Source organism: Streptomyces coacervatus (assembly GCF_029223485.1).
In the GTDB taxonomy this organism is placed as follows: Bacteria; Actinomycetota; Actinomycetes; order Streptomycetales; family Streptomycetaceae; genus Streptomyces; species Streptomyces coacervatus.
In genome coordinates this window covers 171923-228072 of record NZ_JARHTP010000015.1, presented here as the reverse complement: position 1 = coordinate 228072, position 56150 = coordinate 171923, and the positions used below count along the sequence as shown (strand labels likewise).

The window sequence follows — 56150 nt, the reverse complement described above, 5'->3', positions numbered from 1 at the left end:
ACACCCCGCCCTACCTCCTCAAGGGCGAGCGTCCGACGATCACTTCGATGATCAACACGGAGTGGCACTACGGCGACACCCAGCGGATCACGGTCGATCACCCCATCGTCAAGGCCGAGTTGATCCGCCCGGCCGCCGTCACACACTCCTCGGACCCGAACCAGCGGTTCGTGGACCTGCCGCTGTCCGTCGACGGCAACAACGTCGACCTGAACGTGACGAGCAACCCCAACGTGGCCCCGCCCGGCTGGTACATGCTCTTCGCGGTCGACGCCAACGGCGTGCCCTCGGTGGCCAAGTGGGTGCACCTCCAGAGCCCACAGGCCCTGAGCGCCACCACCGCCGACGCCCACGTCCACTCCTTCGCCGACTCCCTCTCGGGCACGGTCGTGGGGCCGGGCAAGAAGCGCACCTCGGTGAAGGTCCCCGTCACCATCTCCGGCTGCGACCGGCACTACGGCTCGATCAACGTCTGCGTGCCGACCGTGTTCCCGAAGGGCGTGAAGAAGACGACGGCCGCGCGCTGCAGCTGGCTGAAAACGAATCACTACGGCCGCTTGAAGGTCAACGGCAAGGACGACCCGCTGGGCCTCGACCCCAACAGGGATGGGACCGCCTGCGGCAAGAAGGATCTAACGATGCGCTGAGCGCCCCGATAGGGGCGCGGGGAACTGCGCGACCAGCCACGACGGACCCGCAGTTCCCCACGGCCTGACCTTCAACCGCGCTCCCAGCGGAGCGCAAGCGCACGCTCCACGATGGCCACCAGCTGCTCGTGGTGCGCGCCCTTCCAGTACGCGCGCCCGCAGTCCCGGCACTGCGCGAAGACGTCGTACGACCGGTGTGTGCCGCCGTGCAGCTGGTCGGCCACCTCCTCCTTGGTGGCCTCCTTCAGCAGCCCGTTGCAGGCGGTGCACCGCGTCCAGGGCCTCAGCTCGGGCCGGAACCGGTCGAGGACGTCCCGGAGCTGGTCCTCGGGCCGGGTGCTGTAGACATACGCCCCGGCCCACAGTTCGCGGCGGCGCAGCAGCCCCCGGTCCCGGCTGAGCATGACCCGCTGCTCGGCGGCGGAGAGCGCGGCGAGGGCCGGGTCGCCGAGGTCCGTCGACTCGTACGCCGTGTCCACGCCGAGCAGCCGCAGCCGGCGGGCGAGGGTGCCGAGGTGGACGTCGAGGAGGAAGCGCAGGGGTGCGCCGGGGACCTGCTGGGGGCGGTCGACGGTCCGGACCTCCACACGATCGCCCGCGAACGGGATGTACGACGTGGGCACCTCGCGGCCGTCGACCCACAGGGTCCCGACCTCGGTGAGCGGGACGCCGGCCGACTCGACGACGTGGCCGAGCGTGGACATGCCGTTGGTGACGAGCGTCCGGCGGAGCTCACGCTGGACGAACGGGGCGAGCTCGGGCGCGAACTCGACGTGGATCTCGGGACCGTTCACCCGGTCAGGATGGCACGGGAGGGGCCGTGGGGCTCAGGGCTTTTCGGTGGGGAGGCCGTGTTCCAGGACGTCCAGGGCGCGGTTCATGAGTGCCCCGAGGTCGCCCCCGAAGTCGTTCTCCGCCCAGTACATGTTGACCTCCATGAGGCCGCCGATGAGGGACATCGCATAGACGCGGACCTCAAGGCTCTCCGGGTCCAGGCCGAAGCGCTCGGCGATGGCCCCCCGCATCAGGCGCCCGGTCTCCGACATGCTCTCGTACATCCGGGAACGGACGGCGGGGACCTGGACCCCGAGATGCGCCCGCAGCCGGATCACCTCGGGGCTCTCCTGCACCATGAAGTCCAGCGCCTTCTGCATGATGTGCCGCACCGACTCGATCCATGACTCATCGGCGGGCCGTGCGCGCAACTCCTCCAGCATCAGGGGGTCGTACTCGTCCGTGAGGACGATGTCCTCCTTGGTCGGGAAGTACCGGAAGACGGTCGACGGCGAGACCTCGGCCCGCTCGGCGATCTGCTCGATCGTCGTGGCGTCGTAGCCCTGCTCCTTGATCAGTGCGTATGTCGCCGTGCGGATCGCCTCCCGGGTCTTGATCTTCTTCCGCTCGCGGAGGCCGAGCTGGGGGCGGTCGGCGGGGGAGAGGGGGGAACGTGCGGCCGTCATGCTCGTCATTGTCGGGCATCGGCCTGCTCGGCGGCCATGTCCGGGGTCTCGGGCGGCGCTACGGCGGCCGGCGCGGTCTGCATGCCCGGCAGGAACGCCGCCGCCAGCAGCGCCGACACGAGCGCCGCGATCCCGCACACCAGCAGCACCAGGCCCATGCCGTGGACGTACGCGCTGTCGGCGGAGGCGGCGAGATCGGCGGAATGGGCCTTCGCGGCGACGAGGTGCGCCGCGACCACCGAGTCCCCGGCGGTGTCGGCCGCCTTGGCAGGCAGCCCGGTGACGTCGAGCCGGTCGCGGAAGGTGCCCGCGAGCAGGCTGCCGAGCAGGGCGATGCCGATCGCGCCGCCGACCTGGCGCAGCGTCATGAGCAGTCCGGAGCCGCTGCCGGCGCGGTCGCGGGGCAGGGCGCCCAGGGCGTTGCCCATCGCCGGCATGAGCGAGAAGCCGAAGCCGAGACCGGTGATCGAGAGCCACAGCGCGGTGTAGCCGTAGCCCGAGTCGACCGTCGTACGGCTGCCGAGGAATGCGGCGAAGGCCAGGACCACCAGGCCCGCGCTCACCGTGGCGCGTCCGCCGAAGCGGGCGGCGGCCTGCGGGGCCGTCCGGGAGGCGACCAGGATGCCGCCCATCATCGGCAGCAGCCGTACGCCGGTGCCGAAGGCGTCGTTGCCGAGGACGGCCTGGAGGTAGGGCGGCAGCACGAACAGCAGGCCGGACAGGACGAACATCACCAGGGTCGCGGCGATGGTGTTGAAGAGGAAGCCGCGGTGGGCGAGGAGGGTCATGTCGAGCATGGGGCGCTCGATGCGGCGTTCGCGCAGGACCAGTGCGGTGATGAGGACGACGGCTGCCGCGAACATGGCCAGGACCAGCGGGTCGCCCCAGCCGCGGGTGGGCGCCTCGATGATCGCGTAGACGAGGGCGCCGAGGCCGGTCGCGGTGAGCGCGGTGGAGACGGCGTCGACCTTGGGGGAGGCGGGGTCGCGGGTCTCGGGGAGCAGGAAGACACAGGCGGCGATGCCTATCGCGGCCATCGGGACGTTGACGAGGAAGACCGAGCCCCACCAGAAGTGGTTCAGCAGCCAGCCGCCGATGATCGGGCCGAGCGGCAGACCGAGCGCGGAGGCGGCGGAGACGATGGCGGTGGCCTTGGGCTGCTCGTCGCGGGTGAACAGCGTGGGCAGCACGGAGAGCGCGAGCGGGGTGACCAGCGCCGCGCCGACGCCCATCAGGGCACGGGCGGCGATGACCCAGTTCACGTCCCCGGCCAGCGCGCCCGCCAGCGAACCGGCGAGGAAGACCGCGAGCCCCACGATCAGCATCAGCCGCCGTCCGAAGCGGTCGCCGAGCAGTCCGGCGGGGAGCATCAGCGCCGCGAAGACGACGACGTAGGCGTCCGCCATCCACTGCTGCTGGCCGGTGGTGGCGCCGAGATCGCCGGCCATGGTCGGCAGCGCCACATTGAGGATCGTCGTGTCGAAGCCGAGGGTCAGCATGCTCGCGACGAGGGCGCCGAGAGCCCACCAGCGGCGAGGGTCCGGAGCTGCAGCTTCTGAAGTGGAAGTGTCCATGAAATGAGAGTAGCTCTCAAAATCTAGTTGCTGTCAATAGGTATCGACTTTCGGGCGGTTGGAGGCATGAAAAAAGGGCCACGGAAGTCCGTGGCCCTTCAGAGTCGGTGGTGCTAGGCGTGCTGGTACGCCACCAGCGAGATCCCCACGTAGTGGACGACGAACGCCGCGAGCGTGAGGGAGTGGAAGACCTCGTGGAAGCCGAACCAGCGCGGTGACGGGTTCGGCCGCTTGATGCCGTAGATCACGCCGCCTGCGCTGTAGAGGAGACCGCCCACGATCACCAGGACCAGCACCGCGATACCGCCCGCGCGCATGAAGTCCGGCAGGAAGAAGACGGCCGCCCAGCCCATCGCGATGTAGCAGGGGGTGTAGAGCCAGCGCGGGGCGCCGACCCAGAAGACGCGGAAGACGATGCCCGCCGCCGCGGCACCCCAGATGCCCCACAGCAGCCACTGCCCCTTCGCGCCCGGCAGCAGCAGCATTGTCAGCGGCGTGTACGTGCCCGCGATGATCAGGAAGATGTTGGCGTGATCGAGTCTGCGCAGGACGCCGTCCATGCGCGGGCTCCAGTTGCCCCGGTGGTACAGCGCGCTCACGCCGAACAGCAGGCAGGCGGTCAGGGCGAAGATCCCGCAGGCGATGCGTCCTCTGGTCGAGTCCGCGAGGGCGGTGAGTACCAGGCCCGAGACCAGCGCGGCCGGGAACATGCCGAGGTGCAGCCAGCCGCGCAGCTTCGGCTTGATCGGCTCGGCGAGCTGCTGGGCGTGCTGCTTGATCTGGTGCGGCAGGGAGGGCGCGTCGGAACCGCGGCCGGCGGCCGGCGTGTCCATTGGCGCGTCGGGGACGGGCGCAGTCATGCCCGGCATCGTACCTACGGAACCGTAAGTTGCGGATGAGGGCGGGCCGAGAACCGGTCAAGAGTGGCCATCATCTCACGGGAGTTGATGCTCTGGCCGTCAGGCAAAAGAACCTTCAGATGAACTCAACGTGCACGCAAAAACACGCTTGGAAACACTCTGCCGCGTGACGATCCCCACTCCGCTCACCTGTGAGGCCCTCTGGACATATGGGCGCGCTCGTCGGATGATCAAATGAGTGCGGTCGGCACCGGATGAGCGCTGAAGATCCAGCCACGGAAGCATCCGGGTCGCAGCCCCCACGGGGCCTCCAAAACAAAAATCCCTCATTTAGGAGCAATCGTGGCGCGCGACATCGCGGCTCCCCCCGTCATCCCCACCAAGCATCAGGAACTGGTCTCGTGGGTGAACGAGATCGCAGCACTGACCCAGCCGGACAACGTGGTCTGGTGTGACGGATCCGAGGCCGAGTACGAGCGCCTGTGCGAGGAGCTCGTGGAGAAGGGCACCTTCCGGAAACTCGACCCGATCAAGCGCCCCAACTCCTACTACGCCGCTTCCGACCCGACCGATGTCGCGCGGGTCGAGGACCGGACGTTCATCTGCTCCGAGAAGGAGGAGGACGCCGGCCCGACCAACCACTGGAAGGCCCCCGCCGAGATGCGGGAGATCTTCCAGGGCGAGAAGGGCGTCTTCCGCGGCTCGATGAAGGGCCGGACGATGTACGTCGTCCCGTTCTGCATGGGCCCCCTCGGCTCGGACCTCTCCGCGATCGGCGTCGAGATCACCGACTCCGCCTATGTCGCGGTCTCCATGCGCACGATGACGCGCATGGGGCAGCCGGTCCTGGACGAACTCGGCTCCGACGGCTTCTTCGTGAAGGCCGTCCACACGCTGGGCGCCCCGCTGGCGGAGGGCGAGGCCGACGTCCCCTGGCCCTGCAACTCCACCAAGTACATCTCGCACTTCCCCGAGTCGCGCGAGATCTGGTCCTACGGCTCCGGCTACGGCGGCAACGCCCTGCTCGGCAAGAAGTGCTACGCCCTGCGCATCGCGTCGGTGATGGCACGCGACGAGGGCTGGCTCGCGGAGCACATGCTGATCCTGAAGCTCACCCCGCCGACCGGTGAGTCCAAGTACGTCGCCGCAGCCTTCCCGAGCGCCTGCGGCAAGACCAACCTCGCCATGCTGGAGCCCACGGTCTCCGGCTGGACGGTCGAGACGATCGGCGACGACATCGCCTGGATGCGCTTCGGCGAGGACGGCCGTCTGTACGCGATCAACCCGGAGGCCGGCTTCTTCGGCGTCGCGCCCGGCACCGGTGAGCACACCAACGCCAACGCGATGAAGACGCTGTGGGGCAACTCGGTCTTCACGAACGTGGCGCTCACCGACGACAACGACATCTGGTGGGAGGGCATGACGGAGGAGACTCCGGCCCACCTGACGGACTGGAAGGGCAACGACTGGACGCCGGCGTCCGACACCCCGGCCGCCCACCCCAACGCGCGCTTCACCACCCCCGCCGCGCAGTGCCCGATCATCGCGCCGGAGTGGGAGGACCCGAGGGGTGTGCCGATCTCGGCGATCCTCTTCGGCGGCCGCCGCGCCACCGCGGTCCCGCTGGTGACGGAGTCCTTCGACTGGAACCACGGCGTCTTCCTCGGTGCCAACGTGGCGTCGGAGAAGACCGCCGCAGCCGAGGGCAAGGTCGGCGAACTGCGCCGCGACCCCTTCGCGATGCTCCCCTTCTGCGGCTACAACATGGGCGACTACATGGGCCACTGGGTCGACGTCGCCAAGGACAAGGACCAGTCGAAGCTCCCGAAGATCTACTACGTCAACTGGTTCCGCAAGAACGACCAGGGCAAGTTCGTCTGGCCCGGCTTCGGCGAGAACAGCCGCGTCCTGAAGTGGATCGTCGACCGCCTCGACGGCAGGGCGGAGGGCGTCGAGACCCCGATCGGCATCCTGCCGACCAGGGCGGCCCTGGACACCAAGGGCCTCGAACTCTCCGACTCCGACCTGGACTTCCTCCTCACGGTCGACAAGGAGGTCTGGCGTGAGGAGGCCGCCTTGGTCCCCGAGCACCTGAACACCTTCGGCGAGCACACCCCGAAGGAACTGTGGGACGAGTACCGCGCGCTGGTGCAGCGCCTGGGCTGACGTCCCTCAAGACCGGCGAGGCCGCGTACAACGGCGTGCGTGGCTGTGGGCCTGTTTCGGGGGTCCGCCGTTGCGGGTTTGTGCGGTGTGCCGGGTGCGGGTTCGTTGTGGCTTGTCGCGCAGTTCCCCGCGCCCCTTAAGGCGTTGCTGTGAGCGGTCGTGCACTGCAGCCCCCCCAAGGGGCGCGGGGAACTGCGCGAACGGCCACGACGAACCCGCAGCCGCAAAACCAGAGGAACCCCCACGGCGATCAGGCACCGCCGCCCAAGCCAACGCAGTGCTGTGGCACCCGGTCCGCGCGTCGCTGCGGGTGCACGCGGACCGGGGCCGTCAAGGGAGCCCGAGGGCTCAGCGGGACGCGAGCTCGCGCGGCTCCAGCGCCGCCGCGTGCACATCCATCTGCTCGGCGGCAAGAATCGCGGCCGCCGTGTCCGCCCGCGACGCCGCCACGACCAGCGCACGCCCCGCGAGGGCATGGGCCCGCTGGTGCAGGGCCACGGGGTCGTCGTCGGACGCCGCCGCGGACATGCGGACCGGCGTCACACCGCCCCGCAACCGCGCCACCTGCACGGTGAGCCGCTCGGCCGCGGTGTCCAGGTCCTCGGAAGGGGCGGCGGCGCGCAACTCGTCCGTGACGGCGAGCAGTGCCCCGAGATGCCCCGCGAGCTGGATGTCCAGCTCCTCCTCACGGGACCGGTGGGGGAAGTCGGAGGTCGTGCCGGCCATCGTGCTGTGGACCGACTTGGTGCGGATCGGTTCGTACATGGATGGCCTCCTGTGCTGTCAGGAAACCATCCTAGCTTAGATTTCGTCTAAAGTTGGCTGTAGCCGTCGAGGAAGTTCCCGATCCGGGTGACCGCATCCCGTAGATCCCCGACCGACGGCAGGGTCACGACCCGGAAGTGGTCGGGCTCGGACCAGTTGAACCCGGTCCCCTGCACGACCATGATCTTCTCGCGGCGCAGCAGGTCCAGAACCATCCGCCGGTCGTCCTTGATCTTGAACACCTTGGGGTCGAGGCGCGGGAAGAGATACAGCGCACCCTTCGGCTTCACGCAGCTCACGCCCGGGATCTGGGTGAGCAGCTCGTACGCGACGTCCCGCTGCTCCTTCAGTCGCCCGCCCGGCAGCACCAGATCGTTGATCGTCTGCCGCCCGCTCAGCGCGGCGACCACGCCGTGCTGTCCCGGCATGTTCGCGCACAGGCGCATGTTGGCCAGGATCGTCAGGCCCTCGATGTACGAGTCCGCATGTGCGCGCGGCCCGGAGATCGACATCCAGCCGACCCGGTAGCCGGCGACGCGGTACGCCTTCGACATGCCGTTGAAGGTGAGGGTCAGCAGGTCGGGGGCGATGGCGGCGGTCGCCGTGTGCGTGGCGCCGTCGTAGAGGATCTTGTCGTAGATCTCGTCGGAGCAGACGAGCAGATTGTGGCGGCGGGCGATGTCCGTCAAGCCCTTGATCATCGCCTCGTCGTACACGGCCCCCGTCGGGTTGTTGGGGTTGATGATGACGATCGCCTTGGTGCGGTCGGTGACCTTGCGCTCGACGTCCGCGAGGTCGGGCATCCAGTCGGACTGCTCGTCGCAGCGGTAGTGCACGGCCGTCCCGCCGGAGAGCGAGACGGCGGCGGTCCACAGGGGGTAGTCGGGCGACGGTACGAGGACCTCGTCGCCGTCGTCGAGCAGGCCCTGCATGGCCATCACGATCAGCTCGGAGACGCCGTTGCCGACGAAGACGTGTTCGACGTCCGTCTCGATGCCGAGGGTCTGGTTGTGCATCACGACCGCCCGGCGTGCGGCCAGCAGGCCCTTTGCGTCGCCGTAGCCGTGCGCCGTCGACACGTTGCGGAGGATGTCCTCCAGGATCTCGGGCGGGCACTCGAAGCCGAACGCCGCCGGGTTCCCCGTGTTCAGCTTGAGGATGCGGTGCCCGGCCGCCTCGAGCCGCATCGCCTCCTCGAGCACCGGGCCCCGGATCTCGTAACAGACGTTGGCGAGCTTGGTCGACTGGATCACCTGCATGTCTGGGAGCTTACGGCCCGGTAACGCCCCGCGGGCCGTGTTATCCGCCACGTGAGACGGATGGTTTGGGCTGTTATCGCCGGTAGCTGTCCCAGGAGTCCCGCCCGTCTCTACAATGCGCGGCCATGTCCAGGCCATCTGAGTACGAGAACGGGACGAACGGTGCCGCCCAGGGTCCGCCGAACGTGTACCACCCGAGGCCGGAGTCGGCCCCCTCGTATGAGGAGTACGCCGATCCGGCCGTCGCACATGGCTGGCTGAACGCGTATGACGAGACGCGTGAGATGCCTCCGGTGGTGGACGGGCCTTCCCGGCGGAAGCACAGGCGCTCCGCGGGGAGGGGGGCTGTTGGCCGTCGGTCGTCTGGCGGTCCGTCGCGGCTTGTCGCGCAGTTCCCCGCGCCCCTTAAGGGGGCTGCCGTCGTCGGTGGTGTGGTGGTCGCCCTGATTGCCGGGTTCTCTTTCGCTGGGTCTTCCTCCCACCCTGCGGGCGGGGCGCAAGGCAAGGAAGACAGCACGGCCCCGGCGGCCGCCGATACCGCCGGGTCGACGGCTGCGGAGTCCTCCGGTGGGGCGGTCGCCGTTCCCTCTTCCGGAGGTGGGGCGGATTCCTCGGGTACTGCTTCCCCGAGTCCGAGTCCGAGTGCGTCCATCAGTCGCACGCCTTCCGGGGGCGCGACCCGGGAGCCCTCGACCGGGGCCTCCGCACCCGCTCCGAGCAGGAGCGTCTCGGGGCCGGGCAACTCCGGCAGCAAACCCGGACATGGCCAGGGCGGTACGAAGGGTCCCAAGTAGCCCCAGGGCTCGATAAGTTGGTCCCGTCGAGCAGGGGTATGTGCACCCAAACGCGCCAACTGCGGTCCTGAAGCAACTCCTTGCCCAACCGCCCCTCTCCCCCCACAATGCACATGTCAAATCTATGGGCGGCCGGAAAATCTCCGGTCGCCCAAGTCGCAAGAGGGGACCCCCACATGAAGAAGCCTCTCCTCGCCGTGCTCTCAGCCCTGGTGATATCCGGGGCGGGCATGGCACCCGCGGTCGCAGCGCCCGTGCTCGCGGACGGCGCGGCCGGCAAGACGGTGACGAAGACGGCCACGCCCAAGGTCAAGGCCGTCAACTTCGCCGGCACCGTGGCGCTCAGCAACTGCTCCGGCTCCGTCATCCGCTTCCCGAACTCCGCGGACACCGACCCGGCGCTCGTCATGACCAACGGCCACTGCCTGGAGACCGGGTTCCCGGAGCCGGGCGAGGTCATCGTCGACCAGGCCTCCAGCCGTTCGTTCAGCCTGCTCAACTCCTCCGCCACCAAGGTCGGGACGCTGCGCGCGAGCAAGGTCGCGTACTCGACGATGACGGACACGGACGTCACGATCTACCAGCTCACCACCACCTACGCGAAGATCAAGAGCTCGTACGGCATCAGCCCGCTGACGGTTCAGGACACGCACCCCACCGCCGGCACCGCGATCACGGTCGTCTCCGGCTACTGGAAGAAGACGTACGCCTGCAATGTCGACGGCTTCGTCTACCGCCTCAAGGAGGGCGACTGGACCTGGAAGGACTCGCTCCGGTACACCTCCGCCTGCCAGACCATCGGCGGCACCTCGGGCTCGCCCGTCGTCGACAACGCCACCGGCAAGGTCGTCGCCGTCAACAACACCGGCAACGAGGACGGTGAGCGGTGCACCGAGAACAACCCGTGTGAGGTCGACGAGAGCGGCAACGTGACCGTCCGCCAGGGCATCAACTACGCCGAGGAGACGTACCAGATCCCGGCGTGCTTCGGCACGGGCAACAAGCTGAACCTGAGCGCCAGCGGTTGCACGCTGCCCAAGCCGTAGGTCATCGCCCCACGGCGTTCCGTCGCACGGGACTGCGACGGACCGCCCGGCCCGCCAGTACGTCCGTCCGTCGGCCGTCCTCGATGACGAAACGGCCGTCGACGAGGACATACGGAATACCCGTCGAGAGCGTGCGCGGATGTTCGTATGTCGCCCCTGCCGCCACTGTCGCCGGGTCGAACAGGACCAGGTCCGCCCGGTAGCCCTCGCGGACCAGGCCCCGGTCCGGCAGGCGTAGTCGCGCCGCCGGGCGCGAGGTCAGGTGGGCCACGCACTCCTCCAGTGACAGTACGTCCAACTCCCTTACGTATCGGCCGAGATACTGCGGGAACGTGCCGTAGGCGCGTGGGTGCGGCTTGGTGCCCTGGAGGATGCCGTCCGAGCCGCCGGTGTGGACCGGGTGGCGCATGATCGTCTGTACGTTCTCCTCGTGGCCGACGTGCTGCAGGATCGTCGAGCCCAGGCTGTCGGCGAGGAGCAGATGGCGGGCGGTGGTCCACGGGGTCTCGCCGCGTGCCTCCGCCGACTGCTGGATCGTACGGCCGACGAAATCGCCCAGGCCCGGGTCCGCGACACCCGAGATCTCGATCGTGTCCCACTCGATGGGCACCCCGTGGCAGCCGTCCGCGCCCACGACCTCCATGTGGTGGCGGATGCGTTCGGCGGTGTCGTCGTGCGCCAGGCGCTTCAGGATCGCTTCCGGTCCGCCCTCGCTCGCCCAACTGGGCAGCATGGCCACGAGAGTTGTGGAGCCGGGGGTGTAGGGGTACGTGTCCAGGCTGATGTCGGCCCCGGAGGCGAGGGCCTCGTCCAGCAACCGCAGCAGCTCGGGCCCGCGGCCCTTGTTCACGCCGAAGTTCATGGTGGCGTGTGCCAGGTGGAGCGAGCAGCCCGCCTCCCGGGTCAGGGCCACCATCTCCGCGTACGCCTCCAGGGCCCCGGCGCCGTACGAGCGGTGGTGCGGGCAGTAGTAGCCGCCGTACGACGCCACCACCCGGCACAGCTCGGTCAGTTCGGCGTCCTTGGCGTACATGCCCGGCGTGTACGTCAGCCCGGACGACATGCCGACCGCGCCCTGCTCCATGCCCTCCGCGACCAACTGCCGCATCCGGTCCAGCTCTTCGGAGGTCGCCTCGCGGTCCTCCCAGCCGACGGCGAGCATACGGACCGTCCCCTGGGGGATGAGATAGGCCGCGTTCACCGCGATGCCCTGATCCAGCCGGTCCAGGTACTCGCCCACCGAACGCCAGTCGAAGTCGATGTCGTCGCCGTGGCCGTTCCAGCCGGTGATCGCGCGGCGCACCTCGGCGAGGGTGCGGTCGTCGACGGGGGCGTACGACAGTCCGTCCTGGCCCAGGACTTCGAGGGTGACCCCCTGGGCGGCCTTGGCGCTGTGGTCCGGGTCGCGGAGCAGGGCCAGGTCGCTGTGGGCGTGCATGTCGATGAAACCGGGGGAGAGGGCCAGTCCCTCCGCGTCCAACTCCCTCCGGGCCTTGGGGCGTTGGCAGCCCGCGGCGGCCGCCTCCTTGACGATCGAGACGATCCTGCCGCCGTCGATCACCACGTCCGCGCGGTACGACGGCTCACCGCTGCCGTCCACGACATCCGCGTCCCGGATGACGAGTTCTTCCACGGCCGTACCTCCTGTCGTTCTGTCGTCTCCAGAACGTCGTTTCTAGAAGAACGTGCGGATGTAGTCGACGACCGTGCCGTCCGCTTCGACCAGCGGGATCAGCTGCCACTTGTCGAACGACGTGCACGGGTGGGACAGGCCCATGCCCAGCCAGTCCCCGACCTCCAGGTCCGCCTCGGCGGTCGTACGCAGCCATGCGTGCTGGTCGGACAGGGCGGTCACCGAGATGCCGGTGGCCGGGCGCTCGGTGCCGTCCCGGTGGACGACCTGGGCGAAGGGGAGGTCGAGGTCGTACGCCGCGTCCCGCTTGCCGGCGTTGACGAAGGCCTGCTCGGGAGAGGGGCGGGAGACGACCTGGGCCCAGAGCCGGAAGGCGGGCTCCAGGGCGCCCTCCTCCGGGACGCGGTTGAAGGGGGTGATCTTGCGGTAGTGGCCGTCGTCGTGGGAGACGTAGGCGCCGGAGCGCAGCAACTTCAGTACGGGGGCAGAGAGTTCGGGGAGCTCGGCGAACACGTCGGCCACCGCGTCGAACCAGGCGCTGCCGCCCGCGCTCACGACGATCTCGTCCAGTCCCGCGAACCGCCCCGCCTTGTCGAAGTCCGCGGCCAGCGCCACCAGCCGCCGCAGCCATGCGTGCACCCGCTCGGGGTCGGCCTGCGGGACCTCGCCCTCGTAGCCCGCGACACCGACGAGCCGCAGGGTGGACGTGGCTGCCACCGCGTCCGCCACCGCCGCGCACTCCGCCTCCGTACGGACCCCTGTGCGGGCGCCCTCGCCGGCGGCGAGCTCGACGACCACGTCCAGCGGCCGCGAGGCCCCCTGCAGCGCCGCGTCCATCAGCTGCACCCCGCGCACGGAGTCGACGTAGCAGACGAGGCGGAAGCCGGGGTCGGCGTCGAGCTCGGCCGAGATCCACTGCAGGGCGGCCGGGTCGACGACCTCGTTGGCGAGGAAGACCCGCTGGATCCCGAACGCCCGCGCCACCCGCACCTGGTGGGGCACCGCAAGGGTGATGCCCCAGGCGCCGCGCTCGATCTGCTGCTCGAACAGCTGGGGCGCCATGGTGGTCTTGCCGTGCGGGGCGAAGGCGAGGCCGTGGCGGGTCGCATACGTCTCCATGAGCGCGAGGTTGTGCTCCAGACGCTCGGCCGACAGGGCGAGGACGGGGGTGGCGAAGCCGCCGGTGAAGAGGTTGCGGCGCTGGGCTGCCAGCTCGCCGACGGTCAGGCCGTCGGCGTCCGGCGGGAGGCCCTTGAAGCGGTGGTCGACGCGTTCCCCGGCGAGTCGGGCGAGGGCTTCCGTGCCCATGAGGCCTCCCTGATCAGGTGCGTTGCACTAGCTGCAACCGTCGTTGCGTGTATCGCTTACCGCTGTCTAACATCTCGGCCAATGCCGGGTCAACGACACCGCTGCGCTCGCCCGCCACCGCACCGAGGAGTTACGACGATCGTGACCGCGACCGGACCTTGCAATGCCCTCGACGGCGCCGCTGCCGTCGAGGTCGTCGATGTCGTCACGCTCGGCGAGTCCATGGTCACGTTCCTGCCCTCCCGCCCCGGCCGCCTCGCCGACGTCCCCTCCTTCGACCGCGCCATCGGCGGCGCGGAGTCCAACGTGGCCTGCACGCTGGCCGCCGCCGGGCACTCCGTGCGCTGGGTGAGCAGGGTCGGCGCCGACGGGTTCGGCGACCACCTGGTCGAGGCGATCGGGGCGTACGGCGTCGACGTCACCGCCGTACGACGGGACCCGGCGCGCCCGACCGGCATCTACTTCCGTACGGCGGGGGACCGGGCGACGGACGCCCACGAGGTGGCGTACTACCGGGCCGGGTCCGCGGCCTCCGCGATGTCCGTCGGCAACACGGACCTGGACGCGGTGCGCGCGGGGCGGGTGCTGCATCTCTCGGGGATCACGGCGGCGCTGTCGGGGGAGTGCCTGGGCTTGCTGCGTGCACTGACGGTGCCAGTGTCTGGGAGGCCGCTGGTGTCGTTCGACGTGAACTATCGGGCGGGGCTGTGGGCGGACGCCGACGGGGCGGGGGTGCTGCTGGAGCTGGCGCGCAGGGCTGATGTCGTGTTCGTGGGGGAGGACGAGGCGGAGGAGGCGTGGGGGGTCGCGGGGGGACCGGAGGCGGTACGGGCTGCGCTGCCGGAACCCGGTGTGTTGGTGGTGAAGCAAGGAGCAGCAGGGGCGACGGCATTCGTCTCAGCCGCACGTAGCTGCGGGCAGTCGTGCCGCTGGGGCGGCTCCCGACCCAAGGAGAGCGGCACCCGGCAAGCGCCGGCGAGCGACACCCACCCCCGCCCAGCCCCCACGCCGAGCACCTTCGTCCCCGCCCTCACCGTCGACGTCGTAGCAACCATCGGCGCCGGCGACGCCTTCGCGGCCGGGTTCCTCTCCGCCACCCTGCGCGGCCTGCCGGTCCGCGACCGCCTGCGTCACGGCCACCTCACTGCGGCAGCCGCCCTCACCGCCCCCGGCGACCTCGCCGTACCTCCCGCGCGCCACCACGCCGACCGCCTGGCCGCCCTCGACGACCAGGCGTGGGGGAGACTTCGACTCGGCCCCGGCTGGACGCAAGCCGACCAGGCCCCGGAGGAGGTACGCACCCCATGAGCCAGACCGTCGACCGCGCACTCAGCATCCTGCCGCTGCTCGCCGAGGGCCCCGCCGACCTCGGCCAGGTCGCCGACCGCCTGGGCGTGCACAAGTCCACGGCCCTCCGTCTGCTGCGGACGCTGCACGAGCACGGCCTGGTCTACCGCCAGTCCGACCAGCGCTACCGCCTCGGCGCCCGCCTGATCGCGCTCGCCCAGGAGGCCATGGAGAACCTCGACATCCGCGAGATCGCCCACCCCCACCTCGTACGACTCAACGAGCAGTGCGGGCACACCGTCCATCTCGCGGTGTACGAGGAGTCCGAGGTCCTCTACATCGACAAGGTGGAGAGCCGGTACCCGGTCCGGATGTACTCACGGATCGGCAAGCCGGTGGCGATCACCGTCGCCGCCGTCGCGAAACTGCTCCTCGCCGACCTCTCCGAAGCCGAGCGCCGCGCCCTCGCCGACAAGCTCGAATACCCCATGTACACCTCCCGATCCACCCCCAACGCCCCTGCTTTCCTACGGGAGTTGGAGAAGGTGCGCGAACAGGGCTGGGCCACCGACCTCGGCGGGCACGAGGAGTCCATCAACTGCGTCGCCGCGCCGATCCGCGGCGGGGACGGCCGCGTGGTCGCCGCGATGTCGGTCTCCGCGCCGAACGTCGTCGTCACCGCCGAGGAACTCCTCACCCTGCTCCCGCTGGTGCGCCGCACGGCCGACGCGATCAGCGGGGAGTACTCCGGAAGAACGCCAGTGAAGGACGGCCTGTGACCGAGAAGATCGCACTCACCCCCAAGACCCACACCACCCCGCCCGCGAAGTTCTCCCACGGCGTCAGGAAGGGCAACATCCTTCAGGTCGCGGGCCAGGTCGGCTTCCTGCCCGCCGAGGAGGGCAAGCCCCCCACGCCCGCCGGCCCGACCCTGCGCGAACAGACCCTCCAGACCCTCGCCAACGTCAAGGCGATCCTGGCGGAGGGCGGTGCGAGCTGGGACGACGTGATGATGATCCGCGTCTATCTCACGGACGTCGACCACTTCGCCGAGATGAACGGCATCTACAACACCTATTTCGAGGAACAGGGCCTCACCCAGCCGCCCGCCGCGCGCACGACGGTCTACGTCGGTCTGCCCGCGGGGCTCCTCATCGAGATCGACGCGCTGGCCGTACTCGGCTGACGCTCCCTCAACTCCCGCACGTCGTACACGGCATGGCACCTCCCGGGGTGCCATGCCGCGATCCCCCCTGCCCGGCTGTGCCTTCTGGGGGAGACCCCCAGACCCCCTTCCCATGCACTTACGTAGAGGACCCCCAAATGTCCCAAACGCTCGCTGCAACCGCACCCGCCCCGGAGACCCCACCCCACACCGGAGGCCTGCTCCTCCTGATCGACGGAACGGCCGGTCTTCTCACGGTCGCCGCCATCGGCATAGCCCTCCTCCTCTTCCTGATCATCAAGGTCCGGCTCCAGCCGTTCGTCGCCCTGCTCGCCGTCTCCATAGCCGTCGGCCTGCTGGCGGGCCTGTCCGTCACCGAGCTCTTCGGCACCGTCCAGCGCTCGGACGCCGTCTCGACCATCGAGACCGGCATGGGCGGCATCCTCGGCCATGTCGCGATCATCATCGGTCTGGGCACGATGCTCGGCGCGATCCTCGAAGTCAGCGGCGGCGCAGAGGTGTTGGCGTCCCGCCTGCTGAATCTGTTCGGCGAGAAGCGAGCGCCGCTGGCCATGGGCCTGACCGGCCTGATCTTCGGCATCCCGGTCTTCTTCGACGTGGGCATCTTCGTCCTCGCGCCCATCGTCTACGCCGCCGCCAAGCGCTCGGGCAAGTCGATCCTGCTCTACTGCCTGCCGTTGCTGGCGGGCCTGTCGATGACCCATGCGTTCCTGCCCCCGCACCCGGGCCCGGTGGCCGCGGCCGGCCTGCTCCACGTGGACCTCGGCTGGGTCATCCTGATGGGCATCGTCTGCGGCATCCCGGCGGTACTGGCCGCCTGGGCGTACTCCGCGTGGATCGGCCGCCGCATCTTCGTCGCCGTACCGCAGGACATGGTGGAGGCGGCGGCCGAGGCGAAGCTCGCAGTGATCAACGAGCAGCGGGAGCAGGGGGTCGAGCCGCGCGAGCACCCGGTACCGCTCGGGACGGTGCTGGCCATCATCGGCACCCCGCTGATCCTGATCCTCGCGGCGACCTTCTCCTCCATCGCCCTGGACCCCTCCACCGGCCGCTCGGTGATCGAGTTCTTCGGCCACCCCTTCGTGGCCCTGACGATCGCGCTGCTCCTGGCGTACTACCTGCTGGGCATCCGCCGCGGCTGGTCCCGCAAGTCCCTGGAGACGGTGTCGACCGCCTCGTTGAAGCCGGTCGGCAACATCCTGCTGGTGGTCGGCGCGGGCGGTGTCTTCGGTGCCATCCTGAAGGCGAGCGGCGTCGCCCAGGCCCTCTCGGACACCTTCCACGATGTGGGTCTCCCGGTGCTCGTCCTCGCCTATCTGATCTCGGTCGTGCTCCGGGTCGCCCAGGGCTCGGCGACGGTGGCGATCGTCACGACGGCAGGCATCGTGGCCCCCCTCCTCACCGAGACCCACCACTCCCAGGCCTTCGTGGCCCTGGTCATCATGGCCATCTCGGCGGGTTCCATCTTCGCCTCGCACGTCAACGACGGCGGCTTCTGGATGGTCGCGAAGTACTTCGGCATCAGTGAACGCGACACCCTCAGGACATGGACCGTGCTGGAGACGGTGCTGTCGGTGGCGGGTTTTGCGGTGGCCGCTGTGCTGAGCGTGTTCGTGTAGGCGCCGTGGCGCGGAACCTGGCCCGGTAGTCGCTCGGGGTCGTACCGAGGCGGCGGCGGAAGGCCCTGATGAGGGTGTCGACGGTGCCGAACCCGCATACGGAGGCGACCCGTTCCAGCGTGTCGTCGGACGTCTCCAGCAGGTTGCGGGCTGTCTCCACCCGGGCCGACTCCACGTAGGCGTGCGGCGTCGTGCCGAGTTCGGTCTTGAAGATCCGGGTGAGCTGCCGGTCACTGACATGCGCGTACGCGGCCAGGTCCGGGACGGTGAGGCGCCGGCCGAGGTTGTTCAGGATGTGATGCCGGAGGTCCTCGATGCGCCGCGTCGAGGACACCGTTTCCAACGGCACGCTGAACTGGGACTGCCCACCGGGCCGCTTCAGATACATCACGAGTTCGCGCGCGACGCGCAGAGCCACCGGCTCGCCGAAGTCCTCCGCGACCAGAGCGAGGGACAGATCCAGACAGGCACTGATCCCCGCGCCGGTCCACACCTCGCCCTCCTCGCTCTCCTCGCGGATGAAGATCGGATCCGGGTCGACCCGCACCGCAGGATGGTCGGCGGCGAGCCGCTGCGCCGTCGACCAGTGCGTCGTGGCGCGCTTGCCGTCGAGGAGTCCCGCGGCGGCGAGGAGGTGCGCACCGACGCACACCGAGGCCACCCGCCGGGTGCGGGCGGCCAGCGCCTTCACCCAGGCCACCGTGGAGGGCTCGGTGACGGGGTGGACGCGGCCCTCGCCGTCCACCTCGACGGAGCCGGGCACCAGCAGTGTGTCGATGGCCCGTGCGCCCAGTTCATGGAAGGTCGTGTCGGGCAGGATCCGCACACCGGCCGCGGTCGTCACCGGCGCCGGAGTCTCGGCGGCCAGCACGACCTCGTAGCCGACCCCCTCCGCGGTTTCGTGCGGGACGAGGGAGAACACCTCCGGCGGGCCGGTGACGTCGAGCAGGTCGACGCCCTCGAACAGCACGATCACGATCAACCGGTTCACGGTCCCCACCCGGCAACCCCCTGATCCGCTCACAGACATGGGTGTCGGTTTCTGCAGGCAGCACGTCATTGCCGACACCCCGGGCCGGGCATAGCGTCGCATACGTGTTCAACGGACCGTTGAGCAACGTACGCAACGCAAGCCCCCGGAACCTTGGAGAAGACCTGTGGCAAGCAAGACGCTGCGCGATCTCGGCGGTGCCGACCACGTCCCCGCGGCCCTCGCGTCCTCGACGCTCGTCCTCGTCGACTACCAGAACACCTACACCCGCGGTGTGATGGAACTCGACGGCTGGAAGCCCGCCCTGGAAGCGGCGTCGGACCTGCTGTCCCGCGCCCGCGAGGCCGGAGCCGCGGTCATCCACGTCCAGCACGACGACGGCGAGGGCTCGCCCTACGACATCCGCACGGAGATCGGTGAGATCCACCCCGGTGTGGCGCCGGTCGAGGGCGAGCCCGTGGTCGTGAAGCAGGCCCCGGACGCCTTCCACGGGACCGACCTCGGCAGGCTCGTGGACGAGGCCGGGAACGAGACCGTGATCGTCGCCGGGTTCATGACCCACATGTGCGTTGCGTACACGACGGCGTCCGCCGCCCTGCGCGGCAACAAGCCCACCGTCCCGGCGGACGCATGCGCCACCCGGTCGATCGTGGACGTGTCCGCCGACGAACTGCACCGCAGCGCGCTGGCCGCCATCGCCGACGCGTACGGCGTCGTCGTTCCCTCCCACACCGCGCTGACGTAGCATCCGGCCGACTGTGGCCGCTGTGGCGGGTGTGTTCGTTGTAGGCGTCTGATAACGAAGTTGGGCCCGGCTGTGTCCGGCACAGGATCTTCGACCATACTGCCCGCTGTGGAGCAGCGCATAGGATCGAGCAGCCAGCCCCTGAAGGGCGAGCCCGTGACCGGTGCCGGATTCGACCCGGCCTTCATCCCCGGGCTCACCGCACCCGTCTCCGAGGAGCCGGAGGAGGTCGAGGCGGAGGACGCCGAGTCCGCCGAGCCCGAGGACGAGCTCAAGGACGAGGAAGTCGAGTCCGCCGCGGCGGAGACCGAGGCCGAGGCGCAGAAGCCGGCCGCGGAGGCCGAGGCCTCCACGGTCGACGACGAGGCGCCCGCGGAGGACGAGGACGAGGCCCCCGAAGGCCCCGTCTTCGAGGCCTCCGACCGCCGCGCGAAGATCGTCGCCGACCACAAGGGCGTCCGCCTCACCCTGGACGACCAGGGGTGCGAGTTCCGCTGGGACGAGATCGGAGCCGTGGAGACCGAATCGCCCCGCTTCGGCAAGCGTTTCACCATCACGGTCCACACCCCCGACCGCCGCTGGTACCCGATCGAGATCGAGGCGACGGCCAGGGCGCGCTTCAGCGAGTGGGAAGAGCAGCTGGACGCCGTCCTCGACGCCTACTTCGAGGACGGCGACGAAGCCGCCGAGGACGAGGACGCCGAGTAGCCGCCGGCACTCCGACTAGCTGCAGTACTGGGCCTCTTTGCCGATGGAGCGGTACATACAGTCGGCGTTCTCCAGCAACTGCAGCACCGCATCCCGGTTCCGGGAGGTCTCCCGCTCGATCACCTCGTCGGGCGGGTAGAAACCGCCCCCGGAACTGGATGTCGGATACATCTCGAAGGTGTAGTCGAAGATCTTCTGCGTACCCCAGAGATAGTCGTCGATCGACCCGTCCGTGATGTACAGGTCGCTGGACTGCTCGGCGGTGTACCCGTTGCTCGCCGCCATCTTCTGCCCAACGGCCTTGAAGGCGGCGGCGTCGTCCGCCGTCATCCCGGTCGCCGTGTCCGAGTACGTGTACCCGAACGGCCACAGCACCAGCTCGCTGTACGTGTGGAAGTCGATCCCGGCGGTGATCTGCTGCTTGCCGCCGACCACACGGGAGCGCACGAAGTCGGCGACCACCTTCACCTCGGGTGCGGACTCGGCCGAGGCACCCCGGTAGGTCTCGGACGACGTGGACCCCGAAGAGCCGCCGCAGCAGCCCCACTTGTAGTTCCAGTTCCGGTTCAGGTCCGTGCCGACGTACGACGAACCGGAGTTGGGCTGCCGGTTCTTCCGCCACGACCGGTAGGAACCCGTGGCGATGTCGTACTCGCCGCCGTCGGGGTTGAGGTCCGGCACGATCCAGATCTCCCGGTTGTTCACCATGTTGGTGATGCGGGAGTCGCTGCCGTACCCGGCGCCCAGCTCCCGCAGCAGATACAGCGCCATCTCCACGGTCAGATGCTCACGCGCGTGCTGGTGGAAGGTGAGGAGCACCTCCGGCTCGTTCTCGTCGGTCGCCACGTTGTCGCTGACCTTGATGGCGACGATGTCCCGGCCCTGGTACGACTTGCCGATCACCCGCTTGCTCATGATGTTCGGGTAGGCCGCGAGCCGCTGGTCGATCTCCGCGTTCATCTCTGCGTAGTTGTGGTACTTCGAGTCGGCCGAGGGGAAGTCGTAGGGCCGTACGCCGTCCGAGCCCGAGGAGCGGTCCGGTGCCGAGCCCAACAGTGAGACGTCGTAGCCCTGTTGGCGCAGTTTGCTGATCTGCGCGGCCCGTCCGGAGACGACCACCGTCTCCTCGTCGGCCTCGTCCACGCTCACCCCGGCCGCCGCGATGGCGGTGCGGGTGACCGGGGTGTTGTTGTCGACGTGGATCTCGTACTGGTGGATGTCGTCGGCCGAAGGCGCCGCCGTGCGGGCGCTGTCGGCGGTGGCGTTCGTGGTCGTCGCCGAGACGGGTGCGGCGAGGGCGAGCGTGAGGAGGGTGGCGAACGCGGCGGTGCGTCTGCCGCCGCGGGCGCCCGAGCCTCGTATCCGAAGTCGCATGAAGTCTCCTGGCGGGAGCTGGGGGGTGGGGTTCAGTGCGACGTACGTGTGCGGGTGCGGTGCCGCCATCGTCAGGGAATGGCATGGACAGGTCAAGAGAGCGAAAACCGGCCGCGCAGTGTAGTTGCCTCGGTCATCGGGGGCCCGCCCTCCGGCAAAGTGCACCCGCGGGTGTGACCCGTGCGTGCATATATGCCGAATGCGGGAGGAGAGTGAGGTTCCGTTGTCAGGGGAGGCTGATCATGGGCGGATCAGCGCCGCGACGGGACCGTCACCTGCCGGTCGAGACCACCAGTTTCGTCGACCGGCGCGGCGAACAGACCGAAGGCCGCGAACTGCTCGCCAGGGCGCGCCTGGTCACGCTGACCGGACCGGGCGGCGTCGGCAAGACGCGTCTGGCCGCACGGGTCGCGGCACGCGTCGAGCGCGCCTTCCCGGACGGTGTGCGTTTCGTGCACCTGGCCGGCCTGCACGACCCGGCGCTCGTCCCCCTCGCCGCCGCCGACGCCCTCGGCCTGCACGACCACTCCGCGCAGCCGCCGCTGGACGCCCTGGTCGACCAGGTACGGGACCGGCGCCTCCTGCTCGTCCTCGACAACTGCGAACACCTGCTGCAGGCCTGCGCCGACCTCGCCGCCGCCCTGCTCCGCGGCACCACCGGCGTCCGCGTCCTCGCCACCAGCCGGCACCGCCTGGGCCTCACCGAGGAACACCTCATGGAGGTACGGCCGTTACCCGTCCCCGACCCGGACGGCGATCTCACCGCGGCCGACGGCTACCCGGCCCTCGCCCTCTTCGCCGACCGCGCCGCCGCCGTGGTCCCGGGCTTCAGGCTCACCCCCGGCAACCGCGCCGCCGTGGCCCGTCTCTGCCGCCGTCTGGACGGACTCCCCCTTGCCATCGAGCTGGCCGCCGTACGCATGCGGGTCCTCGGCGTCGAACAGCTCCTGGAGCGGCTCGACGACCGCTACCGCCTCCTCACCGCCGGCAGCAGCGCGGCCCTGCCCCGCCACCAGACGCTGCGCGCCGCCGTCGACTGGAGCCATGAACTCTGCACGCAGCAGGAGCAGTTGGTGTGGGCGCGGGCCTCCGTCCTGGCCGGCAGCTTCGACCTGGAGACGGCGGAGGCGGTGTGTGCGGACGGCGAGCGAAGCGAGATGGGGGTCCCCCCGGCCGCCGGCTGGGGGAGGGTGCAGCCCTACGAGGTGTTGGAAGCCGTCGCCGGGCTCGTCGACAAGTCCGTGCTGGGGAGGGAGACAGGACCGGACGGGGTGCGCTACCGGCTGCTCGACACCCTGCGGCACTACGGCCTCGACCGGCTGCGCCAGTCGGACGGCGAGGAGGCCGCGGCCCGACGCCGCCAGCGCGACTGGATGCAGGAGCGGGCCGCCGACTGCGAGCGCGCCTGGTTCGGGCCGGGGCAGCGCGCGATCGTCGCCCGGCTCCGCGCCGACCAGGACAATCTCCGTGCCGCCCTCGACTTCGGCCTCACCGCCCCCGGCCAACGCCGCACCGCCCTGCGCCTCGCGGGCACCCTGTGGTTCTACTGGCACGCCTGCGGCGCACCCCGCGAGGGCCGCTACTGGCTGGAGCGGGCCCTCGACGCCAACCCCGAACCGAGCGCCGAGCGGGCCCGCGGCCTGTGGGTGGCCGGCCTCCTCGCGGGCGCCACCCAGGACATGACCGGAGGGCTGCGCCGCGCACGGGACGCCCATGCGCTGGCCGAGCACCTCGGCGACAAGGCCGAGGCCGCCCACGCCGAATACGTCATCGGCGTCATCCGCCTCTTCAGCAACGAACTGCCCGCCGCCCTGGCGCACTTCGAGACCACCGTCGCCCGCGGCCCCGTCCCCGGCCAGCACCTCAGCCTGCACGGCCTCGACCAGGTCGAACTCGCCTGCGCCCTGGGCTTCCTGGGCCAGGCCGACCGCGCCGTCGAGGTCTGCGAGCGGGCCCGACGGCTCTGCGAGGAGCACGGCGAGGAATGGGTGCGGTCGTATGTGCTGCGGATGCTGGCCCTCGCGCACACCGTGAAGGAGGACTGGCAGGAGGCCGGACGGCACGCCCGCGAGGCCCTGCGCCTCAAACTCGCCGTCCACGACGTCACCGGCATCGCCCTCACCCTCGACCTGCTGGCCCACATCGCGACCCGGGCGGGCGCCCACGAACACGCGGCCGCCCTGCTCGGCGGCGCCGACCGCACCTGGGCCGACATCGACCGGGAGCGCTGGGGCTCGACGGACCTGGACTCCATCCGCCGCGACGGCGGGGAGCGGGCACTGGACGCCCTGGGACAGGCCGCCTTCGAGCGGGCGTACGAGAAAGGAGGCGCCCTCGGACTCGCGGAGATCGTCGCCTACGCGACGCAGGACGAAGAGCCCGCACACCCCACCCCCGCAGGGAGGACGGACGGCCGCTGCAGATCCCGCCCGCCGCAGGGCGGCACGCTCACCCGCCGCGAGAGCGAGGTCGCCGAACTCGTTGCCCAGGGCCTCGCCAACCAGCAGATCGCCGACCGTCTCGTCATCGCCCGCCGTACCGCCGAAGGCCATGTGGAACGCATCCTCAGCAAACTCGGCTTCAGCAACCGCAGCCAGATCGCCGCCTGGGTGACGGCCCAGCGCTGAGCCCCGTCCAGGCTCCCCTCCCAGATTCCACAGACCCCACCGAGAGGAGAACCATGACCAGCACACCACACGACGTCCCCACCCCCACCCCGTTCGACCACCGCATGGCCGTGTACGGCACGGACGACGCGTTCGTGGCCGCCGCCCTGCCATTCCTCGCCGAAGCGCTCGGCGCCCCCGGCGAACCCCCGCCCGTGGCCATCGCCGCCCCCGACAAGCTGGACCTCCTGCACGACGCCCTCGGCGCCGACGCGAAGGACGTCGTCCTCGTCCCGCACACCGAGTGGTACACGGGCTCGGCCGCCAACGCCGTCGCCCAGGGCGCCGGTTACCTCGCCGCGCACGCCGGCCCCGGCGGCCGAATCCACCTCCTCATGGAGCCCGTCTGGAACGGCCGCGCAGGACGCTCCGCCCGCGAGACCACCGAGTGGATCCGCTACGAGGCCCTCGCCAACCTCCTCTTCGCGCCGCTGGCGGCAACGGCGCTGTGCGCCTACGACACCCGCACCGCCGGCACGGCCATCATCGAGGCGGCCCGCCGAGCCCACCCCGACACCGCCGTCTACGAGGACCCGGTCCGCCTCACGGCCGAACTGGACGCAGCACCCCTGCCGCTGCCCCCCGCCGACGCGGAACTGCACACGCACCTGTCGGCGGATACCGTACGCAGGGGAGCGGTTGCCCGTGGACTCGAGCCCGCGGACGCGGAGCTGTTCACCGAGGCGGTCACCGCGACGGCCGCGGCCCTCGGCCCGGTCAGCGGCGCCCTGCTGTGGGGCGAGGCACCCGCCTGCGTCTGCGAACTGCGCACGTCACGCCGGGTCGACGACCCACTGGCGGGCTTCGTCCCGCCGCCCACCCCCGAACTGGAACCGGGCCAGGGACTGTGGTTCACCCGCCAGGTGTGCACCTACGTCGACATCCGCGACGACGGGTCGGGAGCGACCGTAAGGTTGCAGTACGGGTAACCGCTTGCGGTGACGCAGGTATGGAAACAGGTAGTCCTCCCCGTGTGCGCAGGCGCCGGGGAGGGCAGTCTGGAACCATGCTGGATCTCTCCGGGACCCCCCACCCGGACTCCGACCCTCAGTTCGCCGAGTACCCTCAACCACCCCTGCGGGCAGGCCACTTGAGCGTCGACTACGACCCCCGCCCGACCGCCGTCCGCGAGGCCCGGGCGGAGGTCCGCAGACAGCTGGAGATATGGGGGCTGACGGACCGGGCCGACCTGGTGGACGCCGCCGAACTCCTGGTCAGTGAGCTGGCCACCAACGCCCTGCTGCACTCGGCGAGCCGCTTCCGCCTCACCCTCTCCGCCGCACACGGCGTCCTGCGCTGCGAGGTCCACGACGCCGGCCGCCGCACACCGCAGGTGCTGGAGGCGGGCGCCTCGGAGAGCGGCCGGGGGATGTTCCTGGTGAACGCGCTCGCCAGACGCTGGGGATGCCACCAGGACGGGCAGGGGAAGACGGTGTGGTTCGAGCTGGGCACGTGCGGGTCGGAGGGCTGTGGCCGAGGAGACCCGTTCTGAGGTCCTGCAGCGGCTACTGCCACCACTTCGGGCTGAGGGCGATCGCGCGGAGCTCCTCGATGCTCAGCGCCGGGGTCCTGCGGGTCGCGTCGTCGTGCGGAGCGCCGGAGTTGAGCTCACTGATCACCACCCGCCGCCCGTCGGACCGCAGCGTGTCCACGGTCCACATGACGGCACCGGCGCCGCCCTTCTCGCTCGGCTCCTGATGCACGGCGACCTTCGTCCCGTCGGGCAGGGTCTTGGCGCCGGAGCCGAAGAGGTCGCCCGCGACGTCCGACATGTCGCCCTGGACGTTGACCTGGACAAGGCTCTTGCCCATGCCGTCGTCGACGACGAGGTAGCCGAAGCCGCTGTCGTCACCGCTGTCCTCGGACACCGTGAACTTCCGCTTCGGCAGCAGGGACCTGAGCATCGGGGCGATCGGTACGGCGACCGCCGTGTCGGACCCGGTCGGCTGCGCCGTCGGTTCGGCGGTGTCCTCGGGCATCGAGTCGATGGCGTCACGCCAGGCGGAGGCGGCGGCGAGCTTCCTCAACCGGTCAGCGGACAGGGGAGGTTCGGCCCTGGTGACCGGCGAATCCTTCTCGGCGGCGGCGTTCCACTCGCTCACGCTGACGTGCTGCCCCGTCGGTGTGACGAGTTCGGCGCTCCACCACTTGGTGTCCACACGGCGGTCCGGATACTCGTACCCCTGCAGGACCATGACCACGGAGGCGTCCGGCAACCGGGTCGTGCTGCAGGCGTCGTAGTGGGCGAACGCCTTGCCCGGGCACTCGGTCGCCTGCCGCGCCTCGTCGCTCCCCGGCTCGACCCGCGCGAGGCTGACGCCGACGGCCGCGGCGCCCTTGCCGTCGTCGTAGACGAGATGCACATACGGCGCCGGCGGCTCGTCCGTGCCGCGTGCCTCCGCCTTGCTGAACTTGCCGTGGGGGAGCAGTTTTTCGAGCGTACGGATCAAATCGTCGCCGGAGACGGGGGCGGGGGCGGGCGTGGAGGTGGCACTGGGCGTGCTGGATCCCACCTCGGCCCCGTCCTGATGTGCGGATCCGCCCCCAGGCAGGAGCAGCGCGCCGCCCAGGCCGACGAGCGCGAGGGAGGCGGCCCCGCCGACCACGGCGGCCCGGCGCCGAAGCAGACGCCGTCGTCCCTTGAGGGCGCCGGCGGTGACGAGCGCGGCCCGGTCGGTCTCGAAGACGCCGCCGGCCTGGCGCAGCCCGGCGGACAGCTGTTCCTCGAAAGGGTCGAGGGGAACAAAGGGATCGCTGTGCTGATCCACGGGCATGACGAACCACCGTTTCGCAAAAGGACGACGGAGATGACGGAGATCGTGGGGATGGCGGAGATGGCGGAAAAGGGTGCTCAGGAGCGGGCGTAATCGCTCAGGTCCTCCCCGAGCAGTTCCCTGAGCCGCCCGAGGACACGGACGCACCGTGTGCGCACGGCGGCCGAACTGGCGTTCATGGCCCGGGCGGTCTCCTCGATGGAACGGTCCTCCCAGTACCGCAGGACGACCACGGCCCGGTCCTTCGCGGGCAGCCGGCCGAGTGCCTCCAGCAGGGTCAGTCGCAACGGCATGTCCTGGCCGGCGCGTTCGTCGGGCAGATCGGGCAGTACGTCGGTGGCGCGCTCGGTACTGCTCCGCTTCCGCTGATGGGCGAGAAACGTCCGCGCGAGCACGGTCTGCGCATACCCCGCGGGATTGCCGACCCGCGACACACGCCCCCAGCTGACGTACAGGCGCCCGAGGGTCTCCTGCACCAGGTCCTCGGCGAGATGGGTGTCACCGGCGGTCAGCAGACAGGCGGACCGATAGAGATGCCCGGCGCGCGCGGCGGCGAACTCCGCGTACTCGTCGGCGCGCCTCTGTCTCATGTGTGCCCCCTGTCCACGGTGCCGCGACCGGCACCGTCCCCACTGCTGCCGCTCGCTGGTCTCACTTCATTGATGCGGTGGGACCGGGGAAATGTTTCATGCGCGGTGGCCAGAACTGTCGGCCCGCTTGGTCCAGACATATGCTTGAGTCATATCCGGAGAACGGATCCCGTCTGATTACCGACGAGTAGTGAAGCGGAGCGGACGATGGGATGGAGTCTGGAAGGCCGGTATTTCGAAGCATGTCCATGTGACGTGGTGTGTCCGTGCACCGTCTCGGCCTTGGCGATGCCGGCGGACACCGAGCGGTGTCAGGTGACGCTGGTGTTCCACGTCGACCGGGGGGATGTCGAGGGTGTGGACGTCGGCGGGCTCACCGTCGCGTTGCTGGCGGACGCGCCGGGGCAGATGTCCCTGGGCGGCTGGCGGGTGGGACTGTTCCTCGACGAGGCGGCCTCGGCCGAGCAGGCCGAGAAATTGCAGGGAGTGTTCAGCGGGACGAAGGGCGGGCCCCCGGAGATCCTCACTCCTCTGGTGGGTGAGATCGCCGGGGTGGAAACCGCTCCGATCACCTTCGAGTCCAAGGACCGGACCCACCGCGTCACCATCGGGGATTCGGTCGACATCGAGGTCGAGGACTTCTTCCTGGAAGGCGCGAGTGAAGGCGCGACCCTGCATGGCATCACCATCACACCCAACCCGGTCGTGACGATCGCGAAGTCCACTGTCGCCCGCATCCGGGCGTTCGGCCTGGACCTCGACCTGGCGGGTCACAACGCGCACTCCGCGCCGTTCGCCTGGTCCGTCTGACCAGGCGAACGTCACGTTCACCCGCTGCTACGGCAGCCCGTGCACATGCGCCCCCACCGAGCTCGACCACGAACTCCCCGCAGCCGCATCCCAGTTGGTGGACCAGGTCATCGCACCCCGCAGGTCGGGATACGTCTTCGACGGTTTGAAGGAGCCGCAGTTCGTGCCGGCCGTCAGGCAGTCCAGGGCGTTGTTCACGACCGTCGGGGAGACATAGCCGCTGCCCGCCGCGCTCGTCGAAGCCGGCAGCCCCAGCCCCACCTGGGACGGCGACAGGCCGCCCTCCAGCTGGATGCAGGCCAGGGCGGTGAGGAAGTCCACCGAACCCTGCGAGTACACCTTGCCGTCGCAGCCCAGCATCGAACCGCTGTTGTAGTACTGCATGTTGACGACCGTGAGGATGTCCTTGATGTTCAGGGCCGTCTGGAAGTAGGTGTTCGACGTCGACTGCATGTCGATCGTCTGCGGGGCCATCGTGATGATCAGGGACGAGCCCGCCTTTGCCGACAGCGAGCGCAGCGCCTGTGACATGTACGTCGCGTTGAGGCCGTTCTCCAGGTCGATGTCGACGCCGTCGAAGCCGTACGTCTGCATCAGCGAATACACCGAGTTCGCGAAGTTCGCCGCCGAGGTCGAGTCGCTCACCGACACCGTGCCGTTCTGGCCGCCGACCGAGACGATGACCTTCTTGCCCGCCGCCTGCTTCGCCTTGATGTCCGCCTTGAACTGGTCGACCGTGTAGCCGCCCAGGCCCGCCGAGTCCAGGTTGAAGGTCACGGCGCCCGGCGTGGTCGTGGCGTCCGCGAAGGCCACCGCGATGATGTCGTACTGGGACGATACGTCGGAGATCTTCTGGACCGTGGCGCCGTTGTTGAAGTTCTGCCAGTAGCCGGTGACTGCGTGCTTGGGCAGAGCGGTCCCTCCGTTGCTGCCGCCGGAGGTCGTCGTCCCCGTCACCGAACCCGACTTGGCCGACTCGCCCGCCGAGTTCGTCGCCGTGACCTGGAAGGAGTACGAGGTGGCGGCCGCGAGGCCGGTCACCGTCGCCGACGTCCCCGTCACCGCCGTGATCTTCGTGCCGTCCCGGTAGACGTTGTAGCCGGTCGCGCCCGACACCGCGTTCCACGCCAACGACACCGACGAGGACGTCGTACCGGAGACCGACAGACCGCTGGGCGTGCCCGGAACCGTCGGTGCCGGGTCGCCGCCTCCGCCGCTGTCCGGGCCGTACACGGACACGTCGTCGGCGTAGTACGCGGCCTGGCCGTACCAGCCGTGTGTGTAGACCGTCACCGAGGTCGTGGACGAGCCCGTCGTGAAGCTCGTCGTCAGCTGTTTCCACGAGGACGAGTCCGGGGTCCAGGTCGACACGTCCGTGGTGCCCGTGCCGGTCACGCCCAGGAAGGCGTAGCCGCCCTGCACCCAGGAGCTCAGCGAGTACGTCGAGTTCGGCTTGACCGCCACCGTCTGGCTGCACTGGGCGTCGTCCTGCCCGGCCGGGGTGGCCTTGAGCGCGGCCGCGCCGCCGTGCACGGGGGAGGAGACCGTCGTGCCGCTGCTCGCGGAACAGGTCCAGTTGCTCAGGCCGGATTCGAAGCCGGCGTTCTTGGCGTTGTTGACGTCCGCTGCGGATGCCTGGCCCGTGCCCGCGAAGGTGAGGGCGAGGGCGGCGGTGACGGCTCCTGACCAGAGCCGTGCCGTCGATCGGCTGCGTGGTGCCGATCGTCTGGGGGGTACCGATCGTCTCTGTGGGGACATGACAATAAGTTGGTCCAGACCAATTGCTCTGTCAAGAGGTCCAGACCAAATGGTCCGCGGGTTCGGTTCGAGGTTGGCAAGATGCTCGAACCTGCCCCGTTTTGACGCAACTTGTGAAACGTCAGTTGCCCATCAGCTACACAAACGCTGTTCTCCGGTCACAGGGGCGTGGATACAGTGCTGAGGTAGTCACGGAGTGAAGTCACCGGGGAGCTGCGCGTGTCAACTGCCATCGCCGTGACCAGTGCCGACATGGCACTGCCACCGCAGGACGAGCGGACCTTGCCTGCCGTCGTCCTGCAGGGCCTCGACAAGGAGCCGCTGGAGCATGCGCTGGCGGCCGTGCAGAGTCTGATCGATCAGCACGGGCATCTGATCGTCGTCTGCTCGGGGGCTGTCTCCCCGGAGGTGGCGCGCCGGCTGCACACGATCCGCTCCCTCCTGGAAAGTGACCGTATAGCCCTGTTCCGGCCCGGTCTGCCCCCGCTCGGACTGGCCGTCCTGGCCCGCCAGTTGAGGCAGCTGGCCTCCTGCGACCTCAGCCCCGGCGTCCTCGCCTCCGCCGGCCGCCTGCTCACCCACTACATCCACGCCGGAGCGCTGCTCGGTTCGGTCACCCGCCTCGACCGCGTCCCCGTCGGTCTCAAGCAGCACGCCAAGTCCTGGGTGCCGGGCCATCACTTCGCCGTACTCGCCCATCCCGAGCCGCAGTTGGTGAGGATCGCCCCCGAGGCCGCCCTCCCGGGGCCGGAGTTCGGCACCTCGATGCTGGTCGCGAAGGGGCAGCTGCAGTCGGACTGGGTCACCGCGACCCTGGTCCCGCAGTGGAACGCCCAGGGGCTCAGGGAGGCGGTGCTGCCGGCCGAGTCCGCGGCCTGGTGGGGGACGGGCAAACTGATCGAGTTCGCCGCCTTCCTGCCCGACCTGTCCGTCCTGTACCAGCTGGTCACGTCGGTACGGCAGGGCTCCTGCCACTGGTGCGGCATCGACGTCATCGGTGACCGCTGTGTCTTCTGCTCCGCCGGCCCACCGCCCATCCTGGAGAACCAGCTCCCCGCGGGGAGAGGCTCCTGAGGCGGCGACCGGCCCCTCGCGGGTACCGCTTGCACGATCCCATCCGCTCGACCGATATCCCCCAATGAGGTTGTACGGTTCATGAACTCCCGTCAGCGCCGTGGCGTGCTACTCCTGCTTCTGTCGGTCCTGTGCGCCCTCGGTGCGTTCGCCGGCGTCCTGTCCGTCATCAGCGACGTGAAGTCCCAGGTCGGGCCCAAAGTCACGGCGTACGAGATCAAGAGCGACATCAAGCCGTACACCAGCCTCAGTGCGGCCCAGTTCGAGAAGACCGAGATGCCGAAGCGCTGGCTGTCGGCGAACGCGGTCACCGATCTCGCCGGCATCCGCGGGAAGGTCGCCGTCACGACCCTGAAGAAGGGCTCCCTGCTGCAGAGCGACATGATCGCCGATCAGCCCGCTCTGCAGCCCGGGCAGCAGGAGGTCGCCATCATGATCGATGCGGCGACCGGAGTCGCCGGCAAGATAACGCCGGACTCCAAGGTCAACGTCTACGCCACCTTCGAGGGTCAGAAGACGGGTGATCCCGATCTGTCCAAGATCATCGTCACGAATGCCAGGGTCCTCGACGTCGGCGACCTCACCTCGCTCCAGCCCGACGCCACCGACCGCACCGGTCAGGCCACCAAGGCCGTCCCCATCACCTTCGCGCTCTCCGCGCTCGACGCCCAGCGCCTGACCTACGCCGAGTCCTTCGCCAAGCGGGTCCGGCTCGCACTCGTCGCGCCGAGCGAGACCGGCACCATCCCCGAGCAGGACCGCACGTACGAACTCACGAAGGACAAGTGAGAGGCCCGCATGCCCACGAGGATCCTCCCGGCAGTCGGTGACCTGGACGCGGTCCGGTCCATCACGACACTGCTCAGCCAGCTCCCGGACGCCGAGCCGGTGACTCCCGTCGTCGACTCGACCCAGCTCGTCGACACCCTCGCGCGGCTCGCCGCCGAGTCCGTCGACGAGCTGCCCGAGGTCGTGGTGGTGCACGAACGGATCGGCCCGGTCCCAGCGTTGGAGCTCATTCGCGAGGTCGCGCTGCGCTTCCCGGCGGTGGGGGTCATCCTCGTCACCTCGGACGCGAGCCCCGGCCTCTTCCAGGCGGCGATGGACTACGGCGCGCGGGGGGTGGTCGCTCTGCCGTTGAGCTACGAGGAGCTGGCCAGCCGCGTCCAGGCCGTCGCGCAGTGGTCGGTGGGCGTACGGCGCCATCTGGGCGCCGGGGGCGATGTGTTCACCGGCGTCGGCGGGACCGTCGTCACGGTGAGCGGGTCGAAGGGCGGCGTCGGGGCGACCCTCACCGCCATCCAACTGGCGCTGGCGGCGCAGGCGTCGGGGCGAAGCGTGGCGCTCGTCGACATGGATCTGCAGGCGGGGGACGTGGCGTCGTATCTGGACGTCCAGTTCCGCCGGTCGGTGGTGGACCTGGCGGCGATCACGGACATCTCGCCGCGGGTGCTCGCGGACGCGGTCTTCCGGCACGACACCGGCCTCGCGCTGCTGCTCGCGCCGGGGGAGGGCGAGCGCGGCGAGGAGGTGACGGACCGGGCCGCCCGGCAGATCGTCAGCGCCCTGCGGTCCCGTTACGAGGTCGTCGTCATCGACTGCGGCGCCCAGCTGGGCGGGGCGGGCGCGGCCGCGGTCGAGATGGCCGACCGGGCGCTGCTGATCACCACGCCGGACGTGGTCGCGGTGCGCGGCGCCAAGCGGACGGTGCGGATGTGGGACCGGCTGCAGATCCGCAAGGCGGAGGAGACGACGGTGGTCGTCAACCGGCATACGCGCGGCACCGAGATCCAGCCGCCGCTGATCCAGAAGATCACGGGTACGGCGGTCGCGGGGACGGCGATCCCGGCGAACTTCAAGGAGCTGCAGGGAGCCGTGGATGCGGGGCGGATCCATGAGCTGGACAGCAGGAGCACGGTGAAGCAGGCGCTTTGGGGGCTGGCGGGGGAGCTGGGGCTGGTGAAGGCGGTCGAGGGGGCGCAGCGGGGTGGCGGGCGGCTGCGGGGGGATCGCGGAGCGGTGAGTTTCCGGCGGCGTAGGGACTGAGACGGATGGGGATACGGGCGTTGCAGTCGGTGCCGTCGTTGCCATCGTTGCCGTCGGGGGAGCGTGACCGGGGCCAGGTCACCATCGAGTTCCTGGGCATGCTGCCGACGATCATCATCACGCTGGTGGTGCTGTGGCAGCTGGTGCTGGTGGGGTACACGTGGACGCTTGCGGGGAATGCTGCGGACGAGGCGGTGCGGGCGGGGACGGCGGCCGCGGGCGATCGCCAGGCCAAGTGCGACCAGGCGGGACGCAAGGACCTGTCGGACGCATGGAAGGGCGGCGCCGATGTGCAGTGCAGTACCGGGGGCGGCTATGTCACCGCCGACGTCTCGCTCGACGTACCGCTTCTCTTCCCGGGCACGTTCAGCTTCCCGTTCAAGGTGAAGGGCCACGCCGGCGCGGTCGAGGAGGCGACGCACTGAGATGTCGTATCGACTGCGGGATCGACTGCCGTATCGGCGCACACGCCGTGACCAGGGTCAAGTCGCCCTCGAATACCTGGGGTTCCTGCCCGTCCTGATCATCGTCGGGATGGCGGTCGTACAGCTGGGCCTGATCGCCTACACCGCCCAGCAGGCGGGTACGGCGGCCCGGGCCGGGGCGCGTGCCGCCTCGCTGGAACCGGGGACCGCCCAGCAGGGCTGCACGAACGCGGTCAGCGACTGGCTGTCGGTCACCTGCGCCGAGGCGCCGGGCGGCGACGCGGTCACCGTCACCGCCACCGTCCGGATCCCGTCGATCGTCCCCGGCTGGAACTTCGACCCCGCACAGAAGACCGCGACCATGCCACTCGACTCGACCGCGACCACTGGCTGACGCAGGAACAAGGAGCACCGACGATGAGCCTGCGCGCACGCATCAACTCCCCCGAAGAGAACGGCCACCGGGGGGAGGACGGCCACCTGGTCGCCTCGTACCGCGCCAAGCTCCTGGAGGAGATCGACCTCGCGGAGATGAGCGCGCTGGCCGCGGCCGAGCGCCGCGCCCGCCTGGAACGGGTCCTCGGGCACATCATCAGCCGCGAGGGCCCGGTGCTGTCGACGGTCGAGCGCTCGCAGCTGATCCGCAGGGTGGTGGACGAGGCGCTGGGCCTCGGCATCCTGGAGCCGCTCCTCGAAGACGCGTCGATCACGGAAATCATGGTGAACGGCCCTGACGCGATCTTCGTCGAGCGCGGCGGCAGGGTGGAGCAGTTGCCTCTCCGCTTCCCCTCTCACGACCAGCTGATGCAGACGATCGAGCGGATCGTCTCGACGGTCAACAGGCGGGTGGACGAGTCGAATCCGATGGTCGACGCGCGTCTGCCGTCCGGCGAGCGAGTGAACGTGATCATCCCGCCTCTTTCGTTGACGGGCGCCACCCTCACCATCCGCCGTTTCCCGCGCTCCTTCACGCTCCAGGAGATGATCGGCTTCGGCTCGCTGGACGAGCCCATCCTGTATCTGCTGGCGGGGCTGGTGCAGGCGAAGTCGAACGTGATCGTGTCGGGCGCGACGGGCACGGGCAAGACGACGCTGCTGAATGCGTTGTCGGGCCTGATCCCCGAGAGCGAGCGCATCATCACCATCGAGGACTCGGCGGAACTCCAGCTGCAGCAGGGGCATGTGATCCGGCTGGAGTCCCGCCCCCCGAACGTCGAGGGCAAGGGGCAGGTCACCATCCGCGACCTGGTTCGCAACTCCCTCCGTATGCGCCCCGACCGCATCGTGGTCGGTGAGGTCCGAGGCGGTGAGTCCCTCGACATGCTCCAGGCGATGTCGACGGGCCACGACGGCTCCCTCGCCACCGTCCACGCGAACAGCGCGGAGGACGCGCTGATGCGGCTGAAGACCCTGGCATCGATGTCCGAGGTGGAAGTCCCCTTCGAGGCGCTGCACGACCAGATCAACAGCGCCATCGACGTGATCATCCAGCTCACCCGCTTCGCCGACGGCGTCCGCCGTATCACCGAGATCGCGATCCTCGACAGCCACGGCAGCGAGCCGTACCGCCTGGCGACGGTGGCCCGTTTCAACGCCCGGCCGATGGCCGCCGACGGCCGTATCTACGGCGCCTTCGAGTACTTCCCGCTGCCACGCCGCACCGCGGACCGCCTCTACATGGCGAACCAGCCCGTCCCGCAGGCGTTCGGCGTCGCCCAGTCCGCAGACCAGCTCGCCACCCGAGAAGCCAGGTAGACCGAGATGCCAGGCAGGCAGGAACCCGTCCCCATGGAACCCAGGTAGGAACCGCCCGATGGATCTGCAAACCCTAGTCACGCTCACCACCGGCATCACCCTGCTGACCTGCGTCCTGGCAGTCATCGGCCTGCACTCCTACGCCCTGGGCAAGGCTCAGCGGCAGGCACTCGTCGACCGCCTCACGGCCACCGGCCAGATACCGGTGAGCGGTCGCCGACGGCGCTTCCGCAACCTGGACCGGCGCCTTCGCCGTACGAATCTCGGCAAGAAGCTGGAACTGCGGCTGGCGGCGACGGGTCTGGACATCACGCCGGGCGAGTTCTTCGTCTACATGCTCGCCACGGTGGCGGGCCTGTGGCTGATCGGCCAGGCGTCCCTGGCGCCCTTCTTCGGCCCGCTGGCCGGACTGCTGGGCATCTGGGTGGCGCTGCAGTTCCTGAACTGGCAGCGGCAGAAGCGGATCGAGAAGTTCATCAACCAACTGCCCGAGATGGCACGGATCCTGGCCAACGCCACGCAGGCGGGGCTGGCACTGCGGACGGCCATCGGGATGGCGGCGGAGGAGCTGGAGGCACCGGCCGGGGAGGAACTCGCCAAGGTGGCCAACCAGTTGGCGATGGGCGCCTCGATGGACGACGCCCTGGGCGAGATGGCGGAGCGGCTGCCCTCCCGCGAACTGGTCGTTCTCGTGACGACTCTGGTGCTGTCGAACCGGGCGGGCGGCCAGGTCGTCAGCGCCCTGCGGAACCTGACGGAGACGCTGGAGGAGCGCAAGGAGACACGGCGCGAGGTCCGCACCCAGCTCTCCCAGGTGAACATGACGTCGTACGCCGTGCCGGTGCTGGGCGTGGGTTCGCTGTTCCTGATGAACAGCATCAAGGACGGGGCGTTGGACCGTATGACGGGCTCCTCGATCGGCCAGGGCGCGGTGATCATCGCCTTCGCGCTCTACGCGATCGGCTTCATCCTCATCCGCCGTCTGTCCCGTATCGACGTCTGAGACGTCTGAGAAGCCCGAGAAACTTGGAGGGAGGACGGGACCATGGGACTTCTGCTGGCACTGGTGATGGGCCTGAGCGTCTGGGGCATCTTCGCCGGCATCCGTATGTACCGCGCGGACGCCCGGCTGCCCGGCGACCTGGCGCTGGCCCTGGAGGTCGGTTCCACCCGCACCGGTGCGGTCGACTCGCTCATCGACCGCCTCGGCATGCGGTACGCGCCCGCGGTTCTGCGCCTGATGGGCCCGAAGCTGGTCGCCAGGTACCGCCGCAAGATCGACCTCGCGGGCAATCCCGGCGGTCTGACCATCGACCGCTATGCGGCCCGGCGTGCGGTCTACGGCTTCCTGGGCGGAGTCGGCTTCCTGGTGTTCCTGCTGAGGGGTCAGTTCTTCGTCGCCGTGATCCTGCTCGCCTTCGGCGCGTTCTGGACGGAGGTCGGCATCTGGTCGGCGATCCGTATCCGCAAGGACGTCATCGAGCGCACGCTGCCGGACTTCCTCGATGTGCTCGCGGTCGTGGTGAGCGCGGGCCTCGGCTTCCGCCAGGCGCTGGACCGGGTGGCCTCCAAGTACGAGGGCCCCTGGGCGGACGAACTCCGCATCACCCTCCGCCAGATGGACCTCGGCATGAGCCGCCGCCAGGCCTTCGCCGAGCTGCGCCGCAGGAACGACTCCGAACAGGTCGCGATGTTCGTGACGGCGCTGCAGCAGGGCGAGGAACTGGGCGCCCCGATCGTCGACACGCTCGTATCCCTGGCAAAGGACATGCGCCGCACAGACGCGCAGAACGCCCGCCGCAAGGCGGCCCGCGCGGTCCCCAAGGCCACCATGATGATCACCACCTTCATGGTCCCGGCCACCATGATCCTCCTCGGCGCCGGCCTGCTCCTCGGCTCCGGCACCGACTTCGGCTCGCTCACGGGCAAGTAGGGACGGGGGGAGGGATGAAGGCCATGGCGACGACAGGGGAACGCACCGGGCGGGGGCGGCTACGGCGACGCCCGAAGCCCCCGGAGATCACGACTCCACCGGCGCTGCCGACACAGCCGCACACCCGAGGACCAGCAGTCGCCGATGGCGCTCGACCCCCACAGGGGCCACCCGCACTCGACGACGAAAGTAGTACGGGCGGTGCGGGTGGGAACCCAAACCCGGCCGAAGGCCGGGTGCCCACCCACACACCCGCACCGGAACCCGCACCCGGCGAAGCCATCCCCACCATCCCCCTCCAGATCAACGCCCTACAAGCAATGTGCCGCCAGGTCTTCGGCTTCCGCCTGGCCATGATCGCCCTGGCCGCCCCCGCCGCCCTCCTCAACGCCGCCCCGGGCCTGGCCACCCGCCTCGTAGGCGCAGCGGTCGTAGTCACCTTCATGGGCTCCTACGTCCTCTTCAGAGACTGGGAGCGCTTCGGCCCCCTCCTCCTGCGCCACCCCACCCTCCTGGCGCTGGACACCCTCTTCGGCTCCCTGCTCCTCATCTCCGCGGGCCCGGACACCACACTCGCCTACGTCAGCGTCTGCACCCCTCTCCTGGCCGGCATCGTCTACGGCTGGCGAGGCGCCGCGGTCTTCGCATCCCTCCAGGCCCTGATCCTCTTCTTCGTGCACGCGGCGTCGAAGCACCTGCACGCCGCCGGCCCGGCGGAGACGCTGCTCCTCCCCGGCCTCTGCGTGATCGCGGGCGCGGTCGGCTCGGCCCTGCGCAACCTCATGTTCCGCTTCGGCGCCGCAACCCAGGCCCTGACCACGATGCAGGCCCGCTTGGCGGTCACGGAGGCGGTCAGCGCCGAACGAGCCCGCCTGGCAAGGGAGATGCACGACTCCGTGGCCAAGACCCTGCACGGTGTGGCCCTGGCCGCAGACGGCCTGGCGGGCTCCGCAGGCGCCGCTCACGTGGACGCGGAGCTGGTCAAGCAACAGGCCGAACTGGTCGCCCGCTCGGCCCGCCGGGCCGACGCCGAATCCCGCGAACTCCTGGCCGACCTGCGCCGCGAATCCGACCCGGACCACGTCACCGACGTACCGGCCGAACTGGCCGCCCGAACCCGGGACTTCAGCACCCGCACCGGCGTCCCGGCCACCTACCGCCCCACAGGCGAGCACGCCGTCCCGCCCGTCCCACCGGCCGTAGCCCGGCAGCTCCTCACCATCGCTTCGGAGGCGATGGAGAACGCCCACCGCCACGCGGCCCCGACCCGTGTGGACGTAAGCGCAGGCGTCGACAGCGGCCTCCTTCGTATCAGCGTCTACGACGACGGCCGCGGCCTGCCCTCCGGTACCACCCTCGAACAACTCCGCAGAGCAGGCCACTTCGGCTTGGTCGGAATGGTCGAACGAGCGGCATCGGTAGGCGCCCGCATCAGCATCGGCCGCGGCGCCCACGCCAGGGGCACGGAGGTCTGCCTGGAACTCCCGCTGGCGGCCGTGACGACATGAACATCCCCCACGACACGAGCGTCTCCCGCGACATGAACATCCCCCACGACACGAGAGGAGGCCGCCCGATGCCGGACCCCACGACTCCCCACCCCGGTCCCCACGGTCCCCAGCAGGCGCCACCGCAGAACCCGTTCGAGGCCCTCCCCTCACCCGCCCCGCTCAAGGTCGTCGTGGCGGACGACAACCCCGTGGTCCGCGCAGGACTGACGGCCCTCCTGTCCGGCCGCCCGGACATAGCGGTCGTGGCGGAAGCCGCAGACGGCCGCCAGGCCTACGAAGCCGCCCTCCAACACCACCCCGACGTAGTCCTCCTGGACGTCCGCATGCCCGGCGTGGACGGCATCTCGGCGCTCCCGTACCTGGTGCAGATCGCCTCGGTGATGATGCTGACGTACAGCCGAGAGTCGGAGATCGTGCAGGAGGCCCTGCGCCGAGGCGCCTGCGGCTACCTGGTCCATGGCGAGTTCACGGCGGACCAACTGATCACAGCGGTACGGGACATCAAGGAGGGCAGGGCCCACTTCACCCCAACCGCGGCAGGGGCTCTGGATGCGACTGCATACGACAGGTCGGCATCGGCGTCACAATATGTACACCCCGAAGTCCCCACTCCACCAGGGAAGTTCACTTATTCACCCCCTCCCTCCTCCACTATTTCTTCAGAAAACCTTTCGCAAGTGCAACCGGATGTGGGACAGTCTTCGTCTGGATGGATGAGTGGCCGTCCGGCCGCTCCCGACAGGTCGAGGTTCCAACTCAGCACGAGGGAGGCGGAGATCATGGACCTCATAGCGTCCGGCATGAACAACCAGCAAATCGCCGCCACCTGCTTCATCAGCGAGAAGACGGTCAAGAACCACATCAACCGCATCTTCGCGAAACTCCACAGCACCAGCCGCTCGGAGGCAGCCGCCAAATGGCTCGGCACAGCCCCCGGTCCGGGCCGAGGGGTGGGGTGAACTGAGGTGGCGGCAGGGGGGATCGGGCAGTCCCGAGGCCGTGGTCGGGTCTCGTTTTGGGCCCTTGAATGGGCCCTGGGACCCTTCAGCGGGACGGGTGTTCCGCCGTACGGTTCTCGTGCCGAGAGCGGCACGGAGACCCGACCCGGAGGGGAACACCATGAGCAACTGGATCAACACCACCGTCGCGTACCTGCAGTCCCGCGCCGCCCGCAACGACAAGGGCCAGACGGCGGTGGAGTATCTGGGGATCATCGCGGTGGTCGTGGCGATCGTGTTGGCCATCACGGGTACGAGCATCGGGCAGACGATCTTCGATGCCATCACGGCCAAGATTGCCGAAGTCACCGGCGGTTGATGCGGCCACGCAAGTACGACGACGCAGGGCAGGCCTTCCCCATCTACATCACGGTGGTGGCGGGCCTGCTCTTTCTCGCGTTCGCGTATCTTGCGGTCGGCCAGGCCGCGGCGACCCGGAACAGCGCCCAGACGGCAGCCGACGCGGCGGCTCTGGCGGCGGCGCAGGACACCCGGGACAAGCTCGCAGGGCAGTGGAAGGACGTCTTGCTCGATCCCAAGAAATGGCTGGACATCCTCAACGGCCGTGCGGCCGTACTCGACGGTTGCCCCCGTGCATACGAACTCGCGGCGCAGAACGACGCGCACGTCGTCGGCCAATGCGCAGGGCAGCTGTGGGACCTGAGCTACACGGTCGAGGTGGAGACGAACAAGACCGTCGGAGACTCGATCGTCCCTGGTACGGAGAGCAAGCACGCCACGGCGTCCGCCAAAGCCGTGATCGAACCGCTCTGTTCGTTCGACCCTCTTGGTGAGGATGCCGGGAGCGACGTCCTGCCGAAGCTCACCTGCAAGGACAACCGGATTTGGGAACCGGACCCGGCCGACCCGACCGGTCTGCCGGAACCCAAGGACCTCTTCGACGTCCATCTGGCCGACCTCTAAGCGAACGACGAGTGGAGAAGGAAGCAGAGGCATGAGCATTCGGTTCACAACGAAGGCCCGCAGGGGGATGGTCGCGTTGACCGTTGCGGCAGGTCTGGCCGTCGGTGTGGCCGGCTGCGGTGGTAGCGGGGACGGCGGCAAGCAGCCGGAGACGTCGGCGTCCGCCTCCAAGAACGGTGGGTCCAAGCCGAATGCTCAGGAGGGGCAATCGGAGGCGCCCTTGGCCGAGTTGAAGGGCTCGGACGGGCTGCTTCTGCAGATCACCTCCGCCCAGCGCGATTCGGGTGGCTTCGTCACCGTGAACGGCAACTTGAAGAACGACGGTGCCCAGAGCGTCGTGATTCCGTCCGCGTTGAGCGGCAATGAAACCGAGATCACCAGGAACGGCAGATCCCTCGGCGGCGCCACACTCATCGACTCGAAGGGCAAGAAGCGGTACTACGTGCTGCGCGACACGGAGGGCCGCCCGCTGACAACGACGGGTTTCTCGACGATCAAGGCCGGTGAGAGCCTGGCCGTGTTCATGCAGTTCCCCTCCCCGCCGACGAGCGCCTCGGAAGTGACCTTCCAACTGCCGACGTTCTCCAGCGGCACGATCTCGATCTCTGGCTGAGGCGCACGATGACCGACACCTCACCGCGAACACGGGCGCCCCGCCTCGCCCTGACCCTCACCGCCGCCTCACTCATGGTCGCCACAAACGTCTTCGGCGCCGTGACGGCCCAAGCGGACGACAGCCCGAGCGTCCCGCCCGGTACCGAAGCCACCGCCTCGGCCCCGGTCAAAGTGGACCCGAACGACCCCGACCTCAAGCTCCCCGAGGGCGCGACCCTCGCCTCGCCCAAAGTCCTGGACATCAAGTCCGTCGTAGAGGACCAGGGCGGCGAGGAACGCCGCGAGGACACCAATTCGAACGTCACGTTCGCCTTGCAGGCCGAGGTCCTGTTCAGCAAGGACAGCGCAAAGCTGAGCGGCGAGGCGAAGTCCCGTATTGCCGCGATCGCGGACGAGATCAAGAAGCAGAACGCGACAAAGGTCCGCGTCTTCGGCTTCACCGACAACCTCGGCTCCTCCGCCCACGGCGACGTCCTGTCCAGGCAGCGCGCCAACGCCGTACAGGACGTCCTGGACCAGGAACTCCACGACCCGAACATCACGTTCGAGGTACGCGGCTACGGCGAGCAGTACCCGATCGCCGACAACTCCACGGAGGCGGGCCGCAGGAAGAACAGGCGAGTCGAGGTCACGTTCCCGCGAGGGGAGGGCTGACCCGGCTCGTACGACACACGGGAACAAACGCCGGGGCCCGTCCCACGGCGTCAGGGGTGTGGGACGGGCCCCGGTCGTCGTACGCGGGCTGTCAGCCGTCGGCCTCGTTGGCTTCGGCGGGCTGGTCTTCCGTCTTGCGCTCGATGACGAAGGACCCCTTGCCGACGACCGTTCGCACGTAGCCCATCTCGGCCAGCAGAACCAGCGTCTTGCGGGCAGTCCCTTGGGCGAGCCCGAACTCCTGCATCAGCCGGTCGACGTCGGGCACTGCGCGGCCCAGCGGGTACACGCCGCTTTCGATAGCAAGTGATCAGCCTCGTCCGCCTCTTGGGCGTGCGGTCAACGAGGCGGAGCTCACCCGCGAGTACGAGGTGGACCTCTATCCCGTTCGGGCGGTACTGCTCGCTGAACACCGTCCGGCCGCCGTGGCCCGCAGGACACCGGAGGCCCATGTGTCACTCCTCCGGGTAATGGGGCCGAGGTGAGTTTCGAAGTAGTTTCAAAGTCATGCCCACCGAGAACGCCGCCGTGAATTTCTCCGAGCTGGTGAACAAGAACAAGCAGACGCTCGCTCGTCTCAAGGAGTCGCCGCGGCTGCTGCTGCACCGCAGGGACGGGGAGGACCTCGTCCTCACCACCGCGGCCAGGGCCGAGCAGGACCAGACCGTCGTGTCGGCCGCCACCCGAATGCTGGTGGCCATGGCGCGCCGGGATCCCGGCAGTATGGAGCTGCTCCTGGACATCCTGCCGGACGCCTTCCCCTGGGTCCGCTTCCTGCCCGAGGCCGACGTTCATGCCTTCGCCGTCGAACTCGTCGACACCATGAGAGCCGCCGACTCAGTCGGCAACAGCGCCTCCGTGGCCCAACTGCTCATCGCCTGGCAGCACACAGCAGAAGTCCATTCCGACCCGGAACTCCTCGCGGCGCTGACCGGGGACCACAGTGAGGGCTACGGTCAGGCGCCCGATCCCAGGGCATTGGCGTGAGTGCGGGTCGCGGTGACCGCGCCGCGCCACCAGCGGCGCACGGCCATTGGGAAGTCCGCTTCGCCGATGCGGCCTCGGCCAAGGGGTGGGAGAGCCTTTGCCGGCAGGCACGGGAGAACACATACCGCGCTTGGCTGATCATGCGCCAAGACCCCGGGCCGGCCACCGAAACACCTCGCCACCACCGTCTCAAGGGCAGCCTGGCAGAGTGACGCCGACTGCAGCCCGTACTGCCTGAAGTTCCTGGGCGCGGCGCTGGTCCGCCGCCTTCCCGCACTACGGCTCGCCATCCCCTCCGAGGAGATCCCGTTCCGAAGGTTCGCCACCGTGTACGGCCTGGTGTCCCTGCCGGCCGAATGGTGAGGCGAGGAGTCATCCGGCCGGTACGGCTTCCCAAGAGCCGTTGTTCAGGCGGTAGACGGTGACCGTCTGGGTCAGTTCGTCGCCGTAGTCGTCGAAGGCGACCCTGCCTGTTGCACCTTTGAAGTTCACGTACGGCATCGCCGCGAGGAGGTCCTTGCGGGCTGTCGAAGGCAGTTCGTGGGCGGAGTTCAGACGGACGCCCAGCTTGAAAGCACGGATCAGCGCCCAGGTGGCGTCGTAGGCATAACCGCCGTACACGCCGTACGGCATCTTATAACCCGCCTTCTTGTAGTCGCTGATGAACGACTTGCCCGAGGCGAGCGATTCGAGCGGGACGCCCGGCGTTGTCGAGATGTCGCCCTCGGCGCCCTCACCCGCCAACTTCGCGTACTCGGTGTCGAAGATGCCGTCGCCGCCCGCCAGGCGGATACCGGGATTGGCGCCGTGCAACTGCTTGCTGAGCGCGGCAGCCTCCTCATACTCACCCCCGTAGTAGACGACATCCGCGCCCGACTGCTGGGCCTTCCCGACCATGGCACCGAAATCCTTGTCGCCGATGTTCACATGGCTCGTGCCCACGACTTTCCCGCCCTCTGCACGGAACGAGTTTGTGAACATCTGGGCCAGTGCGGAACCGTAGATCTGCTTGTCATCGACGACGAAAGCCTTGCGGCGCTTGTCGCTCCCATACAGGTATCGGGCTGCGGCCGGCGCCTGCACCATGTCATTGGACGCGATACGGAAGTAGGTGTCGAAAGGTCTGGATTTTGCGCCGTCCGACCAGCGGGTGCCCAAGGTGAGATCCGGATTGGTATTCGACGGTGACACCTCGGTCAGGCGGGCGTCATGGAAAACCTGTTGCATGTCTTGGGCCACGCCCGAATTGAGCGGTCCCACCACTCCCACGACGCTCCGGTCGGCGACGAGCGTGGCTGCGTTCTGCTGTCCTGTGGAAGGTTCGGCCTTGTCGTCCAAGGACTCGATTTGAAAAGTGACGCCGTCGACATAGCCTTCGTCGTTGGCCTTCTTGACGGCCAAGCCCGCTGAGTTCTTGATGCCTTGCCCGAGTTCGCCGAATTCGCCGCTCAGGGGTGCGCTCACACCGATCTTGACTCGGATCTTAGGGCCCTGATCGCCCGAGGAGCCACCGAGAGTGAGGTTCAGTATCACCGGGAGAGACCCCAGCGCCGCGACCAACAGGGCCGACACAGCCGTGATGGTCCTGCGGCGCCGGCGGCCTTTCGACAGCGGAGGGTCGGCCGTGGGCGGGGTGACCACCACCGGCGGCCGGTAGCGGTTGCGAGCCACGGCGATCGATCCGGCCGTGTCGCCGTTGCGCTGCTGAGGCGTCGGACGACTCTTGGCCACCAGGGAGTCGTGCAGGTGCTCGTACAACGTCTGCATCGTCAGCAGCGGCGGAGCGTCCGGTATCCCGTCCTCCAAGGCCTGGATCAACTCACCGGTGAACGCCGTGTACGTCTCTCCGGGCGGTGCCAGCGCGGTCCGGGTCTCCGAGGTCGCGGTCAGGACGAAAGTGCCTTTGATGTTCGCCTTCGGGCCGAGGCTCGTGGCCGACATGGCTCCCCGCAGTGCCAGGCCGCTCCAGCAGCAGTCGAGGATCACCACCTTGCGGCGGGCCCGGCTGTGTCGGCTCAGCAGCAGCTCGCGGATGTCCTGGTAGCGAAGCGCGCTGTACAGGCGCCCCGGGTTGGTGCGGGGCAGGGCCAGATAGAGCTCGTTCGACACGTCGTGCACAAATCCGTGTCCCGCGTAGTAGACGAGGAGCGTGTCCTCCGCCTCCTCGGCAAGGCGGGCGACCTGCTCCAGCGTCTCGTCCCGACCGGGTTGCGAGAGCACGCGCGCGTGATCGGCCGCCAGACCCCACACGCTCGGGTCGCGCAGCAGCTCGGCCAGGCGTGCCAGGTTGCGTGCGACTGCGGGCAGCGATTCGAGGTCCCGGTGGGCGAATTCGTGGGCACCGATCAACAGGGCTCTGCTTCGGGCCGGATTCGAGAGTTCGGTCATGTCGAGAGTTCGGTCACGTCGGAGGTTCGGTCATGCCTGGGACTGGTCGAGCTCCGCCCGTTCGGGCGTGTCCACGTGAGGCTCCGGACCCTGTCCGATCAGCCGATCCACCAGCCGCTCGATCTGCCGCAGGTCGGCCCCCTCGACCGTCACGGTGACGCCCTCGTGCTCCACCTGGACGCTGGGGGCGTTCGCACGTGACTGGCGCCAGTTGGCGACCGCCAGAATCAGTCCGCCCAGCCCCACCGAATTGCTGAGTACGACATCGATCAGCTCCAGCCCGCCACCCATTGCCCCGGGTTGTTCATGACGGCCTCGCAGGTCGAAAGTGGCGTCTGCCGTGTCCGGGTCCCGCAACAGCCAGCGCTGCAGTGAACGAAGCTGTTCTCCGTCGCCGTCGGGTACTTCGATACCGAGCCGCATGCTTCCCCCTTGCACGCCTGAACTTCGGTGGCTCCGGCATCATAGCGATGGCATCGGCAAGCCGTACTGGTTGTGAATGAAGAGTGCGGGGACGATCCGTTATCGCTTTTCCATTCGACAGGATGCGTGACGGGAGTTGTCCGTGAAAGTGAAGCGACGGATGAATCGGCGAAGGAGATCATGGTCGGAGCCCATGGTCGACGAGTCCCCGGGCAGCTCTTGTCCGGGCGGATGTTCGCGGAGTTCGTCGATTCGTTGATTTCTCACTGCGAGGGCTCCAATAATTCGGACCTCAAGTACGCGCACGAGAACGGCGACTTCTGGGCCGCTCTGAAGTCCAAGAAGGCCGAGTGACAGGAGTGGCAGTGCCCCCTTCAAGCCCGCCCCCGTCGAGCCCGGTTCCCTGGAGCACGATCGAGGAAGTCCTGCGGCAGCAATACGTCACGGACGTCCTGGTCCCGGGCCGGATCGACCGGGACGAGACGATTCCGCGGTTCGCCGCGCAGCCGCTCGTCGTCTTCGTTCTGCTGGACGAGGGAGCCTTACGGCTGGAGTCGGTCGGCGGGTACGGCCAGTTGGAGGTGCGGGTCGTGGACTCGGTCACCCTGAACGGCGTCGAGCTCTTCGCGGACATCGAGGAGGAAGGGGACGAACTCGCCTTCGCCTCCCAGGGCGAACAGCTCTTCGGCGACAGCTGGGACCGCCTTCGCTGCACCACCATCCGCCCCTTCACGGACGCTGGGTCGAAACCCGACGAGGGCGTCCTCAAGTGCCTTGCCCTTGAACTCGAGTCCCGCTACTGGCTGTTCTTCGACCCGACCTGGCCCTTCGGCATCAGAATCGGAAACGCCGAGGACATGCGCCGCTGGGAACGGGAGTACGGCGACCGGCCGTAGCCGCTCAGGCGTCCGCCGCCACCTCTACCCGTACCCCGGCCCTGAGCCCCCACCTCTCCATCGCCCCGGCTTCCGACTCCAGCACATGCCGCGAACGGAGCCGGGGCAGCCCCAGCCGCCAGGGCTTCATGGTGTGCACGCCGATGACTTTGAGGTCGCGGTCGAGGTAGGCGACGTCGATGGGCATGCGCATCCGGAACGTGTGCACGCTGTTGGCGGGGGAGAGCAGCATCGCCCCGTCGACCGAGCCCCGCCCCAGCAACCCTTTGGTACGGGCGCGGTAGGAGGCGGCGATCTCCAGCGGAACGGCGACAGCGCCCGCCCCGCCCCCGCTGCGCACGATCAGCTTCCCCGGTCCGTCCAGCCATCGTCGCCCCATGCCGAGGCCACCTCCCACTGCCGCCGCCGACTCGTGCCCGAACCGAATGTATCTGCACGCTCAACGAACGATCCCCGCGTACGGTGAACGGCGTCGACCGCTGACGGGCGGACCAGGGCGGACCAGGGCGAGGAAGCCGATGACGAAGCCGATGGCGAAGATCGTGTTGATGATGGGCGTCTCCCTCGACGGCTATATCGAGGGTCCCGACCACGACATCTCCTGGCACTGCGTCGACGACGAACTGCACCAGCACATGAACGACGTCATCGGACGGTTCGGCGCTCTGCTCCACGGGCGCCGTGTGTACGAGCTCATGGCCGCCTACTGGCCCACCGCGGACGCGGATCCGCAGGCCTCCGCCATCACCAGGCAGTTCGCCGGGATCTGGCGGGACATCCCGAAGGTCGTGTACTCGCGGACGCTGCAGAGCGCCGAGTGGAACTCCACCGTCGTGCGGGACGTCGTCCCCGAGGAGGTCAGGGCGCTCAAGGAGAAGACGGTCGGCGGGGATCTCGGGCTCGGCGGGGCCGGGATCGCCGCGGAGTTCCTGCGGCTCGGGCTCGTCGACGAGTACCGGGTGTATGTGCATCCCGCCCTGGTCGGGCGCGGTACGAGGCTCTTTCCGGAGGCCGACATCGCCGCGTCCCTCCGGCTGGTCGAGAGCCATGTCTTCGGCAACGGCGTCGTGCTCCTGCGGTACGAGCAGGGCGAGCGGGGCGAGCAGGGCGACGGCTCCGCCAGGCCGTAAAGGTGTTGTCCGGTTCGTTCCTGCCCGGGTAGGAAGAGGTCATGACTGGACTCGGTGCTGTGTTCCGACCTCAACTGCCCCCCGAGCGCCTCAGGGACGTCGCCCGCCTCGCGGACCAGAACGGCCTGGAGGAACTCTGGCTCTGGGAGGACTGCTTCCGGGAGGGCGGGATCTCCACCGCCGCTGCCGCCCTCGCCTGGACCGAGCGACTGCGGGTGGGCGTCGGGCTGCTGCCCGTGCCGCTGCGCAACGTCGCCATCACCGCCATGGAGGCTGCCGCGCTGCACCGGATGTTCCCGGGGCGCGCCGTCGTCGCCGTCGGGCACGGTGTGCAGGACTGGATGGGGCAGGTGGGGGCGCGCGTCGAGTCGCCCGTCACGTTGCTCCGTGAGCACCTTGTCGCGCTGCGGGCTCTGCTGGGCGGTGAGCGGGTGACGACCGAGGGGCGGTACGTCCGGCTCGACGACGTCGCGCTCGACTGGCCGCCCGCCGGGCTCGTGCCCGTTCTCGCCGGCGCCACCGGGCCGCGTTCGCTGCGGCTGGCCGGGGAGGCGGCCGACGGCACCATCCTCACCGCGTCGACGACCGCCGACGGCGTACGGCAGGCACGTCAACTCATCGACCAGGGGCGGGAGTCGGCCGGGCGGACCGATCCGCATCACGTGGTCGTGTACCTGCTCACAGCCACCGGTCCCGACGCCGCCGCCCGCCTCCGCTCCGAACTCCTCGACGAGGGGCTCGAATCCGTCCCCGACCTGGGGGTCGCCGGAGACGCCGGCGCCGTCGCCAAGGCCGTACAGCGGCTCGCGGACGCAGGCGCCGACAGGGTGATCCTCCAGCCGACGGGGGACGAACCCGACCCCGAGGGATTCGTACGCTTCGCGGCGGAAGAGGTCAGGCCCCTGGTCCCGTGACCGACCCGAACGAACTGCTGCCCGCCCGCGGGCGCCTCCCGTTCGAGCAGGTGGTGAACGCCGTCGGCGACGGCTGGGCCCGCCGGGAAGGGCCGGTCGACGGAACGCAAAGCAGCGGGGGGCGAAGTCCGCTGCGGGTCGGCAGCGCCCTGAAGGGGCGCGGGGAACTGCGCGACCAGCCACGATGGTGCCGCAGACGATCGACGCCACATCGACGCACATCCCGGGGGCGCGTAGCCCATTTCGGCGCCCTGCTCAGGCAGCTGTGGGCCGTACGGCACAACCCCGCCGCGTCCGACCCCGCCGCCACCCGCACGGCCCGCCGCTGCCTCGCCGCCACCGACGGCCTCCCCGACGCCCCGACCGCCCAGGCGGCGTACGACCTGCTCCGCCCCCACTTCTGACACTTTTGACGCCGCCGAAAACCAGGAGCGCCAACCGGCACCGCCCTGCCACGATCACCCCATGCCCCATCACCCCATGCCCCATGAAGACCCCCGCACCTTCGAGGACCTTCTCGCCGAAGGCGCCGCCGTCCCCACCGAGGGCTGGGACTTCTCGTGGTTCGAGGGCCGGGCCACGGAGGAGCGTCCCTCATGGGGGTACGCCGTCTCCCTGGCCGCCCGCCTCGCCGGGGCCACCGCCGCGCTGGACATCCAGACCGGGGGAGGCGAGGCCCTGGACTTCGCCCTCGGCCGGGCCGCCAAGGCGCCGGTGCTCACCGCCGCGACCGAGGGCTGGCCGCCGAACGCCGCCAAGGCCACCGCCCTGCTCCGCCCCCGCGGCACCGTGGTAGTCGCCGCGCCCGAGGACGCGCCGCTGCCCTTCGCGGACGGCGCCTTCGACCTCGTCAGCAGCCGGCACCCGGTGTCCCCGAACTGGACGGAGATCGCCCGCGTCCTGGAACCCGGCGGCACCTACTTCGCCCAACACGTCGGCTACCGCAGCGTCTTCGAGCTCGTCGAGTTCTTCCTGGGCCCCCTCCCGGCCGAGCAGAGCGCCCCCCGCCACCCCGACCACGAACGCGCCGACGCCGAAGCCGCCGGCCTGGAGATCGTCGACCTGCGCGCCGAGCGGCTCCGCATCGAGTTCCACGACATCGCGGCCGTCGTCCACTTCCTCCGCAAGGTGATCTGGATGGTCCCCGACTTCACGGTCGAGGCGTACGAGGACCAACTCCGCTCCCTGCACCAACAGATCGAGTCCGACGGCCCCTTCGTCGCCCACAGCGCCCGCCACCTCTTCGACATCCGCAAGCCGCACGACTGACCGAGCGACGCCTGCAACCCCCTGAGGGGCGCGGGGCGCGACATCATGCGGCTCCGCCGCGTGGGCGCGACCAGCCCCGATGGCGCCGCAGACAAGCGACGGCATATCGCGGCACCACCAGCGGAGCGCTCATGCATGCGGCCCCGACGCAACCTCCCCCACCACCAACTCCGCCTCCGCCTCCAGCACTTCCCCCACCCGCCCGACCTGCTCGCCCAACTCCCGTTCCTGCCGCGCCGTCAGCCTCCCGAGCGGCTCCACCGTGACGGTCGTACGGCGTCCACGGCGTCGCTGGTGCCACACCCCCGCCACCACACCGTCAACCAGCAACACCGGAAAGTTCCCGGCCTGCCCACCCGCCAGCGCACGCCGGTACGCGGCCCCCGGGAACAGCAGCTCCCGAGGCTGCGCAGCAATCCCGTACGCGTCGAAGTACGGCAGCAGACGTACCCCGCGCACCCGCCCCTCCGGGAACTCCGTGTCACCCGCCACGACCCAGCACCCCGGCGCCCCCTCGAAGACGACCTCCTCGATCTCCCCCGCCCCGGCGAGCGTCCCGAAGAGTTCGACGGCCCAACCCCCGGGTGCAGCCAGCCACTTGGCGAAGTTCTGCGGCGTCGCCGGCCCGTATGCGCGCAGATAACGGCGTACGAGCTCGCGCACCGCCTCCTCCGGCGGCAGCGGAGCGAAGTGCGGCGGGCGTGTGTACGTCACCTTGCGGCCGCGGTTCGGGCCGAAGCACAGGGCGCCGGACTGGCCGGCCCGGTGCAGCACCTGCCGCCACCGCGGCCACAGGTCCTGGAACGCGGGCATCACCAGGTCGCCCGCCCAGGAACCGGTGCGGGCGACGACCTGCTCACCCAGCTCGTCGACGGTCAGGCACACGCCCTCAAGAGCGTCCCCGATCGCCGCCACGATCTGCCGTGCCTGCTCCTCGGTGACCCGTGCGCCCGGTGCGAACGGGCTTGCGCCGGACGGTACGGCGGGCAACGCGGAGCACCATAGGGGAAGTTCGCGCGCGGACAGCAGATGTACGGTCCCGCGCGGGCCGTGCGTCTTCACGAGCGCCCGCTCGTCCCACAGCGCGGCGCGCACATCGGCCCGGGTCACCCCGGCCGCCCGCACCCCCACCGACACCTCGGCCGCGGACAGCACCTGCGCATGCGCGGCGAGCATCGCGTCGACGACATCGGCGACCGCCGTGCCCGGCTCGGCAGGGGTGGCCAGGAACTGCCGTTCCAGTCGGCGCGCGCTCGCCTCGTTCCAGCTGATCCTCAGGGTCATGAGGCGACCGTAGGACGGAACAAGGACCGTTTCTGTCCTAGATCAGCTCTAGATCAGCCCTGGATCAGTCCCGGACCCCGGTTTCCACATCGTTATCCCCGCGAGTCGATTCCAGCCCCATACGTCACGTAGGTTCAGACCAAGGTAATTCGCGTGAGCAAAGCTGCGCGGGCGGCACCGCGCAGTGGAGGGGGCTGCGCGGTGCCGTATTCACGCCATTCGCGTCAAATCGGCGTTCGTGGGCCGGGTCACCCGGCTGGGGGATGCGCGGGCGACTCGCCGAGCGGGACCCAAGGCGCGGCAAACCCTCCGGATCACTCCGCTTCCCGCCCGTTTCCCCTGGGAATCAGCTGTGATTCGGCCATGAGCCCGCCATGAAAAGGCTGTCCCGTGGCCATCGGCGCGTCGCCGTTCGAATTCGGAGAGTAGTTGTGGCACGCCGATGCACCCAGCATCACTTACGAAGGGTTATGGTGGAAACCCCCCCTCGGGCCGGTCCGTCTCCCCCCCACGGACCGGCCCGTTTTTTGTGTCCGCCAACCACCCCTTGGGGGAGCCGTGGTGCCACGGGGGTAGGCTTCGCGTCCGGGGACCGCCATATGGACAGGGATCGCCCTCCCCACTCCTGGGCCGCGCCTGTCCGATCCTCACGGAGGGGCTGACAATCACGTGAACCTGCGCGACAAGCTGCGCGGCCTGCTGGTCAGGCTCTACGCACGCCGGGTGGAAGGCCACCTGGACCACGCTCAGGTGCCCAAGCACATCGGCGTCATCATGGACGGCAACCGGCGCTGGGCGAAGGCCGCGGGCTCCACCACCATGCACGGCCATCGGGCCGGCGCCGAGAAGATCGAGGAGTTCCTCGGCTGGTGCAGTGAGACGGACGTCGAGGTCGTCACCCTCTGGCTGCTGTCGACGGACAACTTCGACCGGCCCCAGGACGAGCTCGGCCCGCTCCTCGGGATCATCGAGGACGTCGTGAAGACCCTCGCCGCCGACGGCCGCTGGCGCGTGCACCACGTCGGCACCCCCGACCTGCTCCCGCCGCAGATGCAGACCACCCTGAAGGAGGCCGAGGAGGCCACGGCCGGTATCGACGGGATACTGGTCAACGTCGCCATCGGGTACGGCGGCCGCCAGGAGATCGCCGACGCGGTGCGCTCGATGCTCCTCGACGCCCAGGACAAGGGCACCTCGATGGAGGACCTGGCCGAGGCCGTCGACGTCGACATGATCGGCCGCCACCTCTACACCGGCGCCCAGCCCGACCCCGACCTCGTGATCCGTACCAGCGGTGAGCAGCGGTTGTCCGGATTCATGCTCTGGCAGACCGCGCACTCCGAGTACTACTTCTGTGAGGTCTTCTGGCCGGCCTTCCGCAAGGTCGACTTCCTGCGCGCCCTGCGTGACTACGCGGCGCGCCACCGCCGTTACGGCGGCTGACGCCGCACGGGGCATCCCACTTGGTGCGGAAGTAACAAGGAGTTCACCAGGGCGCCGTCATATGCGTCGGCATGGCACCGCATGTTCGAGGGCATAAGCCAGTCAGGTCGATGCCCGAACCACGGGTGTCGGATCTCAGCGGGCGGCACGGGGCCGTCCGCCCGGGAGGCCCTTTGCACCAGCCCGACCGTGCGGTTCCAGCGCGGAAGAACAGGCGGAGGGCCGGTTTTCGGCCCGTGCAATGCGGCCGTCGACCGGTCCAGCTCCACTCCGTCGCTCCCCGACCTCATCCGAGGGGGTACGTCCTTCCGTGGTGACCAGCACAAAGCGTCGTATGCCAGACCGGCGCACCTATGTTCTCGACACCAGCGTCCTGCTGGCCGACCCGAACGCCCTGAGCCGCTTCGACGAGCACGAGGTAGTGCTCCCCATCGTCGTGGTCACGGAGCTGGAGGCCAAGCGGCACCATCCCGAGCTCGGCTACTTCGCGCGGCAGGCCCTGCGTCTGCTGGACGAGTTCCGGGTGCGGCACGGCCGCCTCGATGCCCCCATCCCGATCGGGGAACTCGGCGGCACCGTACGTGTCGAGCTCAATCACTCGGACCCCAGCGTGCTGCCGACCGGCTACCGCCTGGGGGACAACGACTCCCGCATCCTCGCGGTCGCCCGCAATCTGCAGGCCGAGGGGTTCGACGTCACCGTCGTGTCGAAGGACCTGCCGCTCAGGATCAAGGCCTCGTCCGTCGGTCTCCTCGCCGAGGAGTACCGCGCGGAACTCGCCATCACGGACTCCTCCGGCTGGACCGGAATGTCCGAACTGACCCTGCCCGGCGAGCAGGTGGACGTCCTCTTCGAGGCAGGGCATGTGTATGTGCCCGAAGCGTCCGACCTTCCCGTGCACACCGGCCTGACCATCCAGTCGGAGCGCGGCAAGGCGCTCGGCCGGGTCACCGCCGAGGGGAACATCCGCCTCGTGCGCGGCGACCGGGAGGCCTTCGGCATCAAGGGGAGGAGCGCGGAGCAGCGCATTGCGCTCGATCTGCTCCTCGACCCGGACGTCGGGATCGTGTCCATGGGTGGCCGGGCCGGCACCGGCAAGTCGGCGCTCGCGCTGTGCGCGGGTCTGGAAGCCGTACTGGAGCGGCGTCAGCACCAGAAGGTGATGGTCTTCCGGCCGCTGTACGCGGTCGGCGGGCAGGAGCTCGGCTATCTGCCGGGCTCCGAGGCCGAGAAGATGAGCCCCTGGGCACAGGCGGTCTTCGACACGCTGTCCGCGGTCACCAGCCGCGAGGTCATCGAAGAGGTCACCGCGCGCGGGATGCTCGAAGTCCTTCCGCTCACCCATATCCGCGGACGCTCGCTGCACGACGCGTTCGTCATCGTGGACGAGGCGCAGTCGCTGGAACGGAATGTACTGCTGACCGTTCTGTCCCGAATCGGCGCCAATTCGCGGGTGGTTCTCACCCATGACGTGGCCCAGAGGGACAATCTGCGCGTCGGTCGCTACGACGGTGTCGTCGCCGTCGTAGAGAAGCTGAAGGGGCATCCGCTCTTCGCGCACGTGACACTGACCAGGTCCGAGAGGTCCCAGATCGCGGCGCTTGTGACCGAAATGCTGGAAGACGGCCAGATCTGAGGTGCCTGAGGTGAATCGGCCAAGTCTGAGGTAATACAGGCGAGTTGGCGCCGTTCCGCAAAGGCTGTGAGCCTAGCGGGGCGGCGCCTTCGCGTGTTGCGGTTTGCCAAAATCCCCTGGGTCAAACGGGATGTGAGCTTTCACACGCAACTCAGAATTGCCACCCGGCGTCCGGGTGCGGCAGAGTCTCACTCCTGTCAGGCCCCGCATACGACACATCTGTACCCCCAGCGGTACGGCACCACAGAAGCATCACAGCTAACTCCACAGCGTCGTCGTATGCCGCCCGAGCACCACGCGGCGCTCCCCTCGCGGGAGTTGCCCACCGGGTCCGTGCCTCCCGTGACCCCGTAGTTGGGAGGCCAGAGCCAGGGGCAAGATTGCGTCCGCCAGGGTCACCGAAGCGGGCGATGCTGGAAGGAAACCGTGTGAGCCGGATTTCGGTCCGGGGATTCGCAGTGGTCTCGGCCACCGCGGTCACCGCCGTCGGAAGCGTCGTCGGAGTTGCCTCGGGCAGCGTCGCGCAGAACAACGACGCCGAGGCGACGGCAAGCGACGCGACGCTCCTGGCGGACATACCCACGGGCCAGCAGGCCCAGGTCCAGACCGCCTCTTTGACGCAGCAGGCCGACGCCCAGGCGATCCAGGCTGACGCGAGCGCCAAGAAGGACGCCGAGGAAGCGGCCCGCAAGGCTGCCGCCGACACCGCCATCGCCAAGAAGGAAGCGGCCCAGAAGGCGGCCCAGGAGGCCAAGGACCGCGCCGCGGCCAAGGAGAAGGCCAGCCGCAGCGCCGGCGACTTCCCGGTCCAGAGCTCGTACTCCACCGCCGAGATCCAGGCGATGGCCCGGCAGATGGTGCCGGGCGGACAGTTCCAGTGCTTCAGCTACATCGTGGACCACGAGTCCAGCTGGAACTACCACGCGGTCAACGCCTCCTCCGGCGCCTACGGTCTCTTCCAGGCCCTGCCCGCCTCGAAGTACTCCTCGGCCGGCTCCGACTGGCAGACCAACCCGGCCACGCAGATCAAGTGGGGCCTGAACTACATGAACAACCGCTACGGCAGCCCGTGCGAGGCGCAGGCGTTCTGGGCCGCCAACCACTGGTACTGAGCCGTCGGTCCCGCGGGTCCCGCGCGCCGCTCTCAACCTTCGACAGCCCCTCCCCGTCCTAAGGGGAGGGGCTGTCGCCCTGTACGGTCGGACCCGAACAACTCCAGGGGGGAGTGGTGGCTGGCGCCCGGGGACGCGGGGGAAGAGGACGGATCATGTCGCGAGTGCCAGGGTGGCTCGGCCGTATCGGCGCCGGACTGACCGAGGTGAGTGAGCGGTTGGACGAGCGCCGCGCCGAGGTGGAGCGGGAGACCACCGGGGACGACCCGTCGCCTCCGGCGCCCGAGGCCGCCCCGACCCCACCTCCCTCGGACCGGACGCCCGAGGCGCCGCCCCCGCCCGCCGACCGCCCCGACCCCGCACAGGCCGTGCCGTGGAGCGTGCGCGTCGCGGCCGAGGCCGGCTGGCGGCTGCTGGTGCTCGCGGGCACGCTCTGGGTGCTGATGCGCGTCATCAGCGCCGTACAACTCGTCGTCTTCGCCTTCGTCGTCGCCCTGCTCATCACCGCGCTGCTGCAGCCGACGGTGGCCCGGCTGAAGCGCCACGGAGTGCCGCGCGGCCCGGCCACCGCCCTCACCGCGATCCTCGGCTTCGTCGTCCTGGGGCTGATCGGCTGGTTTGTGACCTGGCAGGTCATGGAGAACATCGACAACCTCTCCAACCAGATCCAGAACGGCATCGACGACCTGCGCAACTGGCTCCTGAAGAGCCCC

56 protein-coding genes (2 of these 56 running past the window's edge) are annotated in these 56150 nt (G+C 69.4%); 38 read left to right on the top strand and 18 right to left on the bottom strand.

Annotated features, from left to right (window positions below; genetic code table 11):
- Nucleotides 1–647, top strand: partial view of a galactose oxidase family protein gene (locus tag P2Q00_RS33070; protein ID WP_275777156.1) — the 3' end only. The gene continues 1759 nt to the left of window position 1, outside the view; the window shows 647 of its 2406 coding nt (coding positions 1760–2406); the start codon falls outside the window, past its left edge; it ends in the stop codon at nt 645–647.
- Nucleotides 648–718: 71 nt separating this feature from the next.
- On the opposite strand, the gene P2Q00_RS33065 is transcribed toward P2Q00_RS33070, so the two are convergent.
- The 4 genes from P2Q00_RS33065 to trhA form a co-directional block, all read right to left on the bottom strand.
- On the bottom strand, nt 719–1441 hold the full coding sequence (locus tag P2Q00_RS33065; RefSeq protein WP_275777154.1) for a Mut7-C RNAse domain-containing protein: 723 nt from the start codon (nt 1439–1441) through the stop codon (nt 719–721).
- A 33-nt stretch (nt 1442–1474) separates the two neighbouring features.
- Entirely contained in the window at nt 1475–2107 is a 633-nt protein-coding gene (locus tag P2Q00_RS33060; RefSeq protein WP_439145907.1) for a TetR/AcrR family transcriptional regulator, read from the bottom strand.
- Nucleotides 2108–2112: 5 nt separating this feature from the next.
- Nucleotides 2113–3681: a DHA2 family efflux MFS transporter permease subunit gene (locus P2Q00_RS33055; protein ID WP_275777150.1), complete on the bottom strand. Its 1569-nt coding sequence runs from the start codon at nt 3679–3681 to the stop codon at nt 2113–2115.
- A gap of 113 nt (nt 3682–3794) precedes the next feature.
- On the bottom strand, nt 3795–4541 hold the full coding sequence (gene trhA / locus P2Q00_RS33050) for a PAQR family membrane homeostasis protein TrhA (RefSeq protein ID WP_275777148.1): 747 nt from the start codon (nt 4539–4541) through the stop codon (nt 3795–3797).
- Nucleotides 4542–4883: 342 nt separating this feature from the next.
- Here trhA and P2Q00_RS33045 point away from each other — a divergent pair, with 342 nt between their 5' ends.
- On the top strand, nt 4884–6707 hold the full coding sequence (locus P2Q00_RS33045) for a phosphoenolpyruvate carboxykinase (GTP) (RefSeq protein WP_275777146.1): 1824 nt from the start codon (nt 4884–4886) through the stop codon (nt 6705–6707).
- 348 nt (nt 6708–7055) lie between these two features.
- Here P2Q00_RS33045 and P2Q00_RS33040 read toward each other — a convergent pair whose 3' ends face one another.
- Complete coding sequence (locus P2Q00_RS33040; protein WP_275777144.1) at nt 7056–7472, bottom strand: SCO4983 family protein; 417 nt, start codon at nt 7470–7472, stop codon at nt 7056–7058.
- Nucleotides 7473–7519: 47 nt separating this feature from the next.
- Entirely contained in the window at nt 7520–8731 is a 1212-nt protein-coding gene (locus P2Q00_RS33035) for a pyridoxal phosphate-dependent aminotransferase (RefSeq protein ID WP_275777143.1), read from the bottom strand.
- Between the two features lie 970 nt (nt 8732–9701).
- Between P2Q00_RS33035 and P2Q00_RS33030 the strand changes: the two genes are divergently transcribed.
- Nucleotides 9702–10571 (top strand): S1 family peptidase, encoded by an 870-nt coding sequence (locus P2Q00_RS33030; RefSeq protein WP_275777141.1) that lies wholly within the window; start codon nt 9702–9704, stop codon nt 10569–10571.
- 1 nt (nt 10572) lies between these two features.
- On the opposite strand, the gene P2Q00_RS33025 is transcribed toward P2Q00_RS33030, so the two are convergent.
- Both P2Q00_RS33025 and P2Q00_RS33020 read right to left on the bottom strand, forming a co-directional pair.
- A complete protein-coding gene (locus P2Q00_RS33025; RefSeq protein WP_275777139.1) occupies nt 10573–12204 on the bottom strand; it encodes an N-acyl-D-amino-acid deacylase family protein in 1632 nt (543 codons plus the stop codon).
- A 42-nt stretch (nt 12205–12246) separates the two neighbouring features.
- Nucleotides 12247–13512 carry an amino acid deaminase gene (locus tag P2Q00_RS33020; RefSeq protein WP_275777138.1) on the bottom strand — a complete coding sequence of 422 codons (1266 nt, stop codon included), beginning with the start codon at nt 13510–13512 and terminating at the stop codon, nt 12247–12249.
- Nucleotides 13513–13653: 141 nt separating this feature from the next.
- Between P2Q00_RS33020 and P2Q00_RS33015 the strand changes: the two genes are divergently transcribed.
- The 4 genes from P2Q00_RS33015 (at nt 13654) to P2Q00_RS33000 (ending at nt 17604) form a co-directional block, all read left to right on the top strand.
- Nucleotides 13654–14820 (top strand): sugar kinase, encoded by a 1167-nt coding sequence (locus tag P2Q00_RS33015; protein WP_275777137.1) that lies wholly within the window; start codon nt 13654–13656, stop codon nt 14818–14820.
- Entirely contained in the window at nt 14817–15578 is a 762-nt protein-coding gene (locus P2Q00_RS33010) for an IclR family transcriptional regulator (RefSeq protein ID WP_275777136.1), read from the top strand. The genes P2Q00_RS33015 and P2Q00_RS33010 overlap by 4 nt, the downstream gene beginning before the upstream one ends.
- Nucleotides 15575–15985, top strand: coding sequence for a RidA family protein (locus P2Q00_RS33005; protein ID WP_275777135.1), 411 nt, complete (start codon nt 15575–15577; stop codon nt 15983–15985). The genes P2Q00_RS33010 and P2Q00_RS33005 overlap by 4 nt, the downstream gene beginning before the upstream one ends.
- A gap of 137 nt (nt 15986–16122) precedes the next feature.
- Nucleotides 16123–17604 (top strand): GntP family permease, encoded by a 1482-nt coding sequence (locus P2Q00_RS33000; protein WP_275777134.1) that lies wholly within the window; start codon nt 16123–16125, stop codon nt 17602–17604.
- Here P2Q00_RS33000 and P2Q00_RS32995 read toward each other — a convergent pair.
- Nucleotides 17525–18604 carry a GlxA family transcriptional regulator gene (locus P2Q00_RS32995; RefSeq protein ID WP_275777133.1) on the bottom strand — a complete coding sequence of 360 codons (1080 nt, stop codon included), beginning with the start codon at nt 18602–18604 and terminating at the stop codon, nt 17525–17527. The genes P2Q00_RS33000 and P2Q00_RS32995 overlap by 80 nt on opposite strands.
- A 157-nt stretch (nt 18605–18761) precedes the next feature.
- On the opposite strand from P2Q00_RS32995, the gene P2Q00_RS32990 reads away from it, so the two are divergent.
- Nucleotides 18762–19340: a cysteine hydrolase family protein gene (locus P2Q00_RS32990; RefSeq protein WP_275777132.1), complete on the top strand. Its 579-nt coding sequence runs from the start codon at nt 18762–18764 to the stop codon at nt 19338–19340.
- A gap of 108 nt (nt 19341–19448) precedes the next feature.
- The gene (locus tag P2Q00_RS32985) at nt 19449–20048 is read left to right on the top strand and encodes a hypothetical protein (protein WP_275777130.1); all 600 of its coding nucleotides are present in this window, start codon (nt 19449–19451) and stop codon (nt 20046–20048) included.
- A 15-nt stretch (nt 20049–20063) separates the two neighbouring features.
- Here the strand turns inward: P2Q00_RS32985 and P2Q00_RS32980 are convergent, their stop codons facing one another.
- Nucleotides 20064–21422, bottom strand: coding sequence for a M14 family metallopeptidase (locus P2Q00_RS32980; RefSeq protein WP_275777129.1), 1359 nt, complete (start codon nt 21420–21422; stop codon nt 20064–20066).
- Nucleotides 21423–21664: 242 nt separating this feature from the next.
- Between P2Q00_RS32980 and P2Q00_RS32975 the strand changes: the two genes are divergently transcribed.
- The 3 genes from P2Q00_RS32975 (at nt 21665) to P2Q00_RS32965 (ending at nt 25580) form a co-directional block, all read left to right on the top strand.
- Nucleotides 21665–24049, top strand: a complete 2385-nt coding sequence (locus tag P2Q00_RS32975) for an ATP-binding protein (RefSeq protein ID WP_275777128.1) — start codon at nt 21665–21667, stop codon at nt 24047–24049.
- 53 nt (nt 24050–24102) lie between these two features.
- Nucleotides 24103–25017, top strand: coding sequence for an MEDS domain-containing protein (locus tag P2Q00_RS32970; RefSeq protein ID WP_275777126.1), 915 nt, complete (start codon nt 24103–24105; stop codon nt 25015–25017).
- Nucleotides 25018–25094: 77 nt separating this feature from the next.
- The gene (locus tag P2Q00_RS32965; RefSeq protein ID WP_275777124.1) at nt 25095–25580 is read left to right on the top strand and encodes an ATP-binding protein; all 486 of its coding nucleotides are present in this window, start codon (nt 25095–25097) and stop codon (nt 25578–25580) included.
- A gap of 13 nt (nt 25581–25593) precedes the next feature.
- Here the strand turns inward: P2Q00_RS32965 and P2Q00_RS32960 are convergent, their stop codons facing one another.
- Together P2Q00_RS32960 and P2Q00_RS32955 are read right to left on the bottom strand one after the other, a co-directional pair.
- Nucleotides 25594–26862, bottom strand: coding sequence for a hypothetical protein (locus P2Q00_RS32960; RefSeq protein WP_275777122.1), 1269 nt, complete (start codon nt 26860–26862; stop codon nt 25594–25596).
- Between the two features lie 77 nt (nt 26863–26939).
- Nucleotides 26940–27452 (bottom strand): SigE family RNA polymerase sigma factor, encoded by a 513-nt coding sequence (locus P2Q00_RS32955; protein WP_275777121.1) that lies wholly within the window; start codon nt 27450–27452, stop codon nt 26940–26942.
- Nucleotides 27453–27659: 207 nt separating this feature from the next.
- On the opposite strand from P2Q00_RS32955, the gene P2Q00_RS32950 reads away from it, so the two are divergent.
- The gene (locus P2Q00_RS32950) at nt 27660–28262 is read left to right on the top strand and encodes a DUF1326 domain-containing protein (protein WP_275777120.1); all 603 of its coding nucleotides are present in this window, start codon (nt 27660–27662) and stop codon (nt 28260–28262) included.
- Nucleotides 28263–28289: 27 nt separating this feature from the next.
- On the opposite strand, the gene P2Q00_RS32945 is transcribed toward P2Q00_RS32950, so the two are convergent.
- The gene (locus P2Q00_RS32945; protein WP_275777119.1) at nt 28290–30020 is read right to left on the bottom strand and encodes a chitinase; all 1731 of its coding nucleotides are present in this window, start codon (nt 30018–30020) and stop codon (nt 28290–28292) included.
- A gap of 252 nt (nt 30021–30272) precedes the next feature.
- Between P2Q00_RS32945 and P2Q00_RS32940 the strand changes: the two genes are divergently transcribed.
- The 14 genes from P2Q00_RS32940 (at nt 30273) to P2Q00_RS32875 (ending at nt 41955) form a co-directional block, all read left to right on the top strand.
- Nucleotides 30273–31094 carry a hypothetical protein gene (locus P2Q00_RS32940; protein WP_275777249.1) on the top strand — a complete coding sequence of 274 codons (822 nt, stop codon included), beginning with the start codon at nt 30273–30275 and terminating at the stop codon, nt 31092–31094.
- Between the two features lie 81 nt (nt 31095–31175).
- The gene (gene cpaB, locus P2Q00_RS32935) at nt 31176–31883 is read left to right on the top strand and encodes a Flp pilus assembly protein CpaB (RefSeq protein WP_275777118.1); all 708 of its coding nucleotides are present in this window, start codon (nt 31176–31178) and stop codon (nt 31881–31883) included.
- Nucleotides 31884–31892: 9 nt separating this feature from the next.
- Nucleotides 31893–33140: a CpaE/TadZ family protein gene (locus P2Q00_RS32930; RefSeq protein WP_275777117.1), complete on the top strand. Its 1248-nt coding sequence runs from the start codon at nt 31893–31895 to the stop codon at nt 33138–33140.
- A gap of 5 nt (nt 33141–33145) precedes the next feature.
- Nucleotides 33146–33565 carry a TadE/TadG family type IV pilus assembly protein gene (locus P2Q00_RS32925; RefSeq protein ID WP_275777116.1) on the top strand — a complete coding sequence of 140 codons (420 nt, stop codon included), beginning with the start codon at nt 33146–33148 and terminating at the stop codon, nt 33563–33565.
- Between the two features lies 1 nt (nt 33566).
- Complete coding sequence (locus P2Q00_RS32920; protein ID WP_275777115.1) at nt 33567–33959, top strand: TadE/TadG family type IV pilus assembly protein; 393 nt, start codon at nt 33567–33569, stop codon at nt 33957–33959.
- Nucleotides 33960–33982: 23 nt separating this feature from the next.
- The gene (locus P2Q00_RS32915; RefSeq protein ID WP_275777114.1) at nt 33983–35320 is read left to right on the top strand and encodes a TadA family conjugal transfer-associated ATPase; all 1338 of its coding nucleotides are present in this window, start codon (nt 33983–33985) and stop codon (nt 35318–35320) included.
- A 58-nt stretch (nt 35321–35378) separates the two neighbouring features.
- The gene (locus P2Q00_RS32910; protein WP_275777113.1) at nt 35379–36323 is read left to right on the top strand and encodes a type II secretion system F family protein; all 945 of its coding nucleotides are present in this window, start codon (nt 35379–35381) and stop codon (nt 36321–36323) included.
- A gap of 42 nt (nt 36324–36365) precedes the next feature.
- A complete protein-coding gene (locus P2Q00_RS32905; protein ID WP_275777112.1) occupies nt 36366–37253 on the top strand; it encodes a DUF5936 domain-containing protein in 888 nt (295 codons plus the stop codon).
- A 23-nt stretch (nt 37254–37276) separates the two neighbouring features.
- Nucleotides 37277–38761, top strand: a complete 1485-nt coding sequence (locus tag P2Q00_RS32900) for a DUF8745 domain-containing protein (RefSeq protein WP_275777111.1) — start codon at nt 37277–37279, stop codon at nt 38759–38761.
- Nucleotides 38762–38829: 68 nt separating this feature from the next.
- A complete protein-coding gene (locus tag P2Q00_RS32895) occupies nt 38830–39723 on the top strand; it encodes a response regulator transcription factor (protein WP_275777247.1) in 894 nt (297 codons plus the stop codon).
- A gap of 160 nt (nt 39724–39883) precedes the next feature.
- A complete protein-coding gene (locus P2Q00_RS32890) occupies nt 39884–40081 on the top strand; it encodes a Flp family type IVb pilin (RefSeq protein WP_275777110.1) in 198 nt (65 codons plus the stop codon).
- On the top strand, nt 40081–40686 hold the full coding sequence (locus P2Q00_RS32885) for a pilus assembly protein TadG-related protein (RefSeq protein ID WP_275777109.1): 606 nt from the start codon (nt 40081–40083) through the stop codon (nt 40684–40686). Before P2Q00_RS32890 ends, P2Q00_RS32885 begins: the two co-directional genes overlap by 1 nt.
- 31 nt (nt 40687–40717) lie before the next feature.
- Nucleotides 40718–41299, top strand: a complete 582-nt coding sequence (locus P2Q00_RS32880) for a hypothetical protein (RefSeq protein WP_275777108.1) — start codon at nt 40718–40720, stop codon at nt 41297–41299.
- An 8-nt stretch (nt 41300–41307) separates the two neighbouring features.
- Entirely contained in the window at nt 41308–41955 is a 648-nt protein-coding gene (locus P2Q00_RS32875; protein ID WP_275777107.1) for an OmpA family protein, read from the top strand.
- A 91-nt stretch (nt 41956–42046) separates the two neighbouring features.
- On the opposite strand, the gene P2Q00_RS32870 is transcribed toward P2Q00_RS32875, so the two are convergent.
- The gene (locus P2Q00_RS32870) at nt 42047–42244 is read right to left on the bottom strand and encodes a GntR family transcriptional regulator (RefSeq protein ID WP_275777106.1); all 198 of its coding nucleotides are present in this window, start codon (nt 42242–42244) and stop codon (nt 42047–42049) included.
- Nucleotides 42245–42462: 218 nt separating this feature from the next.
- Here P2Q00_RS32870 and P2Q00_RS32865 point away from each other — a divergent pair, with 218 nt between their 5' ends.
- Complete coding sequence (locus P2Q00_RS32865; RefSeq protein ID WP_275777105.1) at nt 42463–42942, top strand: hypothetical protein; 480 nt, start codon at nt 42463–42465, stop codon at nt 42940–42942.
- Nucleotides 42943–43314: 372 nt separating this feature from the next.
- Here P2Q00_RS32865 and P2Q00_RS50850 read toward each other — a convergent pair whose 3' ends face one another.
- Entirely contained in the window at nt 43315–45330 is a 2016-nt protein-coding gene (locus P2Q00_RS50850) for a caspase, EACC1-associated type (protein ID WP_338059365.1), read from the bottom strand.
- Nucleotides 45331–45360: 30 nt separating this feature from the next.
- On the bottom strand, nt 45361–45753 hold the full coding sequence (locus P2Q00_RS32850; RefSeq protein WP_275777104.1) for an effector-associated constant component EACC1: 393 nt from the start codon (nt 45751–45753) through the stop codon (nt 45361–45363).
- A 180-nt stretch (nt 45754–45933) separates the two neighbouring features.
- Between P2Q00_RS32850 and P2Q00_RS32845 the strand changes: the two genes are divergently transcribed.
- Nucleotides 45934–46107, top strand: coding sequence for a hypothetical protein (locus P2Q00_RS32845; protein WP_275777103.1), 174 nt, complete (start codon nt 45934–45936; stop codon nt 46105–46107).
- An 11-nt stretch (nt 46108–46118) separates the two neighbouring features.
- Nucleotides 46119–46649: a hypothetical protein gene (locus tag P2Q00_RS32840; RefSeq protein ID WP_275777102.1), complete on the top strand. Its 531-nt coding sequence runs from the start codon at nt 46119–46121 to the stop codon at nt 46647–46649.
- 4 nt (nt 46650–46653) lie between these two features.
- Here P2Q00_RS32840 and P2Q00_RS32835 read toward each other — a convergent pair whose 3' ends face one another.
- Complete coding sequence (locus tag P2Q00_RS32835; protein ID WP_275777101.1) at nt 46654–47028, bottom strand: DUF192 domain-containing protein; 375 nt, start codon at nt 47026–47028, stop codon at nt 46654–46656.
- Nucleotides 47029–47179: 151 nt separating this feature from the next.
- On the opposite strand from P2Q00_RS32835, the gene P2Q00_RS32830 reads away from it, so the two are divergent.
- From P2Q00_RS32830 to P2Q00_RS32815, 4 genes are all read left to right on the top strand, one after another.
- Nucleotides 47180–47779, top strand: coding sequence for a dihydrofolate reductase family protein (locus P2Q00_RS32830; RefSeq protein WP_275777243.1), 600 nt, complete (start codon nt 47180–47182; stop codon nt 47777–47779).
- Between the two features lie 41 nt (nt 47780–47820).
- A complete protein-coding gene (locus tag P2Q00_RS32825) occupies nt 47821–48693 on the top strand; it encodes an LLM class flavin-dependent oxidoreductase (protein ID WP_275777100.1) in 873 nt (290 codons plus the stop codon).
- The gene (locus P2Q00_RS32820) at nt 48690–49097 is read left to right on the top strand and encodes a hypothetical protein (protein ID WP_275777099.1); all 408 of its coding nucleotides are present in this window, start codon (nt 48690–48692) and stop codon (nt 49095–49097) included. Before P2Q00_RS32825 ends, P2Q00_RS32820 begins: the two co-directional genes overlap by 4 nt.
- A gap of 61 nt (nt 49098–49158) precedes the next feature.
- On the top strand, nt 49159–49962 hold the full coding sequence (locus tag P2Q00_RS32815; RefSeq protein WP_275777098.1) for a methyltransferase domain-containing protein: 804 nt from the start codon (nt 49159–49161) through the stop codon (nt 49960–49962).
- A gap of 129 nt (nt 49963–50091) precedes the next feature.
- Here P2Q00_RS32815 and P2Q00_RS32810 read toward each other — a convergent pair whose 3' ends face one another.
- Nucleotides 50092–51246, bottom strand: a complete 1155-nt coding sequence (locus P2Q00_RS32810; RefSeq protein ID WP_275777096.1) for a winged helix DNA-binding domain-containing protein — start codon at nt 51244–51246, stop codon at nt 50092–50094.
- 669 nt (nt 51247–51915) lie between these two features.
- Here P2Q00_RS32810 and P2Q00_RS32805 point away from each other — a divergent pair.
- From P2Q00_RS32805 to P2Q00_RS32790, 4 genes are all read left to right on the top strand, one after another.
- Nucleotides 51916–52689 (top strand): isoprenyl transferase, encoded by a 774-nt coding sequence (locus tag P2Q00_RS32805; protein WP_275777095.1) that lies wholly within the window; start codon nt 51916–51918, stop codon nt 52687–52689.
- 310 nt (nt 52690–52999) lie between these two features.
- Entirely contained in the window at nt 53000–54325 is a 1326-nt protein-coding gene (phoH2, locus tag P2Q00_RS32800) for an RNA 5'-3' helicase PhoH2 (RefSeq protein WP_275777093.1), read from the top strand.
- Nucleotides 54326–54753: 428 nt separating this feature from the next.
- Entirely contained in the window at nt 54754–55437 is a 684-nt protein-coding gene (locus tag P2Q00_RS32795; RefSeq protein ID WP_275777091.1) for an aggregation-promoting factor C-terminal-like domain-containing protein, read from the top strand.
- A 155-nt stretch (nt 55438–55592) separates the two neighbouring features.
- Nucleotides 55593–56150, top strand: the 5' end (the start) of a protein-coding gene (locus P2Q00_RS32790) for an AI-2E family transporter (protein ID WP_275777090.1). It continues 780 nt past the right edge of the window; 558 of the gene's 1338 nt are visible here — the first part of the coding sequence; its start codon is at nt 55593–55595; the stop codon falls past the right edge of the window.

Bases quoted from the DNA above. Each gene is read 5' to 3' on its own strand.
- P2Q00_RS32960 (WP_275777122.1), bottom strand. From the start codon at position 26,862: ATGCCCGTGGATCAGCACAGCGATCCCTTTGTTCCCCTCGACCCTTTC.
- P2Q00_RS32895 (WP_275777247.1), top strand. From the start codon at position 38,830: ATGCCGGACCCCACGACTCCCCACCCCGGTCCCCACGGTCCCCAGCAG.
- P2Q00_RS32825 (WP_275777100.1), top strand. From the start codon at position 47,821: ATGACTGGACTCGGTGCTGTGTTCCGACCTCAACTGCCCCCCGAGCGC.
- P2Q00_RS32880 (WP_275777108.1), top strand. From the start codon at position 40,718: ATGAGCATTCGGTTCACAACGAAGGCCCGCAGGGGGATGGTCGCGTTG.
- P2Q00_RS33035 (WP_275777143.1), bottom strand. From the start codon at position 8,731: ATGCAGGTGATCCAGTCGACCAAGCTCGCCAACGTCTGTTACGAGATC.
- P2Q00_RS32845 (WP_275777103.1), top strand. From the start codon at position 45,934: ATGGTCGGAGCCCATGGTCGACGAGTCCCCGGGCAGCTCTTGTCCGGG.
- P2Q00_RS32930 (WP_275777117.1), top strand. From the start codon at position 31,893: ATGCCCACGAGGATCCTCCCGGCAGTCGGTGACCTGGACGCGGTCCGG.
- P2Q00_RS50850 (WP_338059365.1), bottom strand. From the start codon at position 45,330: ATGACCGAACTCTCGAATCCGGCCCGAAGCAGAGCCCTGTTGATCGGT.
- P2Q00_RS32830 (WP_275777243.1), top strand. From the start codon at position 47,180: ATGGCGAAGATCGTGTTGATGATGGGCGTCTCCCTCGACGGCTATATC.
- trhA (WP_275777148.1), bottom strand. From the start codon at position 4,541: ATGACTGCGCCCGTCCCCGACGCGCCAATGGACACGCCGGCCGCCGGC.
- P2Q00_RS32835 (WP_275777101.1), bottom strand. From the start codon at position 47,028: ATGGGGCGACGATGGCTGGACGGACCGGGGAAGCTGATCGTGCGCAGC.
- P2Q00_RS32950 (WP_275777120.1), top strand. From the start codon at position 27,660: ATGGGATGGAGTCTGGAAGGCCGGTATTTCGAAGCATGTCCATGTGAC.
- P2Q00_RS32925 (WP_275777116.1), top strand. From the start codon at position 33,146: ATGGGGATACGGGCGTTGCAGTCGGTGCCGTCGTTGCCATCGTTGCCG.
- P2Q00_RS32940 (WP_275777249.1), top strand. From the start codon at position 30,273: ATGGCACTGCCACCGCAGGACGAGCGGACCTTGCCTGCCGTCGTCCTG.
- P2Q00_RS32980 (WP_275777129.1), bottom strand. From the start codon at position 21,422: ATGCGACTTCGGATACGAGGCTCGGGCGCCCGCGGCGGCAGACGCACC.
- P2Q00_RS32865 (WP_275777105.1), top strand. From the start codon at position 42,463: ATGCCCACCGAGAACGCCGCCGTGAATTTCTCCGAGCTGGTGAACAAG.
- P2Q00_RS32850 (WP_275777104.1), bottom strand. From the start codon at position 45,753: ATGCGGCTCGGTATCGAAGTACCCGACGGCGACGGAGAACAGCTTCGT.
- P2Q00_RS32970 (WP_275777126.1), top strand. From the start codon at position 24,103: ATGACCAGCACACCACACGACGTCCCCACCCCCACCCCGTTCGACCAC.
- P2Q00_RS33055 (WP_275777150.1), bottom strand. From the start codon at position 3,681: ATGGACACTTCCACTTCAGAAGCTGCAGCTCCGGACCCTCGCCGCTGG.
- P2Q00_RS33000 (WP_275777134.1), top strand. From the start codon at position 16,123: ATGTCCCAAACGCTCGCTGCAACCGCACCCGCCCCGGAGACCCCACCC.
- P2Q00_RS33020 (WP_275777138.1), bottom strand. From the start codon at position 13,512: ATGGGCACGGAAGCCCTCGCCCGACTCGCCGGGGAACGCGTCGACCAC.
- P2Q00_RS32915 (WP_275777114.1), top strand. From the start codon at position 33,983: ATGAGCCTGCGCGCACGCATCAACTCCCCCGAAGAGAACGGCCACCGG.
- P2Q00_RS32900 (WP_275777111.1), top strand. From the start codon at position 37,277: ATGGCGACGACAGGGGAACGCACCGGGCGGGGGCGGCTACGGCGACGC.
- P2Q00_RS32890 (WP_275777110.1), top strand. From the start codon at position 39,884: ATGAGCAACTGGATCAACACCACCGTCGCGTACCTGCAGTCCCGCGCC.
- P2Q00_RS32910 (WP_275777113.1), top strand. From the start codon at position 35,379: ATGGATCTGCAAACCCTAGTCACGCTCACCACCGGCATCACCCTGCTG.
- P2Q00_RS33030 (WP_275777141.1), top strand. From the start codon at position 9,702: ATGAAGAAGCCTCTCCTCGCCGTGCTCTCAGCCCTGGTGATATCCGGG.
- P2Q00_RS32945 (WP_275777119.1), bottom strand. From the start codon at position 30,020: ATGTCCCCACAGAGACGATCGGTACCCCCCAGACGATCGGCACCACGC.
- P2Q00_RS32920 (WP_275777115.1), top strand. From the start codon at position 33,567: ATGTCGTATCGACTGCGGGATCGACTGCCGTATCGGCGCACACGCCGT.
- P2Q00_RS33010 (WP_275777136.1), top strand. From the start codon at position 14,817: ATGAGCCAGACCGTCGACCGCGCACTCAGCATCCTGCCGCTGCTCGCC.
- P2Q00_RS32905 (WP_275777112.1), top strand. From the start codon at position 36,366: ATGGGACTTCTGCTGGCACTGGTGATGGGCCTGAGCGTCTGGGGCATC.
- P2Q00_RS32810 (WP_275777096.1), bottom strand. From the start codon at position 51,246: ATGACCCTGAGGATCAGCTGGAACGAGGCGAGCGCGCGCCGACTGGAA.
- P2Q00_RS32875 (WP_275777107.1), top strand. From the start codon at position 41,308: ATGACCGACACCTCACCGCGAACACGGGCGCCCCGCCTCGCCCTGACC.
- P2Q00_RS33060 (WP_439145907.1), bottom strand. From the start codon at position 2,107: ATGACGGCCGCACGTTCCCCCCTCTCCCCCGCCGACCGCCCCCAGCTC.
- P2Q00_RS32815 (WP_275777098.1), top strand. From the start codon at position 49,159: ATGCCCCATCACCCCATGCCCCATGAAGACCCCCGCACCTTCGAGGAC.
- P2Q00_RS32975 (WP_275777128.1), top strand. From the start codon at position 21,665: ATGGGCGGATCAGCGCCGCGACGGGACCGTCACCTGCCGGTCGAGACC.
- P2Q00_RS32965 (WP_275777124.1), top strand. From the start codon at position 25,095: ATGCTGGATCTCTCCGGGACCCCCCACCCGGACTCCGACCCTCAGTTC.
- P2Q00_RS32955 (WP_275777121.1), bottom strand. From the start codon at position 27,452: ATGAGACAGAGGCGCGCCGACGAGTACGCGGAGTTCGCCGCCGCGCGC.
- P2Q00_RS33040 (WP_275777144.1), bottom strand. From the start codon at position 7,472: ATGTACGAACCGATCCGCACCAAGTCGGTCCACAGCACGATGGCCGGC.
- P2Q00_RS32885 (WP_275777109.1), top strand. From the start codon at position 40,081: ATGCGGCCACGCAAGTACGACGACGCAGGGCAGGCCTTCCCCATCTAC.
- cpaB (WP_275777118.1), top strand. From the start codon at position 31,176: ATGAACTCCCGTCAGCGCCGTGGCGTGCTACTCCTGCTTCTGTCGGTC.